This is a genomic window from Accumulibacter sp., assembly GCF_029255125.1.
GTDB lineage: Bacteria > Pseudomonadota > Gammaproteobacteria > Burkholderiales > Rhodocyclaceae > Accumulibacter.
Map to the genome: position 1 here is coordinate 1 of NZ_JAPUVR010000082.1, position 52,859 is coordinate 52,859.

Below are 52,859 nucleotides of genomic sequence, written 5' to 3' on the forward strand. Positions count from 1 at the left end.
GAGTGCGCTATTACCCCCCACGAACGCCTCGGCCTTCGCAGCCTCGCGTATCAAAGAAGCCCATCTCCAAATGGCAGGTCGATAAAGGCAAACGAATCGCCATGGCCTAATTCAACAGCATTGCCCCACGGTCTCCAGCCTCGCCCGCGCCGGCGGCGGCATCGTCGATGCTGTCGAATTCGTCGATCGCTTCTCTCCAGTCAGACGCTGTCATGAACGCATTCTCCCCCAGTTGATCCGGATACGCAGCGGCTGCGCGACTGGATGCAGAGATGCGCAATGGTGGAAGAGCTCGAATGGCGGAAAGAGCGCAAGGCGGCGCCGCGCGGCGCACGAGCGCCACGGGTGGTCGCCGGCCGCCCCGATTCAGACCTTGCGATAGATCGTCGGGCGAACCGCGGCGAGCCCAACGCCGATTCCGCTCAGCGACTCGGAATGGCCGACGATGAAATAGCCGCCCGGCAGCAGGCGTGGCAGGAGATGGCCGACGACCTGGCGTTTGGTCTCTGTATCAAAATAAATCATCACATTGCGGAGGAAGACGACGTCGAAGGAGCCCACCCGCGGATCGATCGGACGGGTCAGGTTGACCTGCTGGAAGCGGACGCGCTGACGAATCTGCGGCGCGATGCAGAAGCTGCGCTCGTCATCACCGGGCAAGCAATACTTGCGGCGCAGTGCGGGCGGGATGCCTTCGGTGCGCGTGTTCGCGTAGAGACCGCTGCGCGCCTTGTCCAGTACGCGCGTGCTGATGTCCGAGGCGAAGACTTCCCAGGGCGAGTTGGCCAGCGCTTCGGCGAGCACCATCGCCATGCTGTACGCTTCCTCGCCGGTCGAACTGGCGGCGCTCCAGATGCGAAAGGTGCTGGTCGAACGTCGTGTGGCGAGGACCGCATCGCGCAGAAAGTCGAAGTGACCCGCTTCCCGGAAGAAATACGTCTCGTTCGTCGTTAACAGATCGACCATCGTCTGCAGTTCCGTCGGATGCTGTCCGCCGACCAGCAGGCGATAGTAACTGCCGAAATCGTTCAGGCCATACTCGCGCAGGCGGCGCTGCAGGCGGCCGACCAGCAGCACCTTCTTGGAATCGGCCAGGCTTATCCCGGCAAGCTGGTGAATCAGGCGCTGAAACAGCGCGAACTCCTGGTCGCTGATCGTCGATGCGTTGGCGAGACCGGCACGCTCGCTGCCATAGGCCGCCATCACAGCCGCTGATAGAGCGTCACGACACAGGCACCGCCGAGGCCGAGGTTATGCTGCAGCGCGTTGCGCGCGCCGCCGACCTGTCTTTCGCCGGCCTCCCCGCGCAACTGCTCGACGAGCTCGGCGCATTGCGCGAGGCCGGTGGCACCGAGCGGGTGACCCTTGCACAACAGACCGCCAGAAGGGTTGGTCACGATCAGACCGCCATACGTGTTGGCGCCGTCGGCGACGAATTTTTCGGCGCCACCCTCCGGGCACAGGCGCAGGGCTTCGTAGGTGATCACTTCGTTCTGGGCAAAGCAATCGTGCAGCTCGACGACATCGATTTCGGACGGATCGACGCCCGCCTGCTGATAAACCAGATCGGCCGCTGCGCGGCTCATGTCGGCGCCGACCAGCGCGAGCATGCTGCGTTTGTCGAAAGTCCCCGGACGATCGGTGGTCATCGCCTGCGCCGCAATGACCACCCGCCGATCGAGCTTGCGCGCCGCGGCGAAGTCCGCCGAAACGAGCACTGCCGCCGCCGCGCCGCAGGTCGGCGGGCAGGCCATCAGGCGGGTCATTCCGGCCTCGGGACAAATCAGCGGCGCGGCCAGGACATCCTCTTCGCTCACCACCTGGCGCAGCAGCGCGGTCGGGTTGCGTACGGCATGCCGGCTGGCTTTCGCTCGCACCTTCGCGAACAGATTCGCCTTGACGCCGTAACGCGCCATGTACTCGAGCCCGGCGCCGCCGAAGTAGCGCAGAGCAAGCGGCGCCTCGAAGGGCGCAATCTCGGCGCACAGCTCGTCGAAGCGCGCAAACGGCGAAGGCCGATCGGTCCAGTGTTCGGTCAGCGCACCCGGCAGCATCTGCTCGAAACCCAGGGCCAGCACACAATCCGCGGCACCCGCCTCGACCAGTTGGCGGGCGAGGAAAAGTGCGGTCGATCCGGTCGAGCAGTTGTTGTTTACGTTGATGATCGGAATTCCGCTCATGCCGACACCGTACAGCGCACGCTGCCCGGAGGTCGAATCGCCATAGACGTAGCCGGCGATCGCCTGCTGCACGTCGGCGTAGCGCAAACCGGCGTCGGCCAGCGCCCGCCGGGTTGCCGCGGCGGCCATCAGATCGTAACTCTCGGTTGCGCCCGGCTTGCCGAAGGGGACGGTACCGACACCTGCCACGAAGACCTTAGCTTGGCTCATTGCTGCTTTCCTCTTGTCCGATGAAGTTGCGTAACGGTCTGCTCGGAGTGCACACTCAGGCAAGTTCGCGCAGGCGCCGTACAGCTTCTTCGATTCGCCGCACCGCGATCAATTCGAGACGGCCGATCGCCTGGCGCGGAGCATTCGCGGCGGGGATCAGCGCGTGCGTGAACCCGAGCTTGGCGGCCTCGCGCAAACGCTCCTGCCCACGCGGCGCCGGGCGCACCTCGCCGGCCAGACCGACTTCGCCAAAAACCGCGAGTTTCTCGGGCAGTGCCCGGTTTTTCAGCGACGAAACGATGGCCATCAACACCGCCAGGTCAGCCGCCGGCTCGCTGATCCGGACGCCGCCGACGGCATTCAGGAAGACGTCCTGATCGAAACAGGCAATCCCCGCATGCCGGTGCAGAACGGCGAGCAGCATCGCCAGGCGCTGCCCGTCGAGACCGACCGTCAGCCGGCGCGGGTTGCCGTGCGCCTGGTCGACCAAGGCCTGAATCTCGACCAGCAGCGGACGCGTCCCCTCCTGGGTGACCAGCACACAGGAGCCTGCAACCTCGGTCGCGTGCTGCGAGAGAAAAATCGCCGACGGGTTGCTGACGCCTTTCAGCCCGCGCTCGGTCATGGCAAAAACGCCAATCTCGTTCACCGCGCCGTAGCGGTTCTTCACGGCGCGAATCAGGCGAAAGCTCGAATGCGTATCGCCTTCGAAATAGAGCACCGTGTCGACGATATGTTCGAGCACGCGTGGCCCGGCGAGGGCGCCTTCCTTGGTCACGTGCCCGACGAGAACGATCGTCGTTCCCGCCTGTTTGGCCAGGCGCGTCAGTTGCGCCGCGCATTCGCGCACCTGCGCCAGCGAGCCGGGCGCCGAGCTGAGCTGTTCGGACCATAGCGTCTGAATCGAGTCGATCACGGCGACCTGCGGCGCGCTCGACTGCAACGTGGCGATGATCGCCTCCAGCCGGATTTCGCTGAGCAGGGGAAGTTCCCCGCTAGACAGCGCCAGGCGCTGGGCGCGCAGCGCGATCTGCCGGGCAGACTCCTCGCCGCTGACGTAGAGCACGCGGTGGCGTGCCGACATCTCGGCGAGCGCCTGCAGCAGCAAGGTACTCTTGCCGATTCCGGGGTCGCCACCGATGAGCACGACGCCGCCGGCAACCAGGCCGCCGCCGAGCGCACGGTCGAACTCGCCGATGCCGGTCGGCAACCGCGCTTCCTCGCGGACTTCGATGTTGCCGAGCACCTGCACGCCGCTGCTGCCAGCCAGCGCGGCATAGGGCTGGCGAGTGCCAGCAGGCGCTTCTGCTGGCGTTTCGACCAGCGTGTTCCAGACAGCGCAGCCCGGGCACTGCCCCTGCCACTTGCCGACAACCGCTCCGCACGCGCTGCAGCAGAAGACCGTCTTGCGGCTGCCGGGTGCCTGCCCCATGTTCAGACGACGACCAGCGGAACGCGACGGGCCAGCGCGCAGAAGAGCTCGTAGCTGATCGTTCCGGCCGCCGCCGCCACCTCGTCGGCCGGCATGCCCTCACCCCAGAGGACGACCGGCGCGTCGACGCCGACCGTCGGCAACTCGCTCAGGTCGCAGGCCAGCATGTCCATCGACACCCGCCCGAGCGTCTGCGTGCGCTCGCCGGCGACCAGAATCGGCGTGCCGGTGCCGGCGTGCCGCGGGTAGCCGTCGGCGTAGCCACAAGCGACGATGCCGACGCGCGTCGGCTGCCGCGCAACGAAAGTACCGCCATAGCCGACGCGTTCGCCGGCCTCGACATGCTGCACGGCGATGATCCGGCTGCGCAGCGTCATCACCGGCGCCAGTCCCAGTTGCGCCGCGCTTTCGTCGGCAAACGGACTACCGCCGTAGAGCATGATGCCGGGACGCACCCAAGCGCCGGCAGTCCTGGCGTAACGCAGGATCGCCGCCGAGTTGGCGAGCGAGACCGGCAAACCGGCGGCTGCCGCGCAGCCCTCGATCATCCGGGCGAAACGCTGCAGTTGCCAGTCGATGCAGCGTTCGCGTTCAGTTCCGTCGGCCTCGGCAAAATGGCTCATCAGCGTCACCGGGCCGATCGTCGAGGCCCGCTCAATCTCGCGCCACGCCGCCGGCAACTCGTCGTCGCTCAAACCCAGGCGATTCATACCGGTATTCAGCTTGAGATAGATCGGCAAGGCGGCCGGCAGCACCGCGCGGCCGAGCATCAACAACTGCTCCAGGCGATGAACCACCACGGTCAGGCGATACTGTGCGCAGATCTCCAGATCGGCGGGCTCGAAGAAGCCCTCGAGCAGCAGCATCGGCTGCCGAATGCCGGCTTCGCGCAAGCTGACAGCATCGGCCAGGTCGAGCAGGGCGAAGCCGTCGGCGAGATCGGCGAGCGCGCCGGCGGCACGCAGCAAGCCGTGACCATAGGCGTTGGCCTTGATCACTGCCCACGCTTGCGCAGCCGGATTGCCCACGCGTGCCCGCCGCTGCGCCAGCAGATAGTTGTGGCGCAGTGCAGCCAGGTCGATGCGGGCTTCGATCGGGCGCGGCATCAGAGCGAAATTTCCCGTAGCTTGCCGCGGGCGAACTCGACGAAGGTAAGAACGACGCGCGAGCGGAAGCGTTCGCGCGGATAGATCAACGAGATCGCCCGCTTCAGACGCGGACGCAGGGGAATGGCAACCAGCGTTCCAAGCTGCCTTTCCTTCTCGAAACTGGCGCGCGAGACGATCGAAAAGCCAAGTCCGGTGGCAACAAAGCCTTTCAGCGCTTCCGGGCTCGACAGCTCCATCAAGACCTTCAACGACCCCGGTTCGACGCCGCAGGCACGCAGATAGTCGTCGGTGACCTCGCGCGTTCCCGAACCTGCTTCGCGGGCAATGAATTCGTGTGCCAGCAGGCTGCGCGCGTCGACTTCGCTGTACTGTCCGAGTGGGTGCGTCGGCATGCAGATCACCTGCAGTTCATCGTCACCGCAAACCTCGCACTGCAGCGTCGGATGGCTCACTTCCGATTCGATCAGGCCGATGTCGAGCGTGTGCGCGGCGATCGCGTTGGCGATCACTTCGGTATTGCCAACGATCAGACGCGCGCGCACCTGCGGATAGCGGACGTTGAATTCGCCGAGGATTGGCGGCAGGATGAACTCGGCGATCGTCGTGCTGGCGCCGACGAGCAGGCTGCCGCTCATCTGCCCGGTCATCTCGGCGACGCGGATGTCCATTTCCGTGGACAAGCTGAGAATCCGTTCGGCGTAGTCGAGAACAAGTGCGCCAGCCGGCGTCAGCGAAATGCGGCCGCCACCCCGATCGAACAGGCGCGTGTTGAAGCGTTCCTCCAGTTGCTTGATCTGAAAGGTCACCGCCGGCTGGGTCATGTGCAGCGCCTCGCCCGCTTTGGTAAACGAAAGATGCTTGGCCACGGCGTGAAACACCTGTAACCGACGATCAGCCATAGGCCAACTCCCCTTGTTCTACTTAGCGACTTATATCCGTATTCAAACACAAAACCGGCGCGCCGGACAGGGAGCGGAGTGGACGACCGCCCGGCGCAAGCCGGCGGGTCGAGTGAACAAGGTCGGTGCTTTCATGGTATAAGAACGACATACCAAGAAAACAGAACGATTCGTCATCTCCCATGCCCTTTGGCTTCTACGTCATCATGGCGGCGCAGTTCTTTTCCGCGCTGGCCGATAACGCGCTGCTCATCGTCGCCATCGCGCTGCTGCGCGAGATGCAGGCGCCCAGCGAATACGAGCCTTTGCTGAAGACCTTCTTCACCGTTTCCTACGTCGTTCTCGCCGCCTTTGTCGGCGCTTTTGCCGATTCGATGCCGAAGTGGCGCGTCATGTTCATCAGCAACGCGATCAAGATCCTCGGCTGCGCGCTGATGTACTGGGACGTGCACCCGCTGTTGGCCTACGCCGTCGTCGGCCTCGGCGCCGCCGCCTACTCGCCGGCCAAGTATGGCATCCTGACCGAGTATCTGCCGCATCGCCTGCTCGTCATCGCCAACGGCTGGATCGAAGGACTGACCGTCGGTGCGATCATCCTGGGCGTCGTGGTCGGCGGCACGCTGATCAAGGAAGACATCGCCGCGCTCCTGCTCGGCTTCGACTTCCCAATCATCGATACTGGCGTCGATACGACCGGTGAAATGGCACTCTGCTTCGTCGCCGTCTTCTATCTGCTGGCCGCGCTGTTCAACCTCTACGTGCCGGATACCGGGGTCGACCACCGTGTGCTGCACAGGAACCCCTGGTACCTGCTGCGCGAGTTCAATCACTGCCTGCTCCTTCTCTGGCGTGACCGGCTGGGCCAGGTGTCGCTCGCCGTGACGACGCTCTTCTGGGGTGCCGGCGCCACGCTTCAGTTCATCGTCATCAAGTGGTCGGAACGCGCGTTGCAGCTCGATCTCTCGAAGTCGAGCATGCTGCAGGGCGTCGTCGCGCTGGGCGTCGCGCTCGGCGCCGTGGGTGCGGCCAAAATGATCACCCTGCGCAAATCGGTGCGCGTCATCCCGCTCGGCATCGCGATGGGAGTCATCGTCCTGCTGATGAACCTGGTGCATCACCTCGGCCTGGCGGTCGGCCTGCTGATCCTGATTGGGGCTCTATCCGGCTTTTTCGTCGTACCGATGAACGCCTTGCTGCAACATCGCGGCCATATCCTGATGGGCGCCGGCCACTCGATCGCCGTCCAGAACTTCAACGAGAACCTGTCGATCCTGGCGATGACCGGGCTGTACTTCGTGATGATTCGCGCCGATTTGTCGATCTACTGGGTCGTCACGCTCTTCGGGCTCTTCGTCAGCGGCACGATGTACCTGGTCAAGCAGCGCCACGAAAACAATCAGCGAATTCGCGACGATGTCGCACATCTCGACGACGACGACGCGCACTGAGCGCGGTTAGCGCTGCCTCGGCGACGATTCGGCGAGCGCCCGGGAGGCAGTGCGGATCTGGGAGGGCATTTGAAAAGCGGTTGAAAGCTGCGGAAATTCGCATATACTGCGCACGTTTCTTGCACAAATGGCAAAGAAAATGTCAAAGATCACCATTGATCGCTATGACCTGGCGCTCCTCGACGCCTTGCAGCGCAAGGGTAATGCCACCAACGCGACGCTCGGCGAACAGATTCGTCTCTCCGCTTCGCAGATCAGCCGCCGGATTCAGCGCCTCGAGGAGGACGGCGTCATCGCCGCCTACGTTGCCCTGCTGGCTCCGGGAGCGCTGGGACTGGGCGTCACCGCCTTCGCCCAGGTCATTCTCGAACGCCATAGCGAAACGGCCAGCGAAACCTTCGAGGCTGCCGTCGCGGCGATTTCGGAGGTCGTCGAGTGCTTCTCGGTGAGCGGCGACGCCGACTACATGCTGCGCATCGTCGTTCCCGATCTGGCCGCGTTTTCGGAACTGATGATGAAACGCCTGATGCACCTGCCCGGCGTTTCCCGCATCAAGACGAGCATCGCGCTGCAGAAGGTCAAGCAGACGCACGTGCTGCCGCTCGACCACCTGACCCAGCCCGGCAAGCCGAGCAAGCGCGTGCGTTACGCCGAAAGTTAGACGAAGAGCGGCGCGTTCGGCAGTTCGTCGGCGTTCTCGCCGGTCGCCGGGAAATGCTCGTACAGCGCCTGCGTCACCGTATCCAGCGCGCACTGCAATCCACCGGCAAAATCCCCCGCGCGAAAGGCTGCCTCCATCTGCCGGCAGACCGCGTCCCAGAACTCCTGGCCAAGCCGGGCATTGATCCCGCGATCGGCAACAATCTCGACCCGCCGGTCGAGAAGCTGCAGGTAAATCAAGACGCCGCTGTTCTCCTCGGTATCCCAGACACGCAACTGGGCAAAGAGCTCGAGCGCGCGCGCGCGCGCCGACTGGTCAGCCAGCAAAGCGGGCAGCGGCAGGTTGCATTCAATCACCACACGCAATTCGCCGCGATGCTTCGCTTCCGAGGCCGCCACCGCTCGCTCGACACTCTGCAGCAACGGCGGCGGAACAACCCGCCCGACCCACCAGTGGGGCAGTATCAGATGGCGCAACACGCGTTGTATCTGCATCACCAATCTCCCGAAGCGCCGCCGCCGCCAAAACTGCCGCCGCCGCCCGAAAAGCTGTCGGAAAAGCCGCCCGAGCCACCGCCACCGCCCCAAGTGATGCCGCCCGACGACCCCCCTCCTCCTCCGCGCCGACCGCCACGCGCCTGCCCGGCGACCAGCGCCGCGACGAAGGCGACGACACCCGCCATGATGCCGACGATGAGCGACGAAATCAGCACTGAAGCGATCACTCCGGCAACCGTGCCGACGATTCCCGCGGCGAAGAGGCGGCCGAAGATCGCCCGCAAGAAACGTCCAACGACGAAAACCAGGACAACTCCGGCGAACAGCACGATCGCCATGCGATCGTCGTCGCTGGCGCCCATCGGCTGCTTTGCCGCCGCTGGCGTCGGTGCCGGCAGCGCTTCGCCAGCAACGATCCTGATCATCGCGTCTACACCGGCGTCGATGCCGCCATAAAAGTCGCCCTGCTTGAAGCGCGGGCTGATCGTCTCGCTGATGATGCGCTTGGCGGTTGCGTCGTTGAGCACGCCTTCGAGCCCATAACCCACCTCGATCCGCAGCTTGCGGTCCTCCTTGGCGATGAGCAGCAAGGCGCCGTCGTCCACACCGCGTCGACCGAGGCGCCAGCTCTCGACGACGCGCAAGGCGTATTGCTCGACCGTCTCCGGCTTGACCGTGGCAACGATCAGGATGGCGATCTGGGCGCCCTTTGCGCGCTCTAAAGCGGCCAATTTTTCCTCAAGCCGGCTGCGCTGGTCGGCCGTCAGCGTTCCGCTGGTGTCGTTGACGCGCGCCGCCAAGCGCGGTACCGGCGCCAGATCCTGCGCGCCGGCGAGAGCGCAGGCGAGCAGCAGGACGAGGCCGAACGCCGCGCCAAGACGGCTGAGCGCGTAACGCATCGCCTAGTTGCCGGCTGCCGGCTGGCTTTTCGGCGCCGGAGTTCCGCCGGCCGCACCTGGCTTGGAAAAGTCGACACGCGGCGCCACCGAAATCGCCTTCTCGTTCTCGACCGTGAAGTTCGGCTTGACCGTATAGCCGAAGACCATCGCCGTCAGGTTGTTCGGAAACGTACGTACCGAAACGTTATAGCCTTCGACCGCCTTGATATAGCGGTTGCGCGCCACCGTGATGCGGTTTTCGGTTCCTTCAAGCTGCGCCTGCAAGTCGCGGAAAGCGGCGTCGGCCTTCAACTGCGGATAGTTCTCGGCGACCACGAGCAGGCGGGAAAGCGCGCTCGACAGACCGGCTTGCGCCTGCTGGAACTTGGCGAAAGCCTCCGGGTTGTTGACCAGATCGGGGGTCGCCTGGATCGATCCCACCTGCGCGCGCGCCTGCGTCACCTGCGTCAGGACATCTTTTTCGTGGGCGGCGTAGCCCTGTACGGTGCTGACCAGGTTGGGAATCAGGTCGGCACGCCGCTGGTATTGATTGAGCACTTCCGACCAGGCCGACTTGATCGCTTCGTCGCCGGTCTGAAAGGTGTTGTAGCCGCAGCCGGAGAGCAGCCCGGCAAGGAGGACAAGCACAGCCAGCAGTCGTTTGCTCATGACAGTTTTCCCTTTCCGAAGAATGAAGCAAGAAGCACGTGCCCGCAACAGGGTGGCGCAGTGCGAATGGTCAACGACCAGTGGCCGGCAGTATGCCTCACACCTCGTCGCTTGTCTCGTTACCGCTGGTCGCACGCGCTGCGCGCCGACACGCATGGCCAGGCGCACAGGCCGCACGTGCGACCCCGACCCAAAGCGCACCAGCGCAGTCCGCTGCACACCCAGCCGCATCCCGGCCAAGCCGCGCGCCGCCCTACGCCAGGCTGCGCATCAGGGCTCGCGCGCGGCACAGATCCTCCCAGGCCTTCGCCTTGTCGGGCAGAGTCCGCAGCAGATACGCCGGATGATAGGTGACGACGAGCGGAATCGGCCGCGTACTGCCAGCCGGCGGTGAATAGCTCAACGACCTGCCGCGCAGGCTGCCAAGCGAGCCGATTTCGCCGAGTAGCGCATGTGCCGCGGCACGCCCGAGGAGGACGATCAGGCGGGGCTGGATGAGGGCAATCTGGCGTTGCAGATAGGGCGCACAGGCAGCCATCTCGCCGGCTTCCGGAGTCCGGTTTCGCGGTGGGCGGCACTTCACCGCGTTGGCGATATAGACGTCATCGCCCCGCCGCAGATCGATCGCTGCCAGCATCGCATCAAGCAGCTTGCCGGCCGGCCCGACGAACGGCTCGCCGCGTGCGTCTTCTTCGGCGCCTGGCCCTTCGCCGACGAACAGCCAGTCAGCGTGCACGTCGCCGACCCCAAGCACCGCCTGCCGCCGTTCGCTGCAAAGCTGACAGGCGCGGCACGCGGCAACGCTCACTTGCAATTCCCGCCAGTCCATGTCCGCGATGCGCGCGGCTCGCCCAGCATCCGCCACGCCTGGCGTGTCGTCCGACGCCGGCAGCGCGTGCTCGGCGCGCGCCGCGTGCAGCGGGTCAACGGCCGGAGGTTCGGCCGCCACCATCGGCGGCGGGCTGGCGGCAACCGGCGTGCGCAGGCGCCAGATCGGCGACAAGCCCATCTCGTGCAGAATGTCCTCGCGCGTCAAGCCTTCTCCCGGCGACTTCACGGCGCGCACCTGGCGCCCATGGCGAGTTGGCGGCGCAGGACAAGCGCATCCTCGCGTCCGTTCGCGGCCGGGTAGTACGCGCGCCGCAGGCCAATCCGGCTGAAGCCGAAGCGATCGTAGAGCGCCAGAGCAGCAGTGTTCGACGGCCGCACTTCGAGCAGCAGGCTCGCCGCTCCGGCGTCGCCGGCGATGCGCAACGCGTGCTCCAACAGCAGCGAGCCGTAGCCGACACCTTGGCAGCCGGGGGCTACGCTGATGTTGAGCAGATGCGCCTCGTCGACCACGGGCATGAGTACGAAGTAACCGACCAGTTGGCTGGGCAGGCGTCCACCCCAGATGCTATAGCCCGAGGCCAGCGAATCGATGAAGTTGCCGCGCGTCCAGGGGAAAGCGTAGGCGCGCTCCTCGATGGCGAGAATCTCATCGACATCCGCGCAACTCATTGGCAGCATCGCCAACCGTTCGGCAACGACGGCACTCACGCGCGCCCCCCGGCGGCGAGCCGTTCGGCAACGGTCATCGCGACCTTGTTGCGCACGTAGACCGGTACGGCATCCGCCGCATCGACGCCCTCGCCGCGCGCCAGAGCAGCCAGCGCCAAGCGCGCAACGGCACCGGCATCGGGGATCAATTCCGGCTGCCAGGCGTCGACGATCGGTGCCAACCGCGCACGTAGTGGCGGATGCGCCACGAGCCCGTTGCCGCAGGCCAGCCAGCCGCGTCCGGCGGGCAACTCGATCTTGTCGGCCGGCGCGACGACGGTCGACGTCACCGGCTGGCCAGCCACGAAGGCGGCGAAATAGACTTCACCCATGCGCGCATCGAGTGCCACGAGGACGCGCTCGCCACCACTCGCGGCGGCCAGCGCGGCCAGTGTCCCGACCGCGATGACGGGCAGGTCGTAGGCGACGGCAAGTCCCTGGGCCACGCCACAGGCCACGCGCAATCCGGTGAACGAGCCTGGCCCGGCAGCAAAGGCAATGCCGTCCAGCTTGCCAAGCGACAGCCCGAGGTCGCCCAGCGTGTTGCTGATCAGCGGCAGCAGCGTCGCGGAATGCGGCACGCCGGCCGGGCAGGCGCGCCGCACGAGGTCGCCGTTACGGCAGAGGGCGATGCTTCCCGCTTCGGTCGAAGTCTCGATGGCCAGGAGATTCATGCGCCGTATTCTACCCTTCCTGGTCAACTGCGTCCGCCACTTGGGCGCGCATCTCAGCACACCGCGCGCGAGGCGCACAGGCGCTCCTTCGGGGGCGCCACGACGGGCTGGCGCAGCGCTTGCCGGATGGCCGTTCGAGCGCTTTCCCGATACAATGCGATGGCCTTCACTCAAAGCGCGCGAAGAGCGTTCATCCACAATCACAGCATAGAAAGTCCTCCGATGAAAGTACTGCTATTGACGAGAGAATACCCTCCCTACGTCTACGGCGGAGCCGGTGTTCACGTTGAGTATCTGGCCGGCGAGCTGGCCAAGCTGATGCATGTCGAAGTCCGCTGTTTTGGTGACCAGGACACTGTAAATGACGGGGTACGGGTAAAGGGCTTTCCGTTCGGCAAGGGCAGCTTTGCCCACGTCGACCGCAAGCTGAGCGGCGCACTGGACACCTTCGAAAGCAATCTGGAAACGCTGAGCGAACAGGTCGACGCCGATCTCGTCCATGTGCACACCTGGTACGCCCACCTCGGCGGCATCCTGGCCAAGACGCTGTATGGCATCCCACTGGTACATACGGTTCATTCGCTGGAGCCCTTGCGGCCATGGAAGCGCGAACAGCTTGGCTGCGGTTACGACATGTCGTCGTGGATCGAGCGCACCTCGCTGGGCATGGCGGATGCCGTGGTTGCCGTTTCCGAAGGCACCAAGAAAGACATCCTCGAGCACTTCGACATCGACCCGGGGAAGATCAGCGTCATCTACAACGGCATCAACGTCGACCAGTATCACCCAACGCCGGACAGCGAAGCACTGGAGAAATACCACATCGATCCCGATCGGCCGTACGTCCTCTTCGTCGGCCGGATCACGCGCCAGAAGGGAATCATCCACCTGGTCAACGCGGTCAAGTACATCAATCCGGACGCGCAGGTCGTCCTCTGCGCCGGCGCGCCGGACACGCGCGAGATCCTCGCCGAGATGGAATCGGCGGTCAAACACGTTCGTCAGCAAGGCTTCAAGAACATCATCTGGATTCAGGAAATGGTCAGCAAAGCGGAAGCGATCCAGTTGTACTCGCACGCCCGGGTGTTCTGCTGCCCGTCGATCTACGAGCCCTTCGGCATCATCAATCTGGAGGCGATGGCCTGTCGCACGGCGGTGGTGGCGAGTGCCGTCGGCGGCATCAAGGAAGTCGTCATCGACGGCGTCACCGGATTCCTCGTGCCGCTCGAGCAGCTGCACGTCGCACCCTTCGAACCGGTCGATCCGGATACCTTCTCGCGCGACCTGGCCGCTGCGATCAACAAGGTGCTCGACGATCCGCAGCTTTGTGAGGCGATGGCCGCCGCTGGTCAGCGGCGCGCGCGCGAAGTGTTCAGTTGGTCGAGCATTGCCCAGCAGACCAAGGCGCTGTACAACTCGCTGGTTTGACGCCTCGTCCTTGGGCGACGTTCACCGCGCCAGCGCGCGCCGCCCTACGCCGCCCGCCGACGAGTCATGCCGTTTGAATTCACCAGAACAGGTTTCCGGCCATGCCGGAGAATTGGTACTTAGGAGCAGCAACAATGGTCCCGCAAGACTACCCACGTGTAATCATCGAAGCGGTCGAGCCGCAGATTGATGGCGGCCATTTCCCGGTCAAACGCGTCGTCGGCGAAAAACTCGCCGTCAGTGCGGATATCTACAAGGAAGGGCACGACAAACTCGCCGCGCTGCTGAAAGTTCGCCCGGTGGGCACCGCCACCTGGCAGGAGAGCCCGCTGCAGCCGGGCGACAACGATCGCTGGCACGGCGAATTCACCGTCACCTCGATTGGTCGCTGGGAGTACACCATCGAGGCTTACGCCGAGCGCTACCTTTCCTGGGTTGACGAAATCGGCAAGAAGAACGTGCCCGGTGCGCAGCTCACCAGCGAACTGCTCGAAGGCCTCGCGATACTGAAAAAATCGGCCGCCCTCGCCCAGGGCGAAGACCGCAGCCGCATGCAAAGCATCATCGCCGCGATAGAGAGCGCACTCGCCGCCGGCGAACAGCAGGGCGCGGTCGATCTCGGAATCGGTAGCGTCATGCATGAAATGATGGCCAAGTATCCCGATCGCAGCGAAGGCTATCAGCTTGTACCGGCGCTGAGCGTCATGGTCAACCGACCGATCACTCGCTTCGCCGCCTGGTACGAGTTCTTCCCACGCTCGCAGGGAACGGTGCCCTACCGGCACGGTACGCTGCAGGACAGCATCCGGCGCTTGCCGGCGATCAAGGCAATGGGCTTCGACGTCATCTACCTGCCGCCCATCCATCCGATCGGCTACGCCTACCGCAAAGGCAAGAACAACAGCCTGGTCGCCGAACCCGGCGATGTCGGCAGTCCATGGGCGATCGGCAACGAGCATGGCGGTCACATGGGGCTCGAACCCAAGCTCGGAACCTGGGCCGACTGGGACGAGTTTGCCGCCACCTGCCGCGAGTTGGGGATTGAAATCGCCCTCGACTACGTGATGAACTGCTCGCCTGACCATCCCTACGTCGCCGAGCATCCGGACTGGTTCTTTCATCGACCGGACGGCTCGATCAAGTACGCCGAGAACCCGCCGAAAAAGTATCAGGACGTCTACCCCTTGAACTTCGGGACCGCCGACCGTACCGGTTTGTGGCAGGAAATGCTGAAGATCTTCCTGTTCTGGGTGAGCAAGGGCGTGACGACTTTCCGCGTCGATAATCCGCACACCAAACCCGTTCCCTTCTGGGAGTGGGTGATTGCCGAAGTCCACCGTGAACACCCGGAGGTCATCTTCCTCGCCGAGGCGTTCACCAAGCCGAAGATGATGCGCCTGCTCGCCAAGGTCGGATTCGCCCAGTCCTACACGTATTTCACCTGGCGCAACAGCAAACACGAACTGACCGAGTATGTCAGCGAACTGACTTGCGGGCCGATGAAGGAGTACTTCACCGGCAACTTCTTCGCCAACACGCCGGACATCCTGCCGCCGATCCTGCAACACGGTGGTCGGCCGGCGTTCATCATGCGGGCCGTCCTCGCCGCGACGCTGTCGACCGTGTACGGGATTTACAGCGGTTATGAACTGTGCGAGAACGCGGCACTTCCCGGCAAGGAGGAGTACCTCGATTCGGAGAAGTACGAGATCAAGGTGCGCGACTGGCTGGCGCCCGGCAACATCGTGGACATCATCACGCGGATCAACCAGATACGCCACGAGTCGGCAGCCCTGCAGATCTACAATGACGTTCTGTTCATTGCCACCACCAATCCGCAGATCCTGGCCTATGCCAAGATGACCGACGACCGATCCGATGTCATCCTGTGCGTGGTCAATCTCGATCCGCACCACAAGCAGGCGGCGCTGCTCGACATCCCACTGGACGCTTTCGGGATCGCAGCCGAAGAGCAGTACCAGGCGCATGACCTGCTCTCGGACGAGCGCTACCGCTGGCAGGGACCGACCGCCTACGTCGAGCTTGGCCCGCCCAGCAAGATGGCGCACATCATCAAGATACGGCGCTGGTAGCCGTCGTCACGCGGCGGAGCGCGCGCAATGCGCGCGCGATCCGCCGCGCGGCGCCGAGTTCCCTTCTCAGTTCCCTTCGCTCGCCGCGCGCTTGAACTCCAGTTCGTCAGGCAACAAATCCCTGAGGTCGATGCGTACCGGCGCCACCTTCCAGATGTCGTCGCAATACTCCTTGATTGCCCGATCCGACGAGAAGAACCCGGAGCGCGCGACATTGAGGATCGACATGCGCGACCAGCGGTCGGCGTCGAGGTAGGCGTCGGATACCCGATTCTGGCAGTCGATGTACGACTGGAAGTCAGCGAGCAGCATGTAGTCGTCGTGATGAAGCAGATGGTCGACGATCGGCCGGAAGACTTCGCGATCGCCACGCGTGAAGAAACCACTGGCAATCAGATCGATCACCTCGCGCAGGTGCGCGTTCGCGTCGTAGTAGTCGCGCGGACGGTAGCCGCGTCGGCGCAGTTCGACAACCTCGGGAACGCCCATGCCGAAGAGGAAGAAGTTCTCGTCGCCGACCTCCTGCCGAATCTCGACATTCGCGCCGTCGAGCGTACCGATGGTCAGCGCGCCATTCATCTGAAACTTCATGTTGCCGGTTCCCGAAGCCTCCTTGCCGGCGAGCGATATCTGCTCGGAGAGATCGGAACCCGGAAAGATCAGTTGCGCGTTCTTGACGTTGTAGTTCGGGAAGAAAACCACCTGCAGGCGCCCCTGCATGGCCGGGTCACGCCCGACGACATCGGCCACCGCGTTGATCAAGCGAATGATCAGCTTCGCCATCGCGTAGCCGGGAGCGGCCTTGCCGCCAAAGATCACCGTGCGCGGTGCGACCTCCAGGCCGGGATCATCCTTCAGGCGTTTGTACAGCGAAATGACGTGCAGCAGATTCAGGTGCTGGCGCTTGTACTCGTGCATGCGCTTGACCTGGACGTCGAACATCGAGGCCGGATCGACCTCGACATGCGCCGAACGTCTGATTTCGCGCACCAGGCACTCCTTGTTCTGTGCCTTGATCTGGCGCCACTCCGCACGAAAGCCCGGGTCGTCGGCGTACGCCTCAAGTGCGCGCAGTCGCCGCATGTCGGTAATCCAGCCGCCGCCGATCGTGCGATCGATCAGTTGCGACATCGCCGGATTGGCCAGACGGACAAAGCGGCGCGGCGTCACGCCGTTGGTCTTGTTCCTGAACTTCTCCGGCCACAGGTCGTAGAAATCGGTCAGTACGTCCGACTTGAGCAGATCCGTGTGCAGCGCCGCCACGCCATTGATCGCGAAACTGCCGACCGCCGCCAGGTGCGCCATGCGCACGAAGCGCGGTCCGTCCTCGTCGATCAGCGACATCCGCCGCAGGCGCGCGTCATCGCCCGGGTAGCGAATCCTGACTTCGTCCAGGAAGCGGACGTTGATCTCGCAAATGATCTCGAAGTGACGCGGCAGGACACGCCGGAAGAGATCGAGCCGCCACTTTTCCAGCGCCTCGGGCAGCAGCGTATGGTTGGTGTAGGCAAAACTCTTCTGGGTGATCGCCCAGGCCGAGTCCCAGCCCATCGCGTACTCGTCTACGAGCAAACGCATCAATTCGGCGACGGCAATCGACGGATGCGTGTCGTTGAGCTGCACGACGAATTTCTCGTGGAAGCGCTCGAGCGTATTTTCCCTTTGCAGTTGCAGGCGGATCATGTCGCGCAGGGAGCAGGTGACAAAGAAGTACTGTTGCTCGAGGCGCAGCGTCTGCCCGGCTTCGGTCTCGTCGTTCGGATAAAGCACCTTGGTGATCGTTTCCGACGAAATTTGCGCATCGACCGCCTGGAAGTAGTTGCCCGCGTTGAACGCTGCGAAATCGAACGACTCGGGTGCTTCCGCACTCCACAGCCTGAGCCGGTTCGGCGTATTCACCCCGTAGCCAAGAATCGGCATGTCCCAGGCGGTACCGCGGACGATCTTTGCCGGCACCCAGACGACGCGCGTCCGGCGTTCGCCGGTCGGCTCATGCACGTGTTCGGTATGGCCGCCCAACTGCACGTCGAAGGCGATGTTTGGTCGATGGATCAACCACGGACTGCCAGCCCGGAACCACTTATCGGTCAGTTCGACCTGCCGGCCATCGCGAATCGCCTGCGTGAAAATGCCAAACTCGTAGCGGATGCCGTAGCCGATGGCGGGAATCTCGAGCGTCGCCAGCGAGTCGAGGTAACACGCGGCGAGGCGACCCAGACCACCGTTGCCCAACCCCGGTTCGTCTTCCTGGTCGAGCAGCATCTCCAGATCGAGGCCAAGCTCCGCCATCGCCTGGCGAGCACTTTCGAAGATTCCCAGGTTGATCAGATTGTTCCCCAGTTGCGGACCGATCAGGAACTCGGCCGACATGTAGCAGACCGTACGGCTGCCCTGATCGCGATACGTTCTTGCCGTTTGCACCCAGCGATGCAACAGACGGTCGCGCACCGCTCCAGCCAGCGCATGAAAGCAATCGCGGCGCGTCGCGACCTCGGGGAAGCGCGCCTGCACATACATCAGCTTGTCCAGAAAAGCGCGCTTCAGGGCGTCCGCACCAAGTCCGGTGCGCCTGTCCTCACGCCCGGCGAGAGGCGCCGGGTCAAAATCCGTCAGCGCTGCGCTCGCCGCCTGCTTCTTATCGTCCATGTCAACACCCCCGCCAATGGTTCAGTCGTTATTCGAGTGATCCGGGCGTGGCTCTTAAACCGACAAACCACCCCAGTGTTTAGTCTATAGCATTCGTCGGCAAGGCGCACACAATGGTGCTGGGCGGACGGCGATCGCCAAGCTGCTGCGCGCCCTCGTCCGCCTCTCGCCACGCCCTTTTTCGCGCGCATGCGGCCGTGCCGACAGGATGATGCTACGATGACGCCGCGCGGCCGGTGGCGGCCGACCAGACAGGGCCACCCCGGCGCACCAAAATCAACTGCAGCGAGGAGACGACAATGGGCCTGAGGATCGAAAACGACAAACTCATCGGCGATCTGGTGAGCTACCGTGAAACACCGAATCGCGGCGGCAGCCTGCGCCCGAGCTACCTGATCATGCACTATACGGCTGGACGATCGCTTGAGAGTTCGGTCGAGTCGCTGTGCACGCGCAAGCCGCAAGGCAATGCGTCGGCACACGTCGTGCTCGGTCGCGACGGCAGGATCGTCCAGCTTGCACCGTTCAACGTCGTCACCTGGCACGCTGGTGTGAGCACTTGGGCCGGGCTGGTCGGCCTCAATTCGCATTCGATCGGCATAGAAATGGACAATGCGGGTCTGCTGAAGCGGGTCGGCAACCAGTATCAGTCATGGTTTGGTCAGGTCTATCCCGACGGCGAGGTGACGCTCGCCGCGCATCGGAACGGCGGCCCGGTGTCGCCCTGGCACGCCTACAGTCAAGCGCAGATCGAACGCGCACTCGAACTCGCCGACCTGCTGGTCGGGCACTACGGTTTGCAGGATGTGCTCGGCCACGAGGATATCGCGCCCGGCCGCAAGACCGACCCCGGCCCGGCTTTCCCGCTCGCCGCGGTGCGCAACCACGCGCTCGGGCGCGAGCACGATACCCCGGCGCGCTACCTGGTCACGGCGGCCAGCCTGAACATCCGCAAGGGGCCAGACGCCAGCTTCGAGCCGGTCGCACCAGCGCTGCGCAAGGGAACCGAGCTTGATCTGCTGGAAGCCCGCGACCGCTGGAGCCTGGTGGAGGTGGTACGCAATCCGGATGTCGAGGGCTGGGTCAGCAACAGCTTCATCGCGCCGGTCAGCGAGCCACGCGAACTCAGGCCGCAGGAGGCGCGCACCTTGGCGCCCGCTGACGAGGCACCGGCAGTGCTTGTCGAAAAGCGCAAGGGCCGCTCAGGAAAGAGTAAACGCAAGGCGGGTGGTCGCCGCTAGACGTGCCGGCAGCGGCGCAAGGCAAGCGCCTTGCCCGCCTGCTCGCCGCCGGTCAGCGGCCGGCTTGATCTGGAGACAAAGAATGGATTTATGGGGTTGCTCAGCGGTGGTGACCGGAGCAGCATCGGGCATGGGCGCCGAGACGGCGCGCTTTCTGGTCGACGCAGGCGCCAAGGTGAGCCTGATCGATATCGACGGCGACGGCGTGCATCGCCTGGCCGACGAGATCGGTGGCTTGGCCATCGCCTGCGATGTCGCCGATGCCAGGTCTACCGAACAGGCGCTGGCAACCGCCCGGCAGGCACACGGAGCAGCGCGCGTACTGGTGCATTGCGTTGGCCGCGGGCATTCCGAACCGATCTTTGGTCCGGCGGGTCCACTACCGCTCGAAGACTTTCGCCAGCTCGTCGAGGTCAATCTGATTTCGACCTTCAATGTGATGCGCCTGGCGGCAGCCGATATGGCTGCCCTGCCCCAGATGGCCAACGGCGAACGCGGAGTGATCCTGTTTACCGCTTCGGTTTCGGCGTACGAAGGGCAAAGCGGCGAAGCGGCGTATTCGGCGTCAAAAGGAGGCGTCGTCAGCATGATCCTGCCGGCAGCGCGCGAACTCGGTCCGCTGGGAATCCGCGTCGTCGGCATCGCCCCGGGTCTGTTCGGCACGCAGACGCTATTCGCGATGGAAAAGAACCTTGACTCGCGACTGGTTCATCAGATTCCCTTTCCACACCGCTTCGGCGACCCGGCTGAGTTCGCCATGCTCGTTCTGCATGTATTGAAAAACGTCATGGTCAATGGCACCGTGCTGCGCCTGGACGGCGGCTATCACCGATGAGTCGCGCGGCTGACCCGGCGGCCCAAAGGGAAGCGGCGTGAGCAAGAAGACCATCGTTCTCCATCTCGTTTCGCATGCCTCGGGCGAACTGGTCGAAATGTTGGCGCGCAACGCCGTCGGACGACTTTCCGGCCTCAAGGTCGACCGTCGAATGTGGAAGATGGTCCGCCACCTCGGGCAAGTCCCCGAAATCCTCGCCGCCATCGCGCGCTCGCCGGGTTACGTCATCCACAGCATCGCCCATAGCGATGTCCGGCAAGCGCTCGAAGAAGGCTGCAGTCGGCTCGGCGTTCCCTGTCACTTCGCCCTCGAACCGCTGATCGTTCGCCTTGCCGAGTACTCGGGCGCGCATGTGCAGTCGTCGACGAGTTCGCGCGATCCCTTCGACGAAGACTACTATCGTCGCATCGAAGCGATGAAGTTCACCTTGGCGCACGATGACGGGATCGCCAGCGACGATCTTGAATCGGCCGATGTCATCGTCGTCGGCGTCTCCCGGGCGACCAAGACGCCAACCTGCATGTACCTTGCCTCGCGCGGGATCAAGGCGGCCAATGTTCCGCTGGTGCCCGGCATCCCGCCACCGGCCGCGGTCCTGCGCGCGCGCTCGACGCTGGTTGTCGGCTTGACGATCGATCCCGGACATCTTTCGCGCGTGCGCAGCCAACGCCTGCTCGCGCTGCACGACGACGAAAACACCAGCTATGCCGACATCGAAGCGCTGCGCCGCGAGGTGCGTGAAGCGCAGCGGCTGTTCATCCGCTGCGGCTGGCCGATCATCGACGTTACCGACGGCTCGATCGAGCATACCGCAGCCACGATCATCGAGTTGCTGAAGGCGCGTGCCGGCGCTCAGCAGTAAGCCCACCGCGGCCGCCGGCAGTGCCCCGCGCGGCGGACGATCCGTCACATGATGCGGAACTGGCTGACCAGCCTTTGATCCTTCCAGATGTCATCCGGACTGATCGAGTTGCGGTGAAAGGGGAACTGTACGCCGGCCTTGCGGAACGCTTCGTACACCAGTTCCGAGCAGATGTACTTGCGATCGCGCACCTTGCGTCCGCGACGAAAGAGGATGCGCATGGCGATCCGGAAGATTTCCCAGTTGTCGTACGGCCGGGTCAGCGCGTCCATCCCGAAGCTGATGACCTTCTTGGTATTCTCCCCATCCGGCTCGGGCGACAACCGGCCGACCAGGATGTAGCCCTTGTACGGCTTGCTTCGGCCATGGTAATCGCGCAGGTACTTCGACAGCGGCACCAGGCGGACGCCGATCATCGTCTCGCTCTCGAGCACGAAGATACGTTCCAGGTGGTCATCCCGATAGATGATTCCGACGTGGCTCCAGAGCGACTTGGTAAACCATTGAATCGCCCGTGAGAAAAAGTAGGTTCCCGAGCAGAAGACGATGTCGCCGGTGCGCAACTGCTGGCGTGCCTGCTCATAGTCGAGCACCGGGAACTGGCTAACAGCCTTGACGGTCAGGGGTTCGGCCATGGGCAACTCCACGCGCTGAGGAAACGTCCTGCGCACCGGGCAGGAACTGAGCCGGCGAGTGTATGCGCTGCGGCAAGCCGCGGTCAATCGCCGGCGATGTCGGCAACGACCGTTCCCGCGGATTTGACTCCGGTCAATTCCGCCTTCGACCCGGATCTATATGATCAAGGGCTAATAATGACGACTGACCGCGATCCAGGAAGCTTTCCGACGTGAGTTTCCACACAGCCTTGCGCAAGGCGGTGCGGCGCATCTTCCTGTCTGTCGAAGAGGCGCTCGACGGACCTTTCGGTGGTGCGGACAACCCGCTGCGCCACCTCGGCGCGATGGGCTTGTACCTGCTGTGGATCGTCGTCGGCAGCGGGCTGTACCTGTACACGGTGCTCGATACCGGCATCGACGCCGTCTACACCTCGATCTCGGCCCTCTCCCGCGAGCAGTGGTACTTCGGCGGGATCATGCGCAGCCTGCACCGCTACGCGGCCGATGGCTTCATCCTGGTCATGCTGCTGCATCTGCTGCGCGAGTGGTCGTACGAGCGCTATCACGGCTTCCGCCTGTATTCGTGGATGACCGGCATACCCCTGATCTGGCTCGCCTATGCCGCCGGAATCGGCGGCTACTGGATCGTCTGGGACCAGCTCGCGCAACTCTCGGCGACGGCGAGCAGCGAGTTGCTCGACTGGCTGCCGATCTTCAGCGAGCCGTCGGCGCGCAACTTTCTGACCCCCGATTCGATCAGCGACCGCTTCTTCACGATGCTGGTCTTCATCCACCTGGGGATTCCCTTGCTGCTCATCCTCGGCCTGTGGGCGCACGTGCATCGGATCGCGCACGTCGACTATCTGCCGACGCGGCGTGTGATGCTCGCGACCTTGGCCGCGCTGACGCTGCTCGCGCTGCTCCAGCCGGCGCTGAGCAATCCGCCGGCCAACCTGGCGCAGGTGCCCGGCGCGCTCGACTTCGACTGGTTCATCCTGTTCATTCATCCGCTGACCAGCGCCAGCTCGCCGGCTTTCGTCTGGTCGCTGCTCTTCGCGCTGACCGCGCTGCTCTTTGCCCTGCCGCTGCTGCCTCATCCGCCAGCCGACGCGGTCGCCGTCGTCGATGGCGCCAACTGTACCGGCTGCGACCGCTGTCTGGCCGACTGCCCGTATGCGGCGATCGCCATGCAGCCGCATCCGACGCGGCGTGGCCTGAAGATCGCCGTCGTCGATGCCGATCTCTGCGCCGGCTGCGGCATCTGCGCCGGCGCCTGTCCCTCGTCGACTCCTTTTCGCCGTCTCGAACCGCTGGTCACCGGCATCGACCTCCCACGACTGGCCACCAACGACCTGCGCCGGCAACTCGAAGACGCGTTGGAACGTCTCGCCGGCAGAACGCCGATCGTCGTCTTCGCCTGTTGCCGCGGCGCGCCCAGCCTTGCCCTGCGGACGGTCGATACGGCGGTCATCGAACTCGTCTGCGCGGCCATGCTGCCCCCGGCCTTTGTCGAATACGCGCTGCGCGGTGGCGCCGACGGCGTTGTCGTCGCCACCTGTCGCAGCGCGGGCTGTGCCTTTCGCCTCGGCGAACGATGGACCCGTGCGCGCCTGCTCGGCCAACGCGAACCCCATCTCAGGCGCAGCGTACCTTCCTCGCGCCTGCACATCGTTGGCGCGGCAGCGTCCGACGCGTCGCTGCTGGCCGCCGAGCTGAGCCAGTTCAGGGCGGCACTGGCGATGCTGCCGGCGTCCGCCGACCGACTTCCCACCTACCTGCGGAGACCCTCTCATCATGCTTAAGCCCGCCGCCATCGCCGGTCAGGTGATTCTCTATGGGGCGTTTGCTGCCTTCATCGGCTACTTCGCGACTTCGCCGAAGTATCGGCAGATTCCCCCCGATGTCGCGCTGATCAAGCTGTCGATCAGCCATCTCGGCGATCGCGAATGCCGCAAGCGTACACCGGAAGAACTCGCCAAGCTGCCGCCGAACATGCGCGCACCGCTCGACTGCCCGCGCGAGCGCTCGGACATCAGGCTCGAAGTCGACCTCGACGGTCAACCGGCATTCCAGACGGTGATGCACCCAACCGGGCTCTACAAGGACGGCGTATCGACCGTCTACAAGCGCTTCGAGGTCAAGGCCGGCGTGCACCGGGTGGCCGTGCGGATGAACGACAACCGTAGCAAACCGGGCTTCAACTTCGTCAAGGAAGGCGAAATCAGGCTCGCCCCGGCGCAGGTGATGGTCATCGACTTCAATCCGGACAAGGGCGGACTCTTCTTCAAATGACGCGTGCCCCCTCGACCTCAGGCCGGGCTCGTCGCCCGTTCCGCTGCGGCTTCACTCGGGCCGCAGCACGCCTTCTTTTCGCGAGCTGACATCGATCATGGTGAAATTCCTGCAACAAGTCATCCGCTGGCTGTTCATGCGCCTCGAGAACGTTTTCAACATCGCTTTCGGCGAGAAGCTGAACCCCTTCTACCACCTCGGAACGATCAGCTTCTGGCAGTTCTGGCTGCTCCTCGTCTCCGGCCTCTATTTGTACATTTTTGCCGACACCGGCGTGCATGACGCCTTCGAATCGCTCGAGCGGATCACGCATGACCAGTGGTGGGCCGGCGGAATTCTGCGCAGCATCCATCGCTACGCAACCGACGGCATGATCCTGACCATGCTGCTGCACATGTTGCGCCACTTCGCCTATGACCGCTATCGCGGCTTCCGCTCGTTCTCCTGGCTGACCGGCGTCGCCTTGCTCTGGCTGATCTACATCGCCGGTGTCAATGGCTTCATGCTCGTCTGGGACAAGCTGGCCCAGTTTGTCGTCATTGCCACCGCCGAATGGTTCGATGTCCTGCCGATGTTCAACGGCACGCTGATCCGCAACTTCCTCTACCTGGAAAGCGTCAACAGCCGGCTGTTTACGCTGCTCGCCTTTGTCCACATCGGGGCACCGCTGATCGTTGGTTTCATCATGTGGGTACACGTCCAGCGCGTGCCACGTGCGCACATCAACCCGCCGCGCGATATTGCTCTGGCCGTCACCCTGATGTATTTCGCGCTCGCCATCGCCAAGCCGATCCTCAGCCAGGGTGGCGAGGCCGACATGTCGGTCGTCCCGACGAACATCGAGTTCGACTGGTTCGAGTTGCCGGTGCTCGCGCTGGTTTATGTGATCAACCCGATGCATCTCTGGTACTGGGTCATCGGCCTGACCACTTTCCTCTTTCTGCTTCCCTGGTTGCCGCCGAAACGCCGCGGCGCACTCGTCGGCGAGACCTCGATCACCTTCCACCCCGACCGCAAAACCGTGCACGCGCGTTTCGGCGAGACGCTGCTCGACGCCGGCCTGCGCCAGGCGATAGACCTCCCCTACGAGTGCCGCAACGGCGGTTGCGGCGTCTGCAAATGTACTGTTCTGCAAGGCCAGGTCGATCCCGGCCTGTATCAGCCGAGCGCCCTGTCGGCCGCCGAGCTGGCGCAGGGCAAAGTCCTCCTGTGCTGCGCGACGGCGCTCGCCGATGTCGAAATCGAGTACCGCGCCGGCCAGGCGCTGGCAACGATCCAGGAATACACGGCGCGCGTCGCCCGCCTGGAGCGGCTGGCCCCCGACGTCATGCGCGTACTGCTCGCGCTGCCCGAGGGACAACGCATTTCGTTCAAGGCCGGACAATACATCAACATCATCCTGGCTGACGGCGAGCGACGCGCCTTCTCGTTCGCCAACGCGCCGCATGAGCCCGAGTTCGTCGAGCTGCAGATTCGCCTGATGCCGGGTGGCCGCTTCACGACCTACGTCTTCGAGCAGATGAAGGAGGGCGACAGCCTGCGTTTCGAAGGGCCGATCGGCGACTTCACGCTGCGCGAATCGTCGCGCCCGATCGTCTTCGTTGCCGGCGCGACCGGCTTCGCACCGGTCAAGAGCATGGTCGAAGACGCCTTCCAGCGTGGCCTGAAACGCGAGATCTACCTGTACTGGGGCGTGCGCACGCTGCGCGACCTCTACCTGCCCGGCTTGCCTGAAGCCTGGGCACGCGAGCACCCGAACTTCCACTTCATCCCGGTGCTTTCGGAACCCACACCGGCCGATGCCTGGAACGGCCGAACCGGTCTCGTCCACGAGGCGATCCTGGAGGACTTCCCGGAACTGAAGGAGCACGAGATCTACGCCTGCGGTTCGGTGCGCATGGTCGAGGCCATCTTCCCCTTCCTGAAGAAGCACGGCGCCGAGGATGGCGCCTGTTTCTCCGACGCGTTCAGCGTTTCCGCGCGTTCGCTGGCCTTCCAGCCGCGTCAGTCATGAGGCTGCGCACCCGGCGCCCGCCAGCCAAGGGTGCGCCGGTGCAACGCGCACGCGCGATGAAAGTGCGGTGAACGCGCAGTGAACGCGCAGTGAACGAATTCCCCCGAAAAATTGTCGTCCCTGTCGTTCTGCCGTAAGATTGCCCGATCGTCGGTCGGCAGCCTCGCCTCGTTTCCCGTGCTCGGTCATCGCGCAGGGCCGATTACCTGGGATCGCCGGACGCGACTCGGCCGGGCAAGCCGCTGGCGGCGCAAGATCGCGCCGCGCTTGGCGCGTGTGGCCGAGTGCAGGTACAAGCCCGCGCAGCAGTTCGACCCGAAGGACCAGCGCGACGATTTCACCCCCTCAGACAGATAGCCGATATTCGACGAGGCCGCATGCAAGCTCCTGTGGACGACCGAGCAACCCGCCTGATCGCGCCAGCCGCGCGCGAACCCCTGTTGTGCCTGAGCATCCGGAGCCCGACTGACCTCGCCGAAGGACAGCTCGTTTCCGCCCGCCTCGGCGCCATCGGCAGCCTGTCGATCGGTCGCGACGAACGCGCCGACTGGCTGCTCGCCGACCGCTCGGGTGGCATCTCGCGCGAACACTGCCTGATCGCCTTCGCCGCCGGCGCTTTCGTCCTCGAAGACAAATCGGCCAACGGGACCTTCGTCAATGGCTCGAGCACGCGCCTGCGCGGCCCCTACCGACTGTGCAACGGCGACCAGTTGTGTATCGGTCCCTATGTCATCGAGGTGCAGGTAAGCGGCATCGCCGAAGCGCTGCCCGCCGCGGCAAGCGAGTCGGCCACCGCCAGTCACCCGCCAAGTGAGCAGCCGGCGCCAAGACCGGCGCCAGTACCGCCGGCTGCCCTGCGGCGCGGTGGCGATCCGGCGGCACTGTTCGCCGATGCGCCGGCAGCGGATCTCGCCCACCCAGCAGCCGCACCCGTTCCCCCGCCCGTGCCCGCAGCGCGCCCGGTACCGGCGAACACGCCGGGCGACGAGTTCACCCGCCTCGCCCGGGTCGCCAGCCCGCGCGCAAGCCCCCCGACCGTGGGCGTCGCGCCAACCCCGAGCGGCGAGCCGCCCGATGCAGCGCCTGCGCCGGCAAGCGCGGCGACGAGCGCCAGCGACACGCCGGCGGACGATGCCGCCGCGGCTCGGCGCGTGCGGGCGGCGATCGCGCGTGGCCTGGGTCTGTCGATCGACGACCTGCACGAAAGCGATCCCGCCGTACTCGGCGAGCAAATCGGCGAACTTCTCCGCCTGCTCACCGGCGAGCTACGGCAACTTGTCGCCCGCCGCGCAGCGGCGCTCGACGAACCGCCGACCCTGCATTCGGCAATCGGTGGGAGCAATCCGCTGGCGATCATGCCGAGCAGCGAGGAAGCCCTGCGCATCCTCTTCGGCCCGCCCCGGCAGGCTTTTCTCGCACCGCGCGAAGCCTACGCCAGCAGCCTGCACGAGGTCGCGCAGCACTGGCGAGCCACCGAAGCGGCGATGGACACGGCAACGCGCGTGCTGGCCGGCGAGCTCGCGCCGAGCGTAATCGAGCAGAGCGCGCAGACCGACAAGGGCTTCGGCCAACTGCTTGGCGCACGCAAAGGGAGATACTGGGAGATGTACTGCGAGCGCTGGAGCAAACGCCCGGCGCTGCAGCCGGAACGCCCGCTCGCATCGTTCCTGCGCACATTCGCTGAACACGCGCTGGACGGCAGCGGTGGCCCCGGCAAGACGGGTGGCAGCGAGGGCGGCGCCGGCGCTTGAGCGAGAGGACGCGCAGATGAAGTTTTTCAGTTACGACGATCCGGACGAGCGGCTGAGCGACGACGCCACCGTGGCGCTGCGCCCCGCCCTGCGCGACTTTTCCGAAGCGCAGCTCGATGCCCTGCACAGCTTCGTCGCGGAACTGCGCTTTGCTCCCGGTGCGCGCGTCGTCGCGATCGGCGAGCACAGCCCTACCCTGTTCATCATCGTTTCGGGCAGCGTCCGCATTGCCGCGCACCAGGCTGGCAACGCCGGGCGCGCAGGCCTCGTGCTCGGCGAGGGCGAAGTGTTCGGAATTTCGTCGTTCCTCGACGGCGAAGCCAGCGCGATCAGCGCCGAGGCGTGCGAGGGTTGCGAGGTCCTCGCTCTGCGCCGCGCGTCCTTCGACCAGTTGGCAGCCTGGCAGCCAGCGCTCGCCATCGCCCTGCTGCACGATCTGGCGACCTACGCCAGCCGACGCCTGCGCGTGCTCAACGCCGCTTGCTGAAGCGACCGCCACGACGAGCAATCCGATGAACCGCCAAGCGAACCCCGAAACCTTCTTCGCCAACTACACCAAACGGCGCTCCACGCTGCCGCCAGCCGCGTGGCTGGCCTTGCGCGTGCTCGTCCTGCTCGTCACGCTGGCGTTGGCCGGCTTGCTTGCCGTGCATCCTGCGCTCGGCCTGAAGCTATGGTGGGGGCTGGCGATTCCCGTCGTTCCGGCACTCCTCGTCGTCGCCCCGGGGCTCTGGCGACAGGTCTGCCCGATGGCTTTCCTGAACCAGATTCCCCGCCTGACCGGCAAGAGCCGCGCCCGGCCGCTGCCTGGACGGTTGAAGAACGCCGCTTTCGTGATTGCCGTGGCGATCTTTCTCGCCTGCGTCGCGGCGCGCGCGCCACTGCTCAACCGACATGGCGAACTGGTTGCCGTCCTGATCGTCGGCGTTCTCCTCGTCGCTCTTGCCGGCGGTTTGGTCTTCGCCGGACGCAGCGGCTGGTGCGGTACTTTCTGTCCGCTCGGGCCGATTCAGCGCACGTATGGGCACGCGCCGCTGGTCGTCGTTCCGAATGGCTACTGCCCGACCTGCGTCGGCTGCCAGAAAAACTGTTACGACTTCAACCCCCGCGGCGCGATCTTCGCCGATCTGGCCGATACCGACCCGCGCTATGCCGCGCAACGGCGCCTCTTCATCGGCCTGCTGCCCGGCCTGATCTGCGCCTACTTCATGCAGGGCCCGGCGCCCGAATACTCGTATCCCGTCTACCTGCTCGTTCTGCTCGCCGGCTGTTGCGCCTCGGCCGGGCTCTACGCGATCCTCACCAGTTGCTTTCCGCTGTCGCCGCATCGGGTCGCGGCGGTTTTTGCGGCGCTCGCGCTGCTCATCTTCTACGGGTACGCCGGCCCGATCATTCTCGCCACGCTGGCCCATTTTCTTGCTTTCACCGCGCCCGAATGGGCGATCGCCGCCAGCCGCGGCACCGGTTTGCTCGCCGGTTTGACGCTGCTGATCGCCAGCCTCCACGCCGAGCGGCTTTTCCATCAGGCAGCGACAAAAGCAGTCGAGCTGCCCGTCGACAACCAGCGCAAGACGCAGTTGCGCACGCGCTTCGGCGGCAAGCAGGGTGCCACCGTCACCGATCGCGAGAGCGGCGTCGCTTTCCCGGTAGCGCCCGGCGCCACCCTGCTCGACGCGATCGAGACCGCCGGCCTGAAGATCAACTACGGCTGCCGAGCCGGCCTCTGCGGCGCCGATCCGGTCGTCGTCTGCGCGGGCGCGAACTACCTCTCGGCACCCAGCGACGACGAAAGCGCGACGCTGCGTCGACTCGGTCTCGAAGGTAAGGCACGCCTGGCGTGCATGTGCCGGGTCAGCGGCCCGGTCGTCATCGATCGCGATCCGAACTCCGCCGGGCCGTCCACAACCCCCGCCGCGGCCAGCCCGCCGGCCACCGACCATGCGCTCGCCGCCGGCGTCAAGCGCGTCGTCATCGTCGGCAACGGCGTCGCCGGAATCAGCGCCGCCGAGCAGTTGCGGCGCCTGAGCAGCTCGCTGCAGATTGATGTCGTGAGCAGCGAGCCGCTCCATTTCTACAACCGGATGGCGATCGGCCGTCTGATTTATGGCCGCACCGGCATGGACGGCCTGCAACTGATTCCCGACGCCTGGTACGGCAAGAACCGGGTCGAAGTCTGGCGCAACTCGATCGTCCGCGCGATCGACCGCAGCGAGCAACAAGTTATCCTGGCGACTGGCGAGCGCCTGCCCTACGATCGGCTGATCCTCGCCACCGGCGCGCACGCGACGACGCCCGCGGCCGATTTCCTGTCTTTCGCCAACGCCTTCGTCCTGCGTTCGGCGGACGATGCGCAGGCCTTGCGCAGCGCCGCCCAGGTCCGACGAGCCCGCCGCGCGCTGGTCATCGGCGGCGGCGTCCTCGGCGTCGAGGCGGCCGATGCGCTGCACCACCTGGGCTTGCACGTCGTTCTCCTGCAGCGCGCCGACCGCCTGATGAACGCGCAGCTCGACGCGCCAGGTGCCGCGCGGCTGACCGCTTACCTTGAAGGAATCGGCATCCAGGTTCTCACGCAAGCGGTCGTCGAGCGCTGGGAGGGCAAGGGCGACCTGCTGCGCGGCGCCTGGCTGGCGCACGGACCCTGCGCGCGCGCCGATCTCTTCGTCGCCTGCCTGGGTATCGGCGCCAACGTCCAGTTGGCGCGCGCCGCCGGCCTGCATGTCGAACGCGGCATCGTCGTCGACGCCGCCATGCGCAGCAGCGACCCGCACATCTACGCGGTTGGCGATGTCGCCGAACTGCCAGGAACCCCTGGCGGCCTGTGGCCGATCGCCGCCGCCCAGGCGGCGGTCGCCGCCAGCGCGCTGCTTGGCCAACCGGCTGCCTACACGCCGCCGCGCGTCGTCCTGCAATTGAAGTGCGACGGTATCGACCTGCGCAGCTTCGGCGAGATCAGCGCGCGGCCCGGCGACGAGGAATTCACCGCTGCCCCGGGCGATCCCGCCTGGTGGCGCCTGATCCTGCGCCAAGGCGTGCTCGCCGGCGCGCTCTACGTCGGCCCGCCACGCTCGGCCAAGGACTTTACACGCGCCGTTCAGGAAGGTCTCGACCTCACGCCGCTGCGTGCCGAGCTGCGCCGCGGCGACCTCACTGCGCTTGCCCGCCTGGCCTCCGGCCGGTAAACGGGCGGGCTTGTCGTTCACGCTGACGGCGCGCAACATGCCCTTCCTGCTCAAGCTGGCCAGGCTGATCAGCGGCTGGCGCGCGCTGACCGCGGCGCTGGCGCTGCTCTGCGCCTTGGCCCCGGCGCGCGTCTTGGCACAGGTATTCGACAGCGAGCTGCAGCGCTTTCGGCTGACGATCGTCACCGGCGGATTGGAACATCCATGGGGGCTGGCTTTTCTGCCCGACGGACGCATGCTGGTCAGCGAACGACCCGGACGGCTGCGCCTGATTGACGCCAAGGGTAACCTGGACCCGCAAGCCGTACAGGGCCTGCCGCCGATCGCGGCAATCGGTCAGGGCGGCTTGCTCGACGTCGCCGTACACCCGGCTTTCCGTCAGAACGGCTGGATCTACCTTTCGTACGTCGCTGCCGGTACCGGCGGCTACGGCACCGAGGTGCTGCGCGCGCGGCTCAGGAACAAAGCGCTGCACGATGTCCAGGTCGTCTTTCGCATGCGCCCGAAATCAGCCACCGGCTACCATTTCGGTTCGCGGCTGGTCTTCGACCGGCAGGGATATCTCTACATCACGCTCGGCGATCGCGGCGAGCAGGAGCGGGCGCAGCGCCTGGACGACCACGCCGGATCGGTGATTCGCCTGCACGACGACGGCCGTGTGCCGGCCGACAATCCTTTCGTCAGGCAAGCCGGGGCACTGCCCGAAAAGTTCACGCTCGGCAACCGAAACATCCAGGGGGCGGCCGTGCATCCCGCCACCGGCGAGCTGTGGGCGCACGAACACGGCCCACAGGGCGGTGACGAGATCAACGTGATCCGGGCGGGGGTCAATTATGGCTGGCCGGTGATTACCTATGGACGCAACTACGGCAGCGGAACGCGCATTGGCGAAGGCAGCGAGAAAGCGGGCATGGCGCAGCCGGTGCTGCAGTGGACGCCGTCGATTGCCCCGTCCGGCATGGCTTTCTACACCGGAAATCGATTTCCTGCCTGGCAGGGCGATCTATTCGTCGGCGCGTTGCGCGACCAGATGCTGCTGCGCATCCGCCTCGACGGGGAACGCGTCGTGCGCCAGGAGGCACTGCTGAAATCGGTCATCGGTCGTATCCGCGACGTGCGCAACGGCCCGGACGGTCTGCTCTACCTGCTGACCGACAGCCCGAGCGGCGTGCTTGCCCGTCTGCAACCGGCGCCCTGAGGGCGGCAGCACCTGCCGCGCGCCGGCTCACGCCGCGCGCAGGCCGAATTGCTGCCGCCCGCCTGACTGGCCGCGCCGGTCAAGAGCAAGTGCCGAAAGCCGCCACGATTAACCCGTTTACTCGCCCGGCGCTGCACGCAGCCCTAAGGAAATCCGCCTGCGTGCCGTAGATGGAGCGTGGAGCAACGCTCCGATGATCGGGTCTCTGCCGGCGGCGGATCATTCATCGGCACGGCATTGACCGGTGGATAACGCGCAGACGGTATGGAATCGACAATACAGGATTGGCTCAGTCAGCTATGCGGCAAGGTGACCGGCGTGCGCAGCGCGCTGATCCTGCTCGCTGCGCGCCCCGGACAATCGCTGCCGGCGGCGGTCTGGCCGGCGAACAGCCGGCCACCGACCGAGGTCTACACGGCGGCACGCGATACCGTGCTGGGCGAACTCGCAGTGCACTGCGTCAGTCCCTCGACAACGGCGCAGTATCACATCTTCTCGCTCCCCCTGCGCCTCGCGAACTGGGCAGGAGGCGCCTTCGCGATTGCCGTCGACCCCGCCGCGGCAGCGTCCGACGATATCGTCCTGGGCACCATCAGGCCGGCCGTTGCCCAGCTCCATCCCCTTCTGGCCACGCTGCAGCCGGCCAATCCCGGTAGTTCCGAGGCATTGCGACTGACCGCCGCGCTGCTTGCGCATGACGATCTCGCATTGGCGTGTACGGCCTTCGCCAACGAGCTCGCCAACATCTTTCGCTGCCACCGGGCGAGCATCGGTCTGCTGCAAGGCGGGCACGTGACGGTTGCCGCGATCTCGCACGGGAGCGGACGAATCACCCCGGGGCAGTCGTTTGCCGAGGTCGAGGCGGCGATGGAGGAGGCGATCGACCAGGGAGCGACGGTGCAATATCCGCTGGGCAAGGACGCCCGAGCGCTCGTCGTGCTCGCCCACACAATTCTCGCCAAAGGTGCGCAGGAGTCGATTCTGACTGCCCCGCTGGTCGTCGAGCAGCAGATCATCGGTGCGATCACCCTCGAAAGTCCGGGCGATGCTGCGTTCAACGAAGACGAGAAGATCTTGCTCGAACATCTGGTTGGCTTGCTGGCACCGCTCCTCAGTCTGAAGCGACGCGCCAGCGAAACGGCCTGGCAGCGCAGCCGCAGCGAGCTGGCCCACTACTGGGCGCAGTTGCGCGCGCCCGGACTCAACCGTTGCAAGCTGGTGAGCGCGACATTCGCCGCGGTCGTTCTCGTTCTCGCGGCGGTACCGGTACCGTATCGCGTGACCGCGCCGGCCCGAGTCGAAGGCGAAGTGCAGCGCGTTCTCGCGGCGCCGAGCGACGGCTTCCTGCAGCAGGTTCATGCCCGACCAGGCGACGAAGTGAAGCAGAACCAGATTCTGATCGAGCTTGCCCAGCACGATCTGCTGCTCGAACAGCGCAAATGGCAGAGCGAGCTCGCCCAGCACGAAAACGCGTACGGCGCGGCAATGTCGAAAGGCGACCGTACGCAGCTTGCGGTCAGCATGGCGCGGATTCAGGAAGCGCAGGCTCAGCTTGGCCTGGTCGAACAACAACTGGCGCGCAGCCGCCTGACCGCCCCCTTCGACGGGATCGTCAGCGAAGGCGATCTGGCTCAGTCGCTCGGCTCGCCGGTGAAGAAGGGCCAGATCCTGATGACCGTTGCCCCGCGTGGTCGTTACCGGATCGTCGTCGAAGTCGACGAGATCGACATCCGGCACGTGCAGGACGGTCAGTCGGGAAGCCTGACGCCGACCGCCAGACCAGGCGACAGCCAGACATTCGTCGTCAGCCGGATCACGCCGGTGGCAACGGTGGTCGACACGCGCAACGTTTTCGAAGTCGAAGGCGCTCTGCATGGTGGCGAGCCAGGCCTCGCCGCCAGCGCATTCGAAGCGCCGGCAAAAGCACCGACGAGCACGCCTCTGCCAGCCCCTGGCAGCGCACCGGCAGCGGCGGCGAGCAGCGACCGCCTGCGACCGGGAATGCGCGGAGTCGCCAAGATTTCCACCGGCTACCGGCCGCTCGGCTGGATATTTTTTCACCGCCTGGCAAACTGGGCCAGGCTCAATCTCTGGCGCTGGGGATTCTGAGATGAGCGGCGCGCTGGTTCACCCGCACTGGTACCGCATCGCCGAACTGCACCCCACCCTACGTGGGCACGTGGTGACTCGCCGACATGTCGTTCGTGGCGAGGTCTGGTACGTGCTCAGCGACCCCGCCGAAGACCGGCACTTTCGCCTCAACCCGGCGGCCTACCGCTTCGTCGGGCTGTGCGACGGCCGACGCAGCGTCGAGGAAGTGTGGCACTCGCTCAATGACGCGCTTGGTGAAGCGGCCCCCACCCAGGCTGAGGTGGTGAACATCATCGCCCGCCTGTCGCACGGCAACCTGTTGCGTAGCGAGGTGCTGCCTGATGTCGATCTGATGTTCGAGCAGCGGACCATCGCGCGCGAGCAGCAGCGCTGGTCGCAACTCAACCCCCTGTTCTTTCGTGTCGGTCTGCTCGATCCAAGCGCCTGGCTGCTGCCCTTCGACCCCTGGCTGAAACGCCTCTTCTCGCGCACCGCGCTGTTGCTCTGGTGCGCGCTGCTCGTCGTGGCAGCGACCGCGGCAGCGGTGAATTGGTCCGAGCTGGTGAAGCAGATGGCCGACCGGATGCACAGCCCGGCTTCTCTCCTGCTCACCTGGCTCGCCTACCCGCTGATCAAGACCTTGCACGAACTCGGGCACGCGCTGGCGATTCGCCGCTGGGGCGGTAGCGTCCGGAAAATCGGCGTCACCCTGATCTTCTTCATGCCCGTCCCCTGGGTCGACGCCGCTGCCTCGGCGGCGTTCCCCCTGCGTCGGCAGCGGCTCATCGTCAGCGCAGCCGGGATGATGGTCGAAGCCTTGCTCGGCGCACTCGCCTTGGCCGTCTGGCTGACCGCCGAGGCAGGCGGCGTGCGCGAGGCGGCGCTCGCGGTGGTGCTGGTCGCCGGCGTGTCGCTGCTGTTCTTCAACGGCAACCCGCTGATGCGCTACGACGGCTACTTCATCCTCACCGACCTGCTCGATCTCCCCAACCTGGCAGCGCGGAGCAACGCCTACTGGACTTTTCTGATCCGGCGGCACCTGTTCCGGATCGACGCCGACGAACCGGCCACCGCCCCCGGCGAGCGCCGCTGGCTCGTCTGCTACAGCCCTGCCTCGCTCATCTATCGGGTCATCGTCGCGCTCAGTGTCGTCGTCTGGCTGAGCAGCTACTCTGCGCCGCTCGCCGGCGTCGCGGCGCTTGGGCTGATCTGGGGATTCTTTGCCAAACCTGGCATCGCCCTCTGGCGCGCGCTCTGGCAGGAAGGCGACGACCCCCGGCAGGCGCGGCGTGCGCGGCGCATCGCCTACGCCAGCGCGACACTGCTGTCGGTCGCCCTCTTCGCCTGCCCCTTCCCGCTGCGCGTCGTCACCGAGGGCATCATCTGGTTGCCGGAAGATGCGCGCGTTCGCCCGGAAACCGACGGCTTCATCGTCCGCACGCTGGTCGCCGACGGCAGCAGCGTCAGCCGCGGACAGGTTCTGTTCGAGCTCGCCGACGCCGAACTCCTGGTCGAACGCGAGCGCCTGAGCTCGCGCCTCGCCCAGCTTCAGGCCGAACAGTACGCCGCCTTCCCCCGCCAGGCCGAACGCGCCCAAAATCTGGCCGAAGAGATCGAGAGCGTCCGTGCCGCGCTCGCACTGAACGAAACCCGCGTGCAGAATCTGCAGGTGCGCGCCGGCAGCAGCGGTCGCCTGGTCGTTCCGCGCGAAGCCGACCTTGCCGGACGCTTTGCTGCGCGCGGCACCGACATCGCCTACATTCTTGGCGAGACGACGCCACGCGTGCGCGCCGTGCTGGCGCAACAGGACGTTTCGCTGATCAGCGAGCGATTGCGCGGCGCCGAGGTCTGGCAAAGCGAAAGCGCGACGACCGCGCGCGCGACGCCAGGCCGCACTACACCAGCGGCAACCAGCGCGCTGCCCAGCGCCGCCCTCGGCGATCGCGCCGGTGGGCGCATCGTCACCGATCCGCTGGACCGCAAGGGCGTCGCCGCGCTCGAACCGGTCTTTGTCGTCGACCTCGAGCTGCCCTGGCAGTTGCTCGAGCGCGTCGGCGCGCGCGCCGAGGTCCGCTTCGACCTCGGTTGGGAGCCGCTCGCCGGGCAAGCCTGGCGCCGGCTGCGACAGACCTTCCTGAGCCATCTGAGCCAGGTGGGCTGAAGCGATGCACGCCGCCACAAGCACCAGCCGGCCGACGCCAGGGCTTTTCTGGGGCGCCTACCCGGAGCGTTCGCGGCCGCGCACACGAGGTTTCGAGCGCCTGATCGAACGCGCCATCGTTCGCCTGCAGCCGCCCGCCGTGCTGCGTATGCACACGTACCGTTGCTGCCTGGCGCGCGTCGCCGCCTATCAGGCAGTGGCTGACACCGCGGCCGGACAGGAGGCGCGCCTCGCCGAGCTGAAGGCGCAGCTCGCGCGCGGCGGCCTGTGCGGCGAAGCGCTGGCGCAGGCGCTGGCGCTGGTCGCCGCGCACTGCCGGCCGACGCTCGGCATGGCGCCTTTCGACCATCAGTTGATCGCCGCACGCGCGCTGCTCGACGGCCTGTTGGTCGAAATGGCCACCGGCGAAGGCAAGACGCTGGCCGTCGCGATCGCCGCCGCGGTCGCCGCGCTGGCCGGAATTCCAGTCCACGTGATCACCGCCAACGATTACCTGGTCGAACGCGACGGGGAGCGCCTGGCGCCGCTGTATGCAGCCCTCGGCCTGCGCGTCGGCTGCGTCGTCAGCCGCCTCGACGGCACGCAGCGGCGCGCGGCCTACGCTTGCGACATCACCTACTGCACCGCCAAGGAGCTCGGTTTCGATTATCTGCGCGACCGTGCCGGCGCCCGCCGCCAGCGTGGCGACCTGCGCTGGCGTGCCGATCGCCTGGCCGGCGGCGCCGCGAGCGAGCCGCTGCTGCGCGGCCTGTGCATGGCCATCGTCGACGAAGCTGACAGCGTTCTGATCGACGAAGCGCGCGTTCCTCTGATCCTCGCCCGCTCGGTCGACAGCGCGCGCGAACGCGCCGACCATGCGCTGGCGCTGGAACTGGCAAGCCAACTCAAAGCGGACGACGATTTCACCCTCGATGCGGCGTCACGCCGAGTCCGCATCCTGCCCCTGGGCGAGGCGCGGCTCGCCGGGCTCGTCGCCACGCTGCCCGCTTCCTGGCACAACCGCCGCTTCCGCGAAGAATGGATAGGACAAGCGCTGAGCGCACTGCACTGCTTCCACCGCGACCGCGACTACATCGTGCGCGATCACCGCGTCGAGATCGTCGACCCGACCACGGGCCGCGTCGCCAGCGGCCGCACCTGGTCGCGCGGGCTGCACCAGATGATCGAGCTCAAGGAGAACTGTGCGCCAACGCCAGCGCACGTCACTGCCGCCCAGATCACCTTTCAGCGCCTTTTCCGGCGCTACCACAGGCTCGCCGGCGTCAGCGGAACGCTGGCCGAGTCGGCCAGCGAGCTGGCCGAAATCTACGGCCTGCACGTCCTGCGTGTGCCGCTGCGGCAAGCCTCGCAACGCCGGCTCCTGCCAACGCGTGTCATGGCCGATCGCGCGGCCCTATGGGCAGCGGTCAGCGAGCGCGCCGCCGACCTGCGTGCGGCCGGACGGCCGGTGCTGATCGGAACCGACTCGGTCGCCGATTCCGAAGCACTCGCGCGCACGCTGGCCAGCGCCGGGATCGATTGTCGAATCCTCAACGCGCGCCAGGATCGCGCCGAGGCAGAGACCGTCGCGCTCGCCGGTTTGCGCGCGCAGGTGACTGTCACTACCAACATGGCCGGTCGCGGAACCGACATCCCGCTCGGTACCGGCGTTGCAGCGCTCGGCGGCTTGCACGTCATCTCCTGCCAGCACAATGCTTCGCGCCGAATCGACCGCCAATTGCTCGGCCGCTGCGCGCGCCAGGGACAGCCGGGCAGCGCCGAGGCGCTGCTTGGCCTCGATTCCGATCTCCTGGCGAAGCGCTGCTCGCCGTACTGGCTGGCCCGCCTGCAACGTCATCTCGCTATCCGGCCGACGCAAGCGCTGGCCCGCTTCCTCGCCTACCTCGTCCAGCGCGCCGAGGAGGCGCGCGAGCGCGCCGCACGGCGGCGCATGCTGCTCGACGACGAGCGCACGGAAAGTCAGCTCGCGTTGGGCGGCGAAGGAGACTGAGTCGGCACAGTCGCCGCAATCGATCTGATCGGATGCCGCAGGCGAAGCCACCTGCCTGCAGCACGCGCGTTGCCCCCTCCCGGCCTTGACGATCTTGCATCACCCGAGGCGAGTGACGACATTGAGCAAGGCGAAGGTTAAAGATCGCGGCCAGGTTGCCGTTCCCTATCGAGTGAGACTAGTTCACACCGCGCGCCGATGCGCGGTCGGCGGGCGTCACCATATGGAGCTGGCGCACGATCAGAAATCCAGGAAAACCCATGAATCTCAGAAGTGGTCACCCGACGGACCGCTGGACGTTGCTGGCGCTCACTCTTTTTGCGGCGTTGCCGGTTCACGCCGCGCCGGCACTTGGCTGCCTGATCGAGCCCTATCAGGTAGCCGAAGTGGGCAGCCAGGTCATCGGCGTCCTCGACAAGGTGCTCGTCGATCGCGGATCGGCGATCCAGAAGGGCCAGGTTCTCGCCACGCTCAAAGCCGACGTCGAGAAAGCGGCTGCCGGCATCGCGCGCAGCCGTGCGCAGGCGCAAGCGGACCTGCAGGCAGCGCAGGCCAGCCGCGATTACAACCGACAGCGCCTGGCGCGCGCCAATGACCTCGTTGCCAGAAACTTCATCTCGCCACAGGCACGCGAACAAACGCAGAACGAGACCGAAGTCGCCGAGCAGCGTCTGGCGCAGGCGCGCGAACAGAAGCGGATCTGGGATTACGAATACGAGATGGCGCGTGCGCAGTTGTCGCTGCGCAAGCTGCTCAGCCCGCTCTCGGGAGTCGTCATCGAACGCTATCTGTCGCCGGGCGAACGCGTCGAAGATCGCCCGGTACTGAAAGTGGCGACGATGGACCCGCTGCGGGTCGAGGTTTTCATGCCGGCGGCCAGTTACCGCCAGGTCAAACCCGGGATGAGCGCCACCGTCTACCCGGACCTGCCCGACGCTGGCCAGCACAGCGCCACGGTCACCCTGGTCGATCAGTTCATCGATCCAGCCAGCAACACCTTTCGCGTTCGCCTCGAACTACCTAACCCGAACAACGAATTACCGGCAGGCTTGCGGTGCAAGGTGGCGATCGGCGACCAACCGATCAGCAACCCGATCAGCTCGGGCCGGGACTCCATGCAGAGCGTGCCCGCCCCGGCCGCAGGCACACCGCCAGGACCACCAGCGGCGACTCGCCCACCAACCTTCGGCACGCCTCCGCCAAGCCCGCGTGCACCCGCCCCGGCCGCTCCGCCGACCGGCGCCTTGCCACGGCAGCTTGCCCCAGCGGTAAGCGTCGACCGCTCGGCCATGCTGCCCGCGGCGCCACCGGCACTCGACGCCGCGGCATGGTTCCTGCAAAACGCGCGGGCGGTACGATGAACCCCGCTCGCATCGCCCGCCTGGCATGACCGTCGACCGCGCACGCGCACGTTCATGAAAACCAGCCAACGGCCTCTCGCGCCGCCCCACCTTCTGCTCGAAGCACTCGCTGGCCACGAGCCGTGTTGGCACGATCGCGCGAGCGGCGGCTCGCCGCTCACCGTGGCGATGACGCCGACGACCTCGGCCTCCGACAAGCACGACATCAGCAACAGCCGGTACCTCGACGCATCTGCTGCCTCGACCGATGACGAGCTGGAGAACACCGGCCACGTGCGACCGAACGCCCGCACACGAGCAGCGGGTAGGCTCAGCGCAACTTACGCGCCGGGCAAGCCGCGCCTTATCAACCGAGCCGGCAAAGCCGGCAGCGCGCGCGACCGCCCTGCGATAAGCCGCGTCCACCTGCGTGTACAGCACCGGATCGACGATCTAGCCCTCAACACCAGCAATTTCTTGACGCGGGTCGACTGCAGGTGCCGCCGGCTGACCGCGGGCGAGCAGAGACAGAACTGGCGAACGGCAAACCCGGCGGCTGCCCGCCGACCACGCTGCGCCGATCACCGCTCGCGCGCCCGAACAGCCGACCGGGAGCAGCCCGCATGAACGCCCGCCAGCCCTTCGCCAAGCGTCCGATCGTCGAAGAACTCGAACCGCGGCTGCTCTATTCCGCCGATCTGTCGCCGCTGCACACGCTGGCCACCGACGGCGGCAATGAGGTCCGCTGGCTGGAAACGACCGCGCCACCCAACGCCACGCCGACGGAGCGCGCTCAGACGCAGACCGAAAAACGGCACGAAGTGGTGATCATCGACGGCGGCATCGCCAACTGGTCGGCACTGCTCGCCGACCTGCCGACCGCCGATGACGACCGGAAGCTGGAGATCGCTGTCCTCGACCCCAACGATGACGGCCTGCAGCAGATCAGCGAGATTCTTGCGCAATTCGACGATCTGGCCGCCGTGCACCTGGTCAGCCACGGCGCCAGCGGTGAAGTCATCCTGGGCAATCGCCACCTCGACCGGCAAGCGCTGCAAGAAAACGGCGAACTGCTGCAACGCTGGGGACAGTCGCTGTCCGCCGACGGCGACCTGCTGCTCTACGGCTGCCAGGTCGGCGAGGGTAGCGCCGGACAAGCCTTCATCACCGAATGGGCGCGCCTGTCGGGGGCCGATGTGGCGGCCAGCGACGACGCCACCGGAGCCGCCGCCGCGGGTGGCGACTGGACGCTGGAAGCCAGTGTCGGCCGCATCGAAGCCCAGGCTCTGACGGCGGCCGACTGGCAGGGGACGCTGGCCCTCAGCGCCCAGGGCGCGGAAACCCGCGTCAACACCAGCACCACCAGTACCCAGGAAACCGCCGAATACAACGGCGGCAGCGTGGCGATGGACGCCAACGGCAACTTCGTCGTCGTGTTCCACGACTACAACGACGATTACATCTACTTCCAGCGTTTCAACGCCGCCGGCGTGGCGCAGGGCGCGCAGACGCGGGTCAACCCCGCCGTGTACCAGTACCGCGACCAGCCCTGCGTGGCGATGGACCCCAGCGGCAACTTCGTGGTGGTCTGGGCCAGCGCCAACCAGGACGCAGCCTCCTCCCTGGGCATCTACGCCCAACGCTTCAGCGCCAGCGGCGTGGCCCAGGGCGGCGAGTTCCGCGTCAACACCCTGACCGCCGGCGACCAGTACTCGCCTGCCGTCGCGACGGACGGCAGCGGCAACTTCGTGATCACCTGGACCGACGCCGGCACCGCGACCGTCAAGGCGCAGCGCTACAACGCCAGCGGCGTGGCCCAAGGCGGCGAGCTCGTCGTCGATGGCTACGCCCCCAACGCCTACGGCACCTCGGTGGCGATGAATGCCAGCGGTGCTTTCGTCGTCGGCTGGTCGGACTACAGCTCGGGCAACAGCTTCGAGATCTACTGTCAGCGCTTCGACGCCAGCGGCGCGGCGCAGGGCGGCAAGACGCGCGTCAACACCAGTACCACCGGCTACCAGGAAGGCGCTGCGGTGGGCATGGCCGACGACGGCAGCTTCGTGGTCGCGTTCGAGGACAGCGACTCGACCAGCGGCGACATCTACTTCCAGCGCTACAACGCCAGCGGCGTGGCACAGGGCGGCAACGTCCGTGCCAACACCTACACCACCAGCAATCAGTTTTACGCGGCCGTGGCGATGAATGCGAGCGGCAGCTTCATCGTCACCTGGCAGAGCTTCGGCCAGGACGCCGGTTCCAGCCAAGGCATCTACATGCAGGCCTACAACGCCGACGGCAGCGCCTCGGGCAGCGAGACGCGCGTCAACACCACCACCGCCGGCGGCCAGTATTGGCCCTCGGTGGCTTACGAAGGCGGCAACGCGGTGGTGGTGTGGAGCGGCATGGGCCCGGGCGATGCCACCGACGGCGGCATCTTCTTCCAGCGCCTAGCCGAGCCGGCCAACACCGCGCCCACGTTCAACGGCGCGGCCTTCGGCGGCGGCGACGGCATCGCCACCACCGCATTGGGCTCGGCTGCCGACGATGCCTACAGCCTGGCCGTCCAATCCGACGGCAAGGTGGTGGTGGCGGGAACCAGCTTCAACGGCACCAACTACGACTACGCGGTGGTGCGCTACAACGCCGACGGCACGCTCGACACCACCTTCAGCGGCGACGGCAAGCTCACCACCGTGGTGGCCTCGGGCGACGATGTGGCCCAGGCCGTCACGCTGCAGGCCGACGGCAAGATTCTGGTGGCCGGCTACAGCAACAACGACTTCGCGCTGGTGCGCTACAACACCGACGGCACGCTGGACACCACTTTCAGCGGCGACGGCAAGCTGACCACCGCGATCGGGGCCTCGGGTGACTACGCAACCGGCGTTGCCGTCCAAGCCGACGGCAAGATCGTGGTGGCCGGCTACTACCTTAGCGGCAACTACAAGTTTGCCGTGGTGCGCTACAACGCCGACGGCACGCTGGACACCAGCTTCAGCGGCGACGGCATCGCCACCCTCTCGTTCGGCACCTCCAACGAATACGGCTACAGCCTCGCGCTGCAGGCCGACGGAAAGATCCTGGTGGCGGGCGAGGCCAACATGAGCGGCAACGTCGACGTCGCGCTGGCCCGCCTGAACACCGACGGCACGCTCGACGCCAGCTTCAGCGGCGACGGCATGGTGACCACCGCCATCGGCACCGGGATCGACTCCGGCCGCGGCGTCACCGTGCAGTCCGACGGCAAGATCGTCGTCGCTGGCTCCAGCTCCAACGGCAGCAACAACGACATCGCGGTCGTGCGCTACAACACTGACGGCACGCTGGACACCAGCTTCAGCGGCGACGGCAAGCTCACCACGGCCGTCGGCAGCGGGGCCGACGAGGGGCGCGGCGTCGTCGTGCAGTCCGACGGCAAGATCGTGGTGACGGGCTACAGCGTCAACAGCAACAACGACTTCGCGCTGGTGCGCTACAACAGCGATGGCACGCTGGATACCAGCTTCAGCGGCGACGGCAAGCTCACCACGGCCGTGGGCGCGGGCACCGACTGGGCCTACAAGGCCGCCGTTCTGTCCGACGGCAGGATCCTGGTGGCGGGCGAGTCCAACAACGGATCGAACATGGATTTCGCGCTGGTGAGCTACAACAGCGACGGCTCGCTGAGCACCGCGCCGATCACCACGCTCAACGCCACCCCCAGCTTCACCGAAGGCGGCTCGGCGGTGGTCCTGGACGCCGATGTGCAGGTGACCGATGCCGAGCTCAGCGCCGGCAACTTCAGCGGCGCCACGCTCACGCTGGCGAGGACCGGCGGCGCCAACGCGCAGGACGTGTTCGGTGCGAGCGGCACCCTCGGCACCCTGACCCAGGGCGGCAACCTCGTGGTCGGCGGCACGACCATCGGCACCGTCACCACCAACAGTGCCGGCCTGCTGGTGCTGACTTTCAACACCAACGCCACCAACGCGCTGGTGAACTCGGCGATGCAGCAGATCGCCTTCAGCAACTCCAGCGACGCCCCGCCGGCCTCGGCGCAGATCAACTGGACCTTCAGCGACGGCAATACCGGTGCGCAGGGCGTCGGCGGTGCGTTGTCTGCCACCGGATCGACTACGGTCACCATCACCGCGGTCAACGATCCCCCGGTCAACACCGTGCCCGGCGCGCAGACCACCGGCGAGGACACGAACCTCGTTTTCTCGACGGCAAACGGCAACGCGCTTTCGATCGCCGACCCGGATGGGGGCGCGGGCACGTTCGAAGTCACGCTGTCGGTCACCAACGGCACGCTCACGCTCGGTGGCACGGCGGGTCTCAGCTTCGTCAGCGGCGACGGCAGCGCAGACACGACGATGACCGTGCGCGGCACACTGTCCGACCTCAATGCCGCGTTGCAGGGGCTCACTTACGCGCCGACGGCCAACTACAGCGGCGGCGCCACGCTGACGCTCCAGACCTCGGACCTGGCTCTGTCGGACACCGATCCGGTGGCCATCACGGTTGCCGCCGGCAACGACGCGCCGACCTTCACCTCAGACGGCAACGGCACCGTCACCACGGCGATCGGAGCCGGCACCGACGCCGCCGAGGAAGTCGTCGTCCAGGCCGACGGCAAGTACGTCGTCGTCGGCCGGAGCAGCAACGGCGCCAACGACGACTTCGCCATCGCGCGTTACAACAGCAATGGCACGCTCGACACCACCTTCTCCGGCGACGGCAAGACTACGGTGGCCATCGGCAGCGGACTGGACCAGGCGTTCGCCGTGGCCCTGCAAAGCGACGGCAAGATCGTCGTGGCAGGTAACAGCTACAACGGCACTGACACAGACTTCGCGGTTCTGCGCCTCAATACCGATGGCTCGCTGGACACCACCTTCTCGGGCGATGGCAAGGTCACCACCGACCTCGCACTCGGCAATGACGACGCCAACAGCGTGCTGATCCAGTCCGACGGCAAGATCGTGGTCACGGGCTCGGCGGACAACGGTGTGTCCTACGACTTCGCCGCCGTGCGCTACAACACCAATGGCACGCTCGATACCAGCTTCTCCATTGATGGCAAGGTCACCACGTTCTTCGGCGTCAATCACGACGAATCGTGGGACTCGCTGCTGCAGTCCGACGGCAAGATCGTCCTCGTCGGCAGCACCAACCTCGGCGCTTCCGATGACTTCGCCATTCTGCGCTACAACACCGATGGCACGCTCGACACGACGTTCTCCGGCGATGGCAAGCAGACGGCAAGTTTTGGCGGCAACCTGGACGTTGCCTATTCCGTGGTGCAGCAAGCCGACGGCAAGCTGGTGCTGGCAGGCAAGTACTTCGACGGTTCGAGCTACGCATTCGCCATCTCCCGGCTGACGACGACCGGCAGCCTTGACACCACGTTCTCCGGCGATGGCCTGCAGCTCGTGGATGTGTCAGCAAGCGCGGACGCGGCCTACAGCGTTGCGCTGCAGTCCGACGGCGCCATCGTGCTGGCCGGCCCCAGCGGCAACGGCAGCACCGACGACTTTGCCGTCGTCCGGCTGACCTCCGCCGGCGCCCTCGACACCACCTTCTCCGGGGACGGCATGCTGACCACCTCGCTCGGCGGCCTCGACCAGGCCGCGAGCGTGGTGGTGCAGTCGGACGGCGCGATCGTCGTCGCCGGCGTCGGCGCCGGCGACTTCGCGCTGGTCCGCTACGGGAGTACCGGCACGCTCGATGCCACATTCAACGGCACCAACACGCTCGACGGCGCACCGAGCCACACCGAGGGTGGCAGCCCGGTGGTGCTGGACGGCAACGTGCAAGTGTTTGATGCCGAGCTTTCGGGCGCCGGCAATTACAGTGGCGCCACGCTTACACTGGCACGCCACGGCGGCGCCAACGCGCAGGATGTGTTCAGCGCCACCGGCGTGTTAAGTTCCATCGCTGCGGCCAGTGGCAACGTAGTGGTCAGCGGAACCACCATCGGTACCTACACCAACAGTGCCGGCACGCTCGTCTTCACGTTCAACGCCAGCGCCACGCAAACGCGGGTGAACTCAGCGATGCAGGCCATCGCCTACAGCAACGCCAGCGACGCGCCACCCGCCAGTGTGCAGATCGACTGGACGTTCAACGACGGCAACAGCGGCGCGCAGGGCAGCGGCGGCGCGCTCAGCGCCACCGGCAGCACCACGGTGAGCATCACCGCGGTCAACGATCCGCCGGCGAACGCGGTTCCCGGCGCGCAGAGCACCAACGAGGACACGGTCAAGGTGTTCTCGTCGGCCAACGGCAACGCGATTTCGATCACCGACCCCGACGACAGCGGCGCCACCTTCGAGGTCACGCTGTCGGTCACCAACGGCACGCTGACGCTCGCCGGCACCAGCGGCCTGGCCTTTACTGTCGGCGACGGCGGCGCCGACACGACGATGAGCTTCAGCGGTACAGTGGCCAACATCAACACCGCCCTGGATGGACTGACTTTCTCGCCCACCACCAACTTTACCGGCGGAGCAACGCTGACGCTCGCCACCGCGGATTCGGTCCTCGCCAGCCTGAACATCGACGCCAACCTGCACGCGCGCTACACGTTCGAGAACAGTGCCAGCGATGTCGCCCCTGGAACGACGCAGAACGGTGTTCTCGGCGGCGACGCGAACTACGCCGCCGATGGTACACGCGGCCGCGTACTCGGCCTGGACGGCGCCGGCGACTACGTCAGCATCGCCGACACCAGCAGCTTCCGGGCGCTGACCCAAGGGACGATCGCGTCCTGGGTGAAGTTCACCGACACAGGGTTCAGGGTGATCTTCTCGGTCACCGACGGAGCAAGCAATCAGAACTATTTGAATCTATTCGTCAACAACGGCAAGCTCGGCGCGCAGACGGTAGACGGGAATAGCTGGATCTTCGAAACGGTTTCAACCGCCACGATCAATGACGGCAACTGGCACCATGTCGCCTTCACGGTGAACGGTTCGGGCAACCAGTTGTACATCGACGGCACCGCGGCGGCCCGCACGTTCAACCAAGGCAACGCGGCAACGTCGTCGTTCTACGCGTCGCTCAATAGCGTAACCAGCGTGACGATTGGCGCCACCTACACTGTGCCAGGTTCCTACCTCAGCGGCTTCTCCGGCCAAATCGACGATCTGCGCGTCTACAGCCGCGCCCTGACGGCGGGCGAGTTGTCGCTGCTGGCGGCCGATCAGAGCCTGACCGACAGCGACACGGTAGCGATCACCGTGAGTGCCGCCAACGACGCGCCGACCTTCGCCATTGGCACCGGCATCGTGACGACCAACGTCACGCCGGCTGCCGATCACGGCAACGCAGTGATCGCGCAGAGCGACGGCAAGCTTCTGGTCGCCGGCGAAGGTAACGGTGACTTCGTGCTCGTGCGCTACAAGACCGACGGCACGCTCGATACGGCCTTCGGTGGTGGCGACGGGATGGTGTCCACCGCGGTCGGCAGCGGAGGCGGCTTTGCCTCCAGCCTTGCGCTTCAGGCGGACGGAAAGATCATCGTCTCAGGTTATGCCAGCAACGGCAGCAATGACGACTTTGCCCTTGTCCGCTACAACCCGGATGGCTCGCGGGACACCGACTTCGGTACCGGCGGCAAGGTCACCACCGCGATCGGAGCCGGCGACGACCGGGCGCTAGGCGTCGCCGTGCAAAGCAACGGCCGTATCGTACTCGCGGGGTACAGCTACAACGGCAGCAACAACGATTTTGCCGTCGTGCGCTATAACAGCGATGGCACGCTGGACACCACATTCAGCGGCGACGGCAAGCTGACCACGGCAATCAGCACCAGCAACGATGACGCCTACGCAGTACTGGTGCAAAGCGACGGCAAGATCGTCGTTGTCGGCAGCAGCCTGATCGGCGGCACGAACTGGGACTTTGCCGCCGCGCGCTACAACAGCGACGGAACACTGGACACCAGCTTCAGCGGCGACGGCCTGGCCAATTTCGCCGTCGGCACCGGCCATGATTATGCCTGCGGCGTGGCGCTGCAGCCGGATGGCAAGTTGGTGCTGGCCGGCTACGGAGTCAACGGCGCGACCAGTGACTTTGCCGTCGTGCGCCTGAATAGCAGCGGCACGCTCGACACCAGCTTCAGTGGCGACGGCAAGCTCTTCACCGCGATCGGGGCGAGCGAGGACCTGGCGACCAGCGTGACGCTGCAGACGGATGACAAGATCGTGCTCGCCGGTACCTATGCCAATGGCGCAAACACCGATCTGGCCGTGGCCCGGTATAACGTTGACGGCTCGCTCGACACCAGCTTCGACAGCGACGGGATCAAAACTCTGGCACTGCCCGCAGGCAGCAACCAAGTCACTGGCGTCGCCGTCTCGAACGGGCGGATCGTCGCCGTCGGCACCACGCAGTCCAAACTCGCCGCCGTGTTCCTGGGGACAAACGGCACGCCCGAGGCCACCATCGGCGCCGTCAACACGCTGGACGGCGCGCCAACGTACACCGAAGGCGGTGCCCCGGCGGTGCTGGATGCCAATGTCCAGATCTTCGATGCCGAGTTGTCCGCGAACAACAACTTCAGCGGGGCCACGCTGACGCTGACGAGGAACGGCGGCGCCAATGCGCAGGACGTGTTCAGCGCCAGCGGTACGCTCGCCACGCTGACCCAGGGCGGCAACCTGACCGTCGGCGGTACGACCATCGGCACCGTCACCACCAACAGCGGCGGAACGCTGTTGCTCAGCTTCAACGGCAGCGCCACCAACGCGCTGGTCAACTCGGCAATGCAGCAGATCGCCTACAGCAATACGAGCGACGCGCCAGCAGCCAGTGTACAGATCAACTGGACGGTCAACGACGGCAACAGCGGCACCCAAGGCAGTGGCGGCGCGCTGCAGAACACCGGCAGTACCACGGTCACCATCACTGCGGTCAACGACGCGCCGGTGCTCGCCGATACCGCGCTGTCGATCACCGTCGCCGAGGATGCCGTCGTGCCGAGCGGCGCGGTGGGCTCCTTGCTCAGCGCTTTCACCGGCGGCATCTCCGACGTCGACAGCGGCGCGCTCAAGGGCATCGCCATCACCGCCAGCAACGAGACCAATGGCACCTGGTACTACAGCACCAACAGCGGCACCAACTGGAGCACTGTCGGCGTGGTGAGCAACACGTCGGCGCTGCTGCTCGCTGACGACGGCAACACACGGCTATATTTCACACCGAACGCCGACTACAACGGCACCGCCAGTAGCGCGCTCACCCTGCGCGCCTGGGACCGCAGCAGCGGCAGCGCCGGCAGCAAGGTCGATACCAGTTCCAACGGCGGCAGCACCGCCTACTCCAGCGCCACCGACGTCGTCGACGTGACGGTGACCGCGATCAACGACGCGCCAACCTTCGGCGTCGGAGCCGGCGGCCTCACCATCCCGGCGGGATCGGTGGGCGGCGAGGCATACAGCGTCATCGTGCAAGCCGACGGCAAGATCATCACGGCCGGCTACCGCAACGACGCCGGCCAACTGGACATTCAACTGATCCGCTGCAACGCCGACGGCAGCGTGGACACCGGCTTCGGCAACAACGGCAGGGTGATCACCGCGATCGGGGCGGGCGCTGACTTCGCTTGGGAAGTGGCCTTGCAGGCGGACGGCAAGATCCTGGTCGCTGGCGAAAGCTACAACGGCAGCAACAGCGACTTTGCGCTGGTGCGTTACAACACCGATGGCAGCCTCGATGCCAGCTTCGGCAGCGGTGGCAAGGTGACCACCGCGATCGGCTCAGGCAACGAACAAGCCATGGGACTCGCGGTGCAGGCCGACGGCAGGATCGTGCTCGCCGGCTGGTCCGGAAGTGACTTCGCACTGGCGCGCTACAACACCGACGGCAGTCTGGACGCGAGTTTCGGCACCGGCGGCAAGGTCGTCACTTCGTACGGAGCCAACAGCGGCGCGTATTCCGTGGCGGTCCAGCCCGACGGCAAGATCGTGCTCGCCGGCAGCATCTGGAACGGCAGCAATTACGACGTGGCGGTGTTGCGCTACAACACCAACGGCACGCTGGACGCCGGATTCGGCAGCGCTGGCAAGGTCACCACGGCCGTCGGCACCGGGCATGACTTCAGCTACGATCTGGCACTGCAAGCCGATGGCCGGATCGTGCTGACCGGATCGACCAGCAACGGCGGCAGTGGCAGCGTCCTGGTGCTGCGCTACAACGTCGACGGCAGCCTGGACACCAGCTTCAACGGCACCGGCAAGGTGAGCACTGCCGTGGGTTCCTACAGCGCCTACGGCGAAAGCGTGGCCATCCAGCCCGACGGCAAGATCGTCGTCGTTGGCGCCGCCAGAAACGCCAGCAACACCTACGACGATTCGCTGGTGCTGCGCTACAACACCGACGGCAGCCTGGACACGAGCTTCAATGGCAGCGGCAAGCTCACTTCGGAGCTCAGCAGCGCCGGCGACCACTTTTATGACCTCGCCCTGCAGCCCGACGGCACTATCGTGGCCGCAGGGTACGCGACGATCAATGGCACCCAGGAATTCCTGCTGGCGCGCTACACTGCCAGCGACACCCTCGACCCGACCTTCGGCACGATCCTCGGCCCGCTCGACGGCGCGCCGAGCTATACGGAAGGCGGCAGCGCCGTCGTGCTCGACAGCGATGTTCGCGTCTACGATGCCGAACTGACCGCCAGCAACTTCAGCGGTGCAACGCTGACGCTGGCGAGGAATGGCGGCGCCAACACACAGGACGTGTTCAGCGCCAGCGGCACGCTCGCCGCACTGACCCAGGGCGGCAACCTGACCGTCGGCGGAACGACCATCGGCACCGTCACCACCAACAGCGCCGGCACGCTGCTGCTCAGCTTCAACGCCAGCGCCACCAACGCGCTGCTCGATTCGGCGCTGCAGCAGATCGCCTACAGCAATTCAAGCGACACCCCGCCCGCCTCGGTCCAGATCGACTGGACCTTCAACGACGGCAACGCCGGCGCCCAGGGTACCGGCGGCGCCCTCGCCGATGTCGGCCACACCACGGTGACGATCACAGCGACGAACGACGCCCCGACCGGCAGCGTCACCATCGACGACACCACGCCAGCCCAAGGCCAGACGCTCACCGCCAGCAACACGCTCGCCGACGCCGACGGCCTCGGTGCGATCAGCTACCAGTGGCAACGTGCCGGCATCGACATCGGCGGCGCTACCGGCAGCACCTACACCACGACGCAGGCCGATGTCGGCCAGATCCTGCGCGTCGTCGCCAGCTACACCGACGGCCAGGGCACCCTCGAATCGGTCCCCTCCGCTGGGACGAGCGCAGTTACGAATGTGAACGACGCGCCGACCGGCAGCGTCACCATCGACGACACCACGCCAGCCCAAGGCCAGACGCTCACTGCCAGCAACACCCTCGCTGACGCCGACGGCCTCGGTACGATCGGCTACCAATGGCAGCGTGGCGGCGTCGACATCGTCGGCGCCACCGGCACCACCTACACCACGACGCAGGCCGATGTCGGACAGATCCTGCGCGTCGTCGCCATCTACACCGACGGCCAGGGTACCCTCGAATCGGTCCCCTCCGCTGGGACGAGCGCAGTTACGAATGTGAACGACGCGCCCAGCGGCAGCGTCACCATCGACGACACCACGCCAGCCCAAGGCCAGACGCTCACCGCCAGCAACACGCTCGCCGACGCCGACGGCCTCGGTACGATCGGCTACCAATGGCAGCGTGGCGGCGTCGACATCGTCGGCGCCACCGGCAGCACCTACACCACGACGCAGGCCGATGTCGGCCAAGTCCTGCGCGTCGTCGCCAGCTATACCGACGGCCAGGGAACGCTCGAATCGGTGCCGTCCGCCGGAACGAGCGCCGTTACCAACGTCAACGACGCGCCCACCGGCAGCGTCACGATCGACGACACGACACCAAGCCAAGGCCAGACGCTCACCGCCAGCAATACGCTGGCGGACGCCGACGGCCTTGGTGCGATCAGCTACCAGTGGCAACGTGCCGGCGTCGACATCGTCGGCGCTACCGCCAGCACCTACACCACGACGCAGGCCGATGTCGGCCAGATCCTGCGCGTCGTCGCCAGCTACACCGACGGCCAGGGTACGCTCGAATCGGTGCCGTCCGCTGGAATCAGCGCCGTCACCAACGTCAACGACGCGCCGACCGGCAGCGTCACCATTGGCGATACGACGCCAGCCCAAGGTCAGACGCTCACCGCCAGCAACACCCTCGCTGACGCCGACGGCCTCGGCGCAATCAGCTACCAATGGCAGCGCGCCGGCGTCGACATCGTCGGCGCTACCGGCAGCACCTACACCACGACGCAGGCCGATGTCGGCCAGATCCTGCGCGTCGTCGCCAGTTATACCGACGGCCAGGGAACGCTCGAATCGGTCCCGTCCGCTGGGACAAGCGCCGTCACCAACGTCAACGACGCGCCAAGCGGCAGCGTCACCATCGACGACACCACGCCAGCCCAAGGCCAGACGCTCACCGCCAGCAACACGCTCGCCGATGCCGACGGCCTCGGCGCGATCAGCTACCAATGGCAGCGTGGCGGCGTCGACATCGGCGGCGCTACCGGCAGCACCTACACCACGACGCAGGCCGATGTCGGCCAGATCCTGCGCCTCGTCGCCAGCTACACCGACGGCCAGGGTACGCTCGAATCGGTCCCGTCCGTTGGAACAAGCGCCGTCACCAACGTCAACGACGCGCCGACCGGCAGCGTCACCATCGACGACACCACGCCAGCCCAAGGCCAGACGCTCACCGCCAGCAACACGCTGGCCGACGCCGACGGCCTCGGCGCGATCGGCTACCAATGGCAGCGTGGCGGCGTCGACATCGGCGGCGCTACCGGCAGCACCTACACCACGACGCAGGCCGATGTCGGCCAGATCCTGCGCGTCGTCGCCAGCTACACCGACGGCCA

Annotated in this window: 32 protein-coding genes and 1 pseudogene; 20 read left to right on the forward strand and 13 right to left on the reverse strand. The window is 66.0% G+C overall.

Going from position 1 to position 52,859, the window contains the following annotated elements; all coding sequences use genetic code 11:
• Positions 1-366 precede the first annotated feature (366 nt).
• Genes Q1L59_RS05090 through Q1L59_RS05110 form a run of 5 tightly spaced genes read right to left on the reverse strand, consistent with a single transcriptional unit; the run spans position 367 to position 5,830 of the window.
• On the reverse strand, positions 367-1,203 hold the full coding sequence (locus Q1L59_RS05090; RefSeq protein WP_300328974.1) for a protein-glutamate O-methyltransferase CheR: 837 nt from the start codon (positions 1,201-1,203) through the stop codon (positions 367-369).
• Complete coding sequence (locus Q1L59_RS05095) at positions 1,203-2,390, reverse strand: lipid-transfer protein (protein WP_300328977.1); 1,188 nt, start codon at positions 2,388-2,390, stop codon at positions 1,203-1,205. The genes Q1L59_RS05090 and Q1L59_RS05095 overlap by 1 nt, the downstream gene beginning before the upstream one ends.
• A gap of 55 nt (positions 2,391-2,445) precedes the next feature.
• The gene (gene radA, locus Q1L59_RS05100) at positions 2,446-3,822 is read right to left on the reverse strand and encodes a DNA repair protein RadA (protein WP_300328979.1); all 1,377 of its coding nucleotides are present in this window, start codon (positions 3,820-3,822) and stop codon (positions 2,446-2,448) included.
• 2 nt (positions 3,823-3,824) lie between these two features.
• Positions 3,825-4,928, reverse strand: a complete 1,104-nt coding sequence (gene alr, locus Q1L59_RS05105) for an alanine racemase (RefSeq protein WP_300328982.1) — start codon at positions 4,926-4,928, stop codon at positions 3,825-3,827.
• The gene (locus tag Q1L59_RS05110) at positions 4,928-5,830 is read right to left on the reverse strand and encodes a LysR family transcriptional regulator (protein ID WP_300328985.1); all 903 of its coding nucleotides are present in this window, start codon (positions 5,828-5,830) and stop codon (positions 4,928-4,930) included. The genes alr and Q1L59_RS05110 overlap by 1 nt, the downstream gene beginning before the upstream one ends.
• A 182-nt stretch (positions 5,831-6,012) precedes the next feature.
• On the opposite strand from Q1L59_RS05110, the gene lplT reads away from it, so the two are divergent.
• Positions 6,013-7,278: a lysophospholipid transporter LplT gene (gene lplT / locus Q1L59_RS05115; protein ID WP_300328987.1), complete on the forward strand. Its 1,266-nt coding sequence runs from the start codon at positions 6,013-6,015 to the stop codon at positions 7,276-7,278.
• A 139-nt stretch (positions 7,279-7,417) separates the two neighbouring features.
• Positions 7,418-7,939, forward strand: a complete 522-nt coding sequence (locus Q1L59_RS05120) for an Lrp/AsnC family transcriptional regulator (RefSeq protein ID WP_300328990.1) — start codon at positions 7,418-7,420, stop codon at positions 7,937-7,939.
• Here the strand turns inward: Q1L59_RS05120 and Q1L59_RS05125 are convergent.
• The 6 genes from Q1L59_RS05125 to tsaB all read right to left on the reverse strand — a co-directional run bounded on the left by Q1L59_RS05125 (position 7,936) and on the right by tsaB (position 12,196).
• Complete coding sequence (locus Q1L59_RS05125; RefSeq protein WP_300328993.1) at positions 7,936-8,433, reverse strand: TPM domain-containing protein; 498 nt, start codon at positions 8,431-8,433, stop codon at positions 7,936-7,938. The two genes, Q1L59_RS05120 and Q1L59_RS05125, sit on opposite strands and share 4 nt — an antisense overlap.
• A complete protein-coding gene (locus Q1L59_RS05130) occupies positions 8,433-9,335 on the reverse strand; it encodes a TPM domain-containing protein (RefSeq protein WP_300328996.1) in 903 nt (300 codons plus the stop codon). Before Q1L59_RS05130 ends, Q1L59_RS05125 begins: the two co-directional genes overlap by 1 nt.
• Before the next feature lie 3 nt (positions 9,336-9,338).
• The gene (locus Q1L59_RS05135; protein WP_300328999.1) at positions 9,339-9,983 is read right to left on the reverse strand and encodes a LemA family protein; all 645 of its coding nucleotides are present in this window, start codon (positions 9,981-9,983) and stop codon (positions 9,339-9,341) included.
• Positions 9,984-10,236: 253 nt separating this feature from the next.
• Positions 10,237-10,992, reverse strand: coding sequence for a uracil-DNA glycosylase (locus tag Q1L59_RS05140; RefSeq protein ID WP_300329061.1), 756 nt, complete (start codon positions 10,990-10,992; stop codon positions 10,237-10,239).
• A gap of 44 nt (positions 10,993-11,036) precedes the next feature.
• Entirely contained in the window at positions 11,037-11,483 is a 447-nt protein-coding gene (gene rimI / locus Q1L59_RS05145) for a ribosomal protein S18-alanine N-acetyltransferase (RefSeq protein ID WP_300329002.1), read from the reverse strand.
• 35 nt (positions 11,484-11,518) lie between these two features.
• The gene (gene tsaB / locus Q1L59_RS05150) at positions 11,519-12,196 is read right to left on the reverse strand and encodes a tRNA (adenosine(37)-N6)-threonylcarbamoyltransferase complex dimerization subunit type 1 TsaB (RefSeq protein ID WP_300329004.1); all 678 of its coding nucleotides are present in this window, start codon (positions 12,194-12,196) and stop codon (positions 11,519-11,521) included.
• Between the two features lie 222 nt (positions 12,197-12,418).
• Here tsaB and glgA point away from each other — a divergent pair, with 222 nt between their 5' ends.
• Both glgA and Q1L59_RS05160 read left to right on the forward strand, forming a co-directional pair.
• Complete coding sequence (gene glgA, locus Q1L59_RS05155) at positions 12,419-13,624, forward strand: glycogen synthase (RefSeq protein WP_300329007.1); 1,206 nt, start codon at positions 12,419-12,421, stop codon at positions 13,622-13,624.
• Between the two features lie 134 nt (positions 13,625-13,758).
• Positions 13,759-15,717 carry an alpha-1,4-glucan--maltose-1-phosphate maltosyltransferase gene (locus Q1L59_RS05160; RefSeq protein WP_300329010.1) on the forward strand — a complete coding sequence of 653 codons (1,959 nt, stop codon included), beginning with the start codon at positions 13,759-13,761 and terminating at the stop codon, positions 15,715-15,717.
• Positions 15,718-15,783: 66 nt separating this feature from the next.
• On the opposite strand, the gene Q1L59_RS05165 is transcribed toward Q1L59_RS05160, so the two are convergent.
• Positions 15,784-18,363 carry a glycogen/starch/alpha-glucan phosphorylase gene (locus tag Q1L59_RS05165; RefSeq protein WP_300329013.1) on the reverse strand — a complete coding sequence of 860 codons (2,580 nt, stop codon included), beginning with the start codon at positions 18,361-18,363 and terminating at the stop codon, positions 15,784-15,786.
• A gap of 299 nt (positions 18,364-18,662) precedes the next feature.
• Here Q1L59_RS05165 and Q1L59_RS05170 point away from each other — a divergent pair, with 299 nt between their 5' ends.
• The 3 genes from Q1L59_RS05170 (at position 18,663) to Q1L59_RS05180 (ending at position 21,301) form a co-directional block, all read left to right on the forward strand.
• A complete protein-coding gene (locus Q1L59_RS05170) occupies positions 18,663-19,604 on the forward strand; it encodes an N-acetylmuramoyl-L-alanine amidase (RefSeq protein ID WP_300329016.1) in 942 nt (313 codons plus the stop codon).
• Between the two features lie 82 nt (positions 19,605-19,686).
• Positions 19,687-20,439, forward strand: a complete 753-nt coding sequence (locus Q1L59_RS05175) for an SDR family NAD(P)-dependent oxidoreductase (protein WP_300329019.1) — start codon at positions 19,687-19,689, stop codon at positions 20,437-20,439.
• A 37-nt stretch (positions 20,440-20,476) separates the two neighbouring features.
• Positions 20,477-21,301 carry a pyruvate, water dikinase regulatory protein gene (locus Q1L59_RS05180; RefSeq protein WP_300329022.1) on the forward strand — a complete coding sequence of 275 codons (825 nt, stop codon included), beginning with the start codon at positions 20,477-20,479 and terminating at the stop codon, positions 21,299-21,301.
• Between the two features lie 44 nt (positions 21,302-21,345).
• On the opposite strand, the gene Q1L59_RS05185 is transcribed toward Q1L59_RS05180, so the two are convergent.
• On the reverse strand, positions 21,346-21,936 hold the full coding sequence (locus Q1L59_RS05185) for a YiiX/YebB-like N1pC/P60 family cysteine hydrolase (RefSeq protein WP_300329025.1): 591 nt from the start codon (positions 21,934-21,936) through the stop codon (positions 21,346-21,348).
• A gap of 212 nt (positions 21,937-22,148) precedes the next feature.
• Between Q1L59_RS05185 and Q1L59_RS05190 the strand changes: the two genes are divergently transcribed.
• The 13 genes and pseudogenes from Q1L59_RS05190 to Q1L59_RS05245 form a co-directional block, all read left to right on the forward strand.
• Positions 22,149-23,720, forward strand: coding sequence for a 4Fe-4S dicluster domain-containing protein (locus tag Q1L59_RS05190; protein ID WP_300329028.1), 1,572 nt, complete (start codon positions 22,149-22,151; stop codon positions 23,718-23,720).
• A complete protein-coding gene (locus Q1L59_RS05195; protein WP_300329031.1) occupies positions 23,713-24,210 on the forward strand; it encodes a hypothetical protein in 498 nt (165 codons plus the stop codon). Before Q1L59_RS05190 ends, Q1L59_RS05195 begins: the two co-directional genes overlap by 8 nt.
• A 136-nt stretch (positions 24,211-24,346) precedes the next feature.
• Positions 24,347-24,934 (forward strand): annotated as a pseudogene (locus Q1L59_RS16710) (cytochrome b N-terminal domain-containing protein); the annotation flags it as partial.
• A 171-nt stretch (positions 24,935-25,105) separates the two neighbouring features.
• A complete protein-coding gene (locus Q1L59_RS16715) occupies positions 25,106-26,224 on the forward strand; it encodes a CDP-6-deoxy-delta-3,4-glucoseen reductase (RefSeq protein WP_366145625.1) in 1,119 nt (372 codons plus the stop codon).
• A 377-nt stretch (positions 26,225-26,601) separates the two neighbouring features.
• Positions 26,602-27,975: a type VI secretion system-associated FHA domain protein TagH gene (tagH, locus tag Q1L59_RS05205; RefSeq protein ID WP_300329037.1), complete on the forward strand. Its 1,374-nt coding sequence runs from the start codon at positions 26,602-26,604 to the stop codon at positions 27,973-27,975.
• Between the two features lie 16 nt (positions 27,976-27,991).
• A complete protein-coding gene (locus tag Q1L59_RS05210; protein ID WP_300329039.1) occupies positions 27,992-28,462 on the forward strand; it encodes a cyclic nucleotide-binding domain-containing protein in 471 nt (156 codons plus the stop codon).
• 25 nt (positions 28,463-28,487) lie between these two features.
• Positions 28,488-31,154: an FAD-dependent oxidoreductase gene (locus Q1L59_RS05215; RefSeq protein WP_300329041.1), complete on the forward strand. Its 2,667-nt coding sequence runs from the start codon at positions 28,488-28,490 to the stop codon at positions 31,152-31,154.
• 10 nt (positions 31,155-31,164) lie between these two features.
• The gene (locus Q1L59_RS05220; protein WP_300329044.1) at positions 31,165-32,352 is read left to right on the forward strand and encodes a PQQ-dependent sugar dehydrogenase; all 1,188 of its coding nucleotides are present in this window, start codon (positions 31,165-31,167) and stop codon (positions 32,350-32,352) included.
• Positions 32,353-32,616: 264 nt separating this feature from the next.
• Complete coding sequence (locus Q1L59_RS05225; protein WP_300329047.1) at positions 32,617-34,461, forward strand: efflux RND transporter periplasmic adaptor subunit; 1,845 nt, start codon at positions 32,617-32,619, stop codon at positions 34,459-34,461.
• A gap of 1 nt (position 34,462) precedes the next feature.
• On the forward strand, positions 34,463-36,604 hold the full coding sequence (locus Q1L59_RS05230; protein WP_300329050.1) for a hypothetical protein: 2,142 nt from the start codon (positions 34,463-34,465) through the stop codon (positions 36,602-36,604).
• Positions 36,605-36,608: 4 nt separating this feature from the next.
• Positions 36,609-38,594 carry a DEAD/DEAH box helicase gene (locus Q1L59_RS05235; protein WP_300329053.1) on the forward strand — a complete coding sequence of 662 codons (1,986 nt, stop codon included), beginning with the start codon at positions 36,609-36,611 and terminating at the stop codon, positions 38,592-38,594.
• Positions 38,595-38,854: 260 nt separating this feature from the next.
• On the forward strand, positions 38,855-39,955 hold the full coding sequence (locus Q1L59_RS05240; RefSeq protein ID WP_300329055.1) for an efflux RND transporter periplasmic adaptor subunit: 1,101 nt from the start codon (positions 38,855-38,857) through the stop codon (positions 39,953-39,955).
• A 602-nt stretch (positions 39,956-40,557) separates the two neighbouring features.
• Positions 40,558-52,859, forward strand: a 12,302-nt coding sequence (locus Q1L59_RS05245; protein WP_300329058.1) for a DUF4347 domain-containing protein, incomplete at its 3' end; no start/stop codon positions are given.

What these genes read in the sequence shown, in the direction of transcription:
- Q1L59_RS05090 (WP_300328974.1), bottom strand. Translation starts at nt 1,203, where the DNA reads ATGGCGGCCTATGGCAGCGAGCGTGCCGGTCTCGCCAACGCATCGACG.
- Q1L59_RS05095 (WP_300328977.1), bottom strand. Translation starts at nt 2,390, where the DNA reads ATGAGCCAAGCTAAGGTCTTCGTGGCAGGTGTCGGTACCGTCCCCTTC.
- radA (WP_300328979.1), bottom strand. Translation starts at nt 3,822, where the DNA reads ATGGGGCAGGCACCCGGCAGCCGCAAGACGGTCTTCTGCTGCAGCGCG.
- alr (WP_300328982.1), bottom strand. Translation starts at nt 4,928, where the DNA reads ATGCCGCGCCCGATCGAAGCCCGCATCGACCTGGCTGCACTGCGCCAC.
- Q1L59_RS05110 (WP_300328985.1), bottom strand. Translation starts at nt 5,830, where the DNA reads ATGGCTGATCGTCGGTTACAGGTGTTTCACGCCGTGGCCAAGCATCTT.
- lplT (WP_300328987.1), top strand. Translation starts at nt 6,013, where the DNA reads ATGCCCTTTGGCTTCTACGTCATCATGGCGGCGCAGTTCTTTTCCGCG.
- Q1L59_RS05120 (WP_300328990.1), top strand. Translation starts at nt 7,418, where the DNA reads ATGTCAAAGATCACCATTGATCGCTATGACCTGGCGCTCCTCGACGCC.
- Q1L59_RS05125 (WP_300328993.1), bottom strand. Translation starts at nt 8,433, where the DNA reads ATGCAGATACAACGCGTGTTGCGCCATCTGATACTGCCCCACTGGTGG.
- Q1L59_RS05130 (WP_300328996.1), bottom strand. Translation starts at nt 9,335, where the DNA reads ATGCGTTACGCGCTCAGCCGTCTTGGCGCGGCGTTCGGCCTCGTCCTG.
- Q1L59_RS05135 (WP_300328999.1), bottom strand. Translation starts at nt 9,983, where the DNA reads ATGAGCAAACGACTGCTGGCTGTGCTTGTCCTCCTTGCCGGGCTGCTC.
- Q1L59_RS05140 (WP_300329061.1), bottom strand. Translation starts at nt 10,992, where the DNA reads ATGGGCTTGTCGCCGATCTGGCGCCTGCGCACGCCGGTTGCCGCCAGC.
- rimI (WP_300329002.1), bottom strand. Translation starts at nt 11,483, where the DNA reads ATGAGTTGCGCGGATGTCGATGAGATTCTCGCCATCGAGGAGCGCGCC.
- tsaB (WP_300329004.1), bottom strand. Translation starts at nt 12,196, where the DNA reads ATGAATCTCCTGGCCATCGAGACTTCGACCGAAGCGGGAAGCATCGCC.
- glgA (WP_300329007.1), top strand. Translation starts at nt 12,419, where the DNA reads ATGAAAGTACTGCTATTGACGAGAGAATACCCTCCCTACGTCTACGGC.
- Q1L59_RS05160 (WP_300329010.1), top strand. Translation starts at nt 13,759, where the DNA reads ATGGTCCCGCAAGACTACCCACGTGTAATCATCGAAGCGGTCGAGCCG.
- Q1L59_RS05165 (WP_300329013.1), bottom strand. Translation starts at nt 18,363, where the DNA reads ATGGACGATAAGAAGCAGGCGGCGAGCGCAGCGCTGACGGATTTTGAC.
- Q1L59_RS05170 (WP_300329016.1), top strand. Translation starts at nt 18,663, where the DNA reads ATGGGCCTGAGGATCGAAAACGACAAACTCATCGGCGATCTGGTGAGC.
- Q1L59_RS05175 (WP_300329019.1), top strand. Translation starts at nt 19,687, where the DNA reads ATGGATTTATGGGGTTGCTCAGCGGTGGTGACCGGAGCAGCATCGGGC.
- Q1L59_RS05185 (WP_300329025.1), bottom strand. Translation starts at nt 21,936, where the DNA reads ATGGCCGAACCCCTGACCGTCAAGGCTGTTAGCCAGTTCCCGGTGCTC.
- Q1L59_RS05195 (WP_300329031.1), top strand. Translation starts at nt 23,713, where the DNA reads ATGCTTAAGCCCGCCGCCATCGCCGGTCAGGTGATTCTCTATGGGGCG.
- Q1L59_RS16715 (WP_366145625.1), top strand. Translation starts at nt 25,106, where the DNA reads ATGCATCTCTGGTACTGGGTCATCGGCCTGACCACTTTCCTCTTTCTG.
- tagH (WP_300329037.1), top strand. Translation starts at nt 26,602, where the DNA reads ATGCAAGCTCCTGTGGACGACCGAGCAACCCGCCTGATCGCGCCAGCC.
- Q1L59_RS05210 (WP_300329039.1), top strand. Translation starts at nt 27,992, where the DNA reads ATGAAGTTTTTCAGTTACGACGATCCGGACGAGCGGCTGAGCGACGAC.
- Q1L59_RS05215 (WP_300329041.1), top strand. Translation starts at nt 28,488, where the DNA reads ATGAACCGCCAAGCGAACCCCGAAACCTTCTTCGCCAACTACACCAAA.
- Q1L59_RS05225 (WP_300329047.1), top strand. Translation starts at nt 32,617, where the DNA reads ATGGAATCGACAATACAGGATTGGCTCAGTCAGCTATGCGGCAAGGTG.
- Q1L59_RS05230 (WP_300329050.1), top strand. Translation starts at nt 34,463, where the DNA reads ATGAGCGGCGCGCTGGTTCACCCGCACTGGTACCGCATCGCCGAACTG.
- Q1L59_RS05235 (WP_300329053.1), top strand. Translation starts at nt 36,609, where the DNA reads ATGCACGCCGCCACAAGCACCAGCCGGCCGACGCCAGGGCTTTTCTGG.
- Q1L59_RS05240 (WP_300329055.1), top strand. Translation starts at nt 38,855, where the DNA reads ATGAATCTCAGAAGTGGTCACCCGACGGACCGCTGGACGTTGCTGGCG.